General features: G+C 63.8%; 62 protein-coding genes (2 of these 62 only partly in view). 33 read left to right on the forward strand and 29 right to left on the reverse strand.

Translation table 11 applies throughout. The annotated features are described in order from the left end of the window. A protein-coding gene (locus AC1RRE_RS02830; protein WP_492979556.1) for a DUF2927 domain-containing protein crosses the window boundary here: on the reverse strand, positions 1-654 show its 5' portion. The gene continues 597 nt to the left of window position 1, outside the view; 654 of the gene's 1,251 nt are visible here — the first part of the coding sequence; it begins with the start codon at positions 652-654; its stop codon lies beyond the left edge, outside the window. Positions 655-793: 139 nt separating this feature from the next. Between AC1RRE_RS02830 and AC1RRE_RS02835 the strand changes: the two genes are divergently transcribed. Beyond that, the gene (locus AC1RRE_RS02835) at positions 794-1,924 is read left to right on the forward strand and encodes a glycosyltransferase family 4 protein (protein ID WP_492979558.1); all 1,131 of its coding nucleotides are present in this window, start codon (positions 794-796) and stop codon (positions 1,922-1,924) included. A gap of 50 nt (positions 1,925-1,974) precedes the next feature. On the opposite strand, the gene AC1RRE_RS02840 is transcribed toward AC1RRE_RS02835, so the two are convergent. Beyond that, positions 1,975-3,003 carry an amino acid ABC transporter substrate-binding protein gene (locus AC1RRE_RS02840; protein ID WP_492979560.1) on the reverse strand — a complete coding sequence of 343 codons (1,029 nt, stop codon included), beginning with the start codon at positions 3,001-3,003 and terminating at the stop codon, positions 1,975-1,977. Between the two features lie 231 nt (positions 3,004-3,234). Here AC1RRE_RS02840 and thrS point away from each other — a divergent pair, with 231 nt between their 5' ends. From thrS to AC1RRE_RS02860, 4 genes are all read left to right on the forward strand, one after another. Continuing rightward, positions 3,235-5,223 carry a threonine--tRNA ligase gene (thrS, locus tag AC1RRE_RS02845; protein ID WP_492979561.1) on the forward strand — a complete coding sequence of 663 codons (1,989 nt, stop codon included), beginning with the start codon at positions 3,235-3,237 and terminating at the stop codon, positions 5,221-5,223. 69 nt (positions 5,224-5,292) lie between these two features. Beyond that, positions 5,293-5,835: a translation initiation factor IF-3 gene (gene infC / locus AC1RRE_RS02850; protein ID WP_492981328.1), complete on the forward strand. Its 543-nt coding sequence runs from the start codon at positions 5,293-5,295 to the stop codon at positions 5,833-5,835. Positions 5,836-5,919: 84 nt separating this feature from the next. Next, complete coding sequence (locus AC1RRE_RS02855; protein ID WP_492979563.1) at positions 5,920-6,915, forward strand: NADPH:quinone oxidoreductase family protein; 996 nt, start codon at positions 5,920-5,922, stop codon at positions 6,913-6,915. After that, positions 6,912-8,126 carry a class I SAM-dependent methyltransferase gene (locus tag AC1RRE_RS02860; RefSeq protein ID WP_492979565.1) on the forward strand — a complete coding sequence of 405 codons (1,215 nt, stop codon included), beginning with the start codon at positions 6,912-6,914 and terminating at the stop codon, positions 8,124-8,126. Before AC1RRE_RS02855 ends, AC1RRE_RS02860 begins: the two co-directional genes overlap by 4 nt. 18 nt (positions 8,127-8,144) lie before the next feature. Here AC1RRE_RS02860 and AC1RRE_RS02865 read toward each other — a convergent pair whose 3' ends face one another. From AC1RRE_RS02865 to AC1RRE_RS02900, 8 genes are all read right to left on the reverse strand, one after another. After that, the gene (locus AC1RRE_RS02865) at positions 8,145-8,363 is read right to left on the reverse strand and encodes a hypothetical protein (RefSeq protein ID WP_492979566.1); all 219 of its coding nucleotides are present in this window, start codon (positions 8,361-8,363) and stop codon (positions 8,145-8,147) included. Beyond that, positions 8,360-8,974 carry a nicotinate-nucleotide adenylyltransferase gene (locus AC1RRE_RS02870; protein WP_492979568.1) on the reverse strand — a complete coding sequence of 205 codons (615 nt, stop codon included), beginning with the start codon at positions 8,972-8,974 and terminating at the stop codon, positions 8,360-8,362. The genes AC1RRE_RS02865 and AC1RRE_RS02870 overlap by 4 nt, the downstream gene beginning before the upstream one ends. A 25-nt stretch (positions 8,975-8,999) precedes the next feature. Then, positions 9,000-10,280 (reverse strand): glutamate-5-semialdehyde dehydrogenase, encoded by a 1,281-nt coding sequence (locus AC1RRE_RS02875; RefSeq protein WP_492979570.1) that lies wholly within the window; start codon positions 10,278-10,280, stop codon positions 9,000-9,002. A 14-nt stretch (positions 10,281-10,294) separates the two neighbouring features. Then, a complete protein-coding gene (gene proB, locus AC1RRE_RS02880) occupies positions 10,295-11,410 on the reverse strand; it encodes a glutamate 5-kinase (protein WP_492979572.1) in 1,116 nt (371 codons plus the stop codon). Next, complete coding sequence (gene obgE, locus AC1RRE_RS02885; protein WP_492979573.1) at positions 11,403-12,437, reverse strand: GTPase ObgE; 1,035 nt, start codon at positions 12,435-12,437, stop codon at positions 11,403-11,405. Before obgE ends, proB begins: the two co-directional genes overlap by 8 nt. Positions 12,438-12,534: 97 nt before the next feature. Further along, the gene (rpmA, locus tag AC1RRE_RS02890) at positions 12,535-12,795 is read right to left on the reverse strand and encodes a 50S ribosomal protein L27 (protein WP_492979575.1); all 261 of its coding nucleotides are present in this window, start codon (positions 12,793-12,795) and stop codon (positions 12,535-12,537) included. A gap of 33 nt (positions 12,796-12,828) precedes the next feature. After that, positions 12,829-13,137, reverse strand: coding sequence for a 50S ribosomal protein L21 (gene rplU, locus AC1RRE_RS02895; protein ID WP_492979576.1), 309 nt, complete (start codon positions 13,135-13,137; stop codon positions 12,829-12,831). A gap of 87 nt (positions 13,138-13,224) precedes the next feature. Then, a complete protein-coding gene (locus AC1RRE_RS02900; RefSeq protein WP_492979578.1) occupies positions 13,225-13,743 on the reverse strand; it encodes a thermonuclease family protein in 519 nt (172 codons plus the stop codon). A 106-nt stretch (positions 13,744-13,849) separates the two neighbouring features. Between AC1RRE_RS02900 and AC1RRE_RS02905 the strand changes: the two genes are divergently transcribed. Beyond that, positions 13,850-14,758 carry a diacylglycerol/lipid kinase family protein gene (locus tag AC1RRE_RS02905; RefSeq protein ID WP_492979580.1) on the forward strand — a complete coding sequence of 303 codons (909 nt, stop codon included), beginning with the start codon at positions 13,850-13,852 and terminating at the stop codon, positions 14,756-14,758. 37 nt (positions 14,759-14,795) lie between these two features. Further along, positions 14,796-15,431, forward strand: coding sequence for a hypothetical protein (locus AC1RRE_RS02910; protein ID WP_492979581.1), 636 nt, complete (start codon positions 14,796-14,798; stop codon positions 15,429-15,431). A gap of 25 nt (positions 15,432-15,456) precedes the next feature. Here AC1RRE_RS02910 and AC1RRE_RS02915 read toward each other — a convergent pair whose 3' ends face one another. The 3 genes from AC1RRE_RS02915 to AC1RRE_RS02925 all read right to left on the reverse strand — a co-directional run bounded on the left by AC1RRE_RS02915 (position 15,457) and on the right by AC1RRE_RS02925 (position 19,354). Then, the gene (locus AC1RRE_RS02915; RefSeq protein WP_492979582.1) at positions 15,457-15,873 is read right to left on the reverse strand and encodes a tellurite resistance TerB family protein; all 417 of its coding nucleotides are present in this window, start codon (positions 15,871-15,873) and stop codon (positions 15,457-15,459) included. A gap of 68 nt (positions 15,874-15,941) precedes the next feature. Further along, on the reverse strand, positions 15,942-18,716 hold the full coding sequence (locus AC1RRE_RS02920) for an ATP-dependent DNA helicase (RefSeq protein WP_492979583.1): 2,775 nt from the start codon (positions 18,714-18,716) through the stop codon (positions 15,942-15,944). A 2-nt stretch (positions 18,717-18,718) separates the two neighbouring features. Further along, positions 18,719-19,354: a S24 family peptidase gene (locus AC1RRE_RS02925; protein ID WP_492979584.1), complete on the reverse strand. Its 636-nt coding sequence runs from the start codon at positions 19,352-19,354 to the stop codon at positions 18,719-18,721. 140 nt (positions 19,355-19,494) lie between these two features. On the opposite strand from AC1RRE_RS02925, the gene AC1RRE_RS02930 reads away from it, so the two are divergent. The 10 genes from AC1RRE_RS02930 to AC1RRE_RS02975 all read left to right on the forward strand — a co-directional run bounded on the left by AC1RRE_RS02930 (position 19,495) and on the right by AC1RRE_RS02975 (position 26,099). Further along, positions 19,495-19,983 carry a hypothetical protein gene (locus AC1RRE_RS02930; RefSeq protein WP_492979585.1) on the forward strand — a complete coding sequence of 163 codons (489 nt, stop codon included), beginning with the start codon at positions 19,495-19,497 and terminating at the stop codon, positions 19,981-19,983. Between the two features lie 37 nt (positions 19,984-20,020). Then, on the forward strand, positions 20,021-20,239 hold the full coding sequence (locus tag AC1RRE_RS02935) for a hypothetical protein (protein WP_492979586.1): 219 nt from the start codon (positions 20,021-20,023) through the stop codon (positions 20,237-20,239). Between the two features lie 5 nt (positions 20,240-20,244). Continuing rightward, the gene (locus AC1RRE_RS02940) at positions 20,245-21,843 is read left to right on the forward strand and encodes a portal protein (protein ID WP_492979587.1); all 1,599 of its coding nucleotides are present in this window, start codon (positions 20,245-20,247) and stop codon (positions 21,841-21,843) included. Next, positions 21,840-22,067: a Bbp19 family protein gene (locus AC1RRE_RS02945; RefSeq protein WP_492979588.1), complete on the forward strand. Its 228-nt coding sequence runs from the start codon at positions 21,840-21,842 to the stop codon at positions 22,065-22,067. Before AC1RRE_RS02940 ends, AC1RRE_RS02945 begins: the two co-directional genes overlap by 4 nt. Positions 22,068-22,113: 46 nt before the next feature. Next, positions 22,114-22,839 (forward strand): capsid assembly protein, encoded by a 726-nt coding sequence (locus AC1RRE_RS02950; protein ID WP_492979589.1) that lies wholly within the window; start codon positions 22,114-22,116, stop codon positions 22,837-22,839. A 396-nt stretch (positions 22,840-23,235) separates the two neighbouring features. Beyond that, positions 23,236-23,685 (forward strand): cell wall hydrolase, encoded by a 450-nt coding sequence (locus AC1RRE_RS02955; protein ID WP_492979590.1) that lies wholly within the window; start codon positions 23,236-23,238, stop codon positions 23,683-23,685. 9 nt (positions 23,686-23,694) lie between these two features. Continuing rightward, positions 23,695-24,090, forward strand: coding sequence for a 3TM-type holin (locus AC1RRE_RS02960; protein WP_492979591.1), 396 nt, complete (start codon positions 23,695-23,697; stop codon positions 24,088-24,090). Between the two features lies 1 nt (position 24,091). Then, a complete protein-coding gene (locus AC1RRE_RS02965) occupies positions 24,092-24,436 on the forward strand; it encodes a DUF952 domain-containing protein (protein WP_492979592.1) in 345 nt (114 codons plus the stop codon). Then, positions 24,433-25,059, forward strand: a complete 627-nt coding sequence (locus tag AC1RRE_RS02970) for a hypothetical protein (protein WP_492979593.1) — start codon at positions 24,433-24,435, stop codon at positions 25,057-25,059. The genes AC1RRE_RS02965 and AC1RRE_RS02970 overlap by 4 nt, the downstream gene beginning before the upstream one ends. Next, entirely contained in the window at positions 25,056-26,099 is a 1,044-nt protein-coding gene (locus AC1RRE_RS02975; RefSeq protein ID WP_492979594.1) for a quinone-dependent dihydroorotate dehydrogenase, read from the forward strand. The genes AC1RRE_RS02970 and AC1RRE_RS02975 overlap by 4 nt, the downstream gene beginning before the upstream one ends. 64 nt (positions 26,100-26,163) lie before the next feature. On the opposite strand, the gene AC1RRE_RS02980 is transcribed toward AC1RRE_RS02975, so the two are convergent. Then, positions 26,164-27,027, reverse strand: coding sequence for a fumarylacetoacetate hydrolase family protein (locus AC1RRE_RS02980; protein ID WP_492979595.1), 864 nt, complete (start codon positions 27,025-27,027; stop codon positions 26,164-26,166). Between the two features lie 152 nt (positions 27,028-27,179). Between AC1RRE_RS02980 and AC1RRE_RS02985 the strand changes: the two genes are divergently transcribed. Beyond that, positions 27,180-29,009: an ABCB family ABC transporter ATP-binding protein/permease gene (locus AC1RRE_RS02985; protein ID WP_492979596.1), complete on the forward strand. Its 1,830-nt coding sequence runs from the start codon at positions 27,180-27,182 to the stop codon at positions 29,007-29,009. Positions 29,010-29,021: 12 nt separating this feature from the next. Here AC1RRE_RS02985 and AC1RRE_RS02990 read toward each other — a convergent pair whose 3' ends face one another. After that, positions 29,022-30,188 carry a hypothetical protein gene (locus tag AC1RRE_RS02990; RefSeq protein WP_492979597.1) on the reverse strand — a complete coding sequence of 389 codons (1,167 nt, stop codon included), beginning with the start codon at positions 30,186-30,188 and terminating at the stop codon, positions 29,022-29,024. Between the two features lie 160 nt (positions 30,189-30,348). Then, positions 30,349-31,326, reverse strand: coding sequence for a Bug family tripartite tricarboxylate transporter substrate binding protein (locus AC1RRE_RS02995; RefSeq protein ID WP_492979598.1), 978 nt, complete (start codon positions 31,324-31,326; stop codon positions 30,349-30,351). A gap of 195 nt (positions 31,327-31,521) precedes the next feature. On the opposite strand from AC1RRE_RS02995, the gene AC1RRE_RS03000 reads away from it, so the two are divergent. Together AC1RRE_RS03000 and pssA are read left to right on the forward strand one after the other, a co-directional pair. Beyond that, entirely contained in the window at positions 31,522-32,214 is a 693-nt protein-coding gene (locus AC1RRE_RS03000; RefSeq protein ID WP_492979599.1) for a phosphatidylserine decarboxylase, read from the forward strand. 62 nt (positions 32,215-32,276) lie between these two features. Continuing rightward, a complete protein-coding gene (pssA, locus tag AC1RRE_RS03005) occupies positions 32,277-33,125 on the forward strand; it encodes a CDP-diacylglycerol--serine O-phosphatidyltransferase (protein ID WP_492979600.1) in 849 nt (282 codons plus the stop codon). A 32-nt stretch (positions 33,126-33,157) separates the two neighbouring features. On the opposite strand, the gene AC1RRE_RS03010 is transcribed toward pssA, so the two are convergent. Next, on the reverse strand, positions 33,158-33,313 hold the full coding sequence (locus AC1RRE_RS03010; RefSeq protein WP_492979601.1) for a hypothetical protein: 156 nt from the start codon (positions 33,311-33,313) through the stop codon (positions 33,158-33,160). A gap of 308 nt (positions 33,314-33,621) precedes the next feature. Here AC1RRE_RS03010 and AC1RRE_RS03015 point away from each other — a divergent pair, with 308 nt between their 5' ends. The 4 genes from AC1RRE_RS03015 to AC1RRE_RS03030 all read left to right on the forward strand — a co-directional run bounded on the left by AC1RRE_RS03015 (position 33,622) and on the right by AC1RRE_RS03030 (position 35,391). Beyond that, positions 33,622-33,912, forward strand: coding sequence for a hypothetical protein (locus tag AC1RRE_RS03015; RefSeq protein ID WP_492979602.1), 291 nt, complete (start codon positions 33,622-33,624; stop codon positions 33,910-33,912). 111 nt (positions 33,913-34,023) lie between these two features. Further along, complete coding sequence (locus tag AC1RRE_RS03020; protein WP_492979603.1) at positions 34,024-34,353, forward strand: hypothetical protein; 330 nt, start codon at positions 34,024-34,026, stop codon at positions 34,351-34,353. Between the two features lie 158 nt (positions 34,354-34,511). Then, a complete protein-coding gene (locus AC1RRE_RS03025; protein WP_492979604.1) occupies positions 34,512-35,129 on the forward strand; it encodes a hypothetical protein in 618 nt (205 codons plus the stop codon). A 109-nt stretch (positions 35,130-35,238) separates the two neighbouring features. Then, entirely contained in the window at positions 35,239-35,391 is a 153-nt protein-coding gene (locus AC1RRE_RS03030; protein ID WP_492979605.1) for a hypothetical protein, read from the forward strand. On the opposite strand, the gene AC1RRE_RS03035 is transcribed toward AC1RRE_RS03030, so the two are convergent. Continuing rightward, positions 35,388-36,272 (reverse strand): EamA family transporter, encoded by an 885-nt coding sequence (locus AC1RRE_RS03035; protein ID WP_492979607.1) that lies wholly within the window; start codon positions 36,270-36,272, stop codon positions 35,388-35,390. The two genes, AC1RRE_RS03030 and AC1RRE_RS03035, sit on opposite strands and share 4 nt — an antisense overlap. A 215-nt stretch (positions 36,273-36,487) precedes the next feature. Here AC1RRE_RS03035 and AC1RRE_RS03040 point away from each other — a divergent pair, with 215 nt between their 5' ends. Further along, positions 36,488-37,636: an aminotransferase class V-fold PLP-dependent enzyme gene (locus AC1RRE_RS03040; RefSeq protein WP_492979608.1), complete on the forward strand. Its 1,149-nt coding sequence runs from the start codon at positions 36,488-36,490 to the stop codon at positions 37,634-37,636. 42 nt (positions 37,637-37,678) lie between these two features. Here the strand turns inward: AC1RRE_RS03040 and AC1RRE_RS03045 are convergent, their stop codons facing one another. The 5 genes from AC1RRE_RS03045 to fabA all read right to left on the reverse strand — a co-directional run bounded on the left by AC1RRE_RS03045 (position 37,679) and on the right by fabA (position 42,119). Continuing rightward, positions 37,679-38,194, reverse strand: a complete 516-nt coding sequence (locus AC1RRE_RS03045; protein ID WP_492979609.1) for a PAS domain-containing protein — start codon at positions 38,192-38,194, stop codon at positions 37,679-37,681. A 99-nt stretch (positions 38,195-38,293) separates the two neighbouring features. Then, the gene (locus AC1RRE_RS03050; RefSeq protein WP_492979610.1) at positions 38,294-39,184 is read right to left on the reverse strand and encodes an MBL fold metallo-hydrolase; all 891 of its coding nucleotides are present in this window, start codon (positions 39,182-39,184) and stop codon (positions 38,294-38,296) included. Positions 39,185-39,368: 184 nt separating this feature from the next. Further along, the gene (locus AC1RRE_RS03055; RefSeq protein ID WP_492979611.1) at positions 39,369-40,187 is read right to left on the reverse strand and encodes an enoyl-ACP reductase FabI; all 819 of its coding nucleotides are present in this window, start codon (positions 40,185-40,187) and stop codon (positions 39,369-39,371) included. 47 nt (positions 40,188-40,234) lie between these two features. After that, positions 40,235-41,473, reverse strand: coding sequence for a beta-ketoacyl-ACP synthase I (gene fabB, locus AC1RRE_RS03060; protein ID WP_492979612.1), 1,239 nt, complete (start codon positions 41,471-41,473; stop codon positions 40,235-40,237). A 121-nt stretch (positions 41,474-41,594) separates the two neighbouring features. After that, positions 41,595-42,119 (reverse strand): bifunctional 3-hydroxydecanoyl-ACP dehydratase/trans-2-decenoyl-ACP isomerase, encoded by a 525-nt coding sequence (fabA, locus tag AC1RRE_RS03065; RefSeq protein WP_492979613.1) that lies wholly within the window; start codon positions 42,117-42,119, stop codon positions 41,595-41,597. 315 nt (positions 42,120-42,434) lie between these two features. On the opposite strand from fabA, the gene irrA reads away from it, so the two are divergent. The 7 genes from irrA to AC1RRE_RS03100 all read left to right on the forward strand — a co-directional run bounded on the left by irrA (position 42,435) and on the right by AC1RRE_RS03100 (position 47,446). Beyond that, positions 42,435-42,851 (forward strand): iron response transcriptional regulator IrrA, encoded by a 417-nt coding sequence (irrA, locus tag AC1RRE_RS03070; protein WP_492979614.1) that lies wholly within the window; start codon positions 42,435-42,437, stop codon positions 42,849-42,851. Between the two features lie 214 nt (positions 42,852-43,065). Continuing rightward, positions 43,066-43,485, forward strand: coding sequence for a rubrerythrin family protein (locus tag AC1RRE_RS03075; protein ID WP_492973622.1), 420 nt, complete (start codon positions 43,066-43,068; stop codon positions 43,483-43,485). Positions 43,486-43,584: 99 nt separating this feature from the next. Next, a complete protein-coding gene (locus AC1RRE_RS03080; protein WP_492979615.1) occupies positions 43,585-44,961 on the forward strand; it encodes a (Fe-S)-binding protein in 1,377 nt (458 codons plus the stop codon). 12 nt (positions 44,962-44,973) lie between these two features. Next, positions 44,974-45,564 (forward strand): DUF3501 family protein, encoded by a 591-nt coding sequence (locus AC1RRE_RS03085; protein WP_492979616.1) that lies wholly within the window; start codon positions 44,974-44,976, stop codon positions 45,562-45,564. A gap of 91 nt (positions 45,565-45,655) precedes the next feature. Beyond that, a complete protein-coding gene (locus AC1RRE_RS03090; RefSeq protein WP_492979617.1) occupies positions 45,656-46,093 on the forward strand; it encodes a VOC family protein in 438 nt (145 codons plus the stop codon). Between the two features lie 76 nt (positions 46,094-46,169). Next, positions 46,170-46,778, forward strand: coding sequence for a pyridoxamine 5'-phosphate oxidase family protein (locus AC1RRE_RS03095; RefSeq protein ID WP_492979618.1), 609 nt, complete (start codon positions 46,170-46,172; stop codon positions 46,776-46,778). Then, complete coding sequence (locus AC1RRE_RS03100; RefSeq protein ID WP_492979619.1) at positions 46,778-47,446, forward strand: glutathione S-transferase family protein; 669 nt, start codon at positions 46,778-46,780, stop codon at positions 47,444-47,446. Before AC1RRE_RS03095 ends, AC1RRE_RS03100 begins: the two co-directional genes overlap by 1 nt. 9 nt (positions 47,447-47,455) lie before the next feature. Here AC1RRE_RS03100 and AC1RRE_RS03105 read toward each other — a convergent pair whose 3' ends face one another. From AC1RRE_RS03105 to cobA, 4 genes are all read right to left on the reverse strand, one after another. Beyond that, a complete protein-coding gene (locus tag AC1RRE_RS03105; protein ID WP_492979620.1) occupies positions 47,456-47,965 on the reverse strand; it encodes a group III truncated hemoglobin in 510 nt (169 codons plus the stop codon). Between the two features lie 69 nt (positions 47,966-48,034). Beyond that, positions 48,035-48,523, reverse strand: a complete 489-nt coding sequence (locus AC1RRE_RS03110; protein WP_492979621.1) for an SH3 domain-containing protein — start codon at positions 48,521-48,523, stop codon at positions 48,035-48,037. Between the two features lie 178 nt (positions 48,524-48,701). Continuing rightward, positions 48,702-50,012, reverse strand: coding sequence for a cobyrinic acid a,c-diamide synthase CobB (locus AC1RRE_RS03115; RefSeq protein ID WP_492979622.1), 1,311 nt, complete (start codon positions 50,010-50,012; stop codon positions 48,702-48,704). Next, positions 49,994-50,815, reverse strand: a complete 822-nt coding sequence (cobA, locus tag AC1RRE_RS03120) for a uroporphyrinogen-III C-methyltransferase (protein ID WP_492979624.1) — start codon at positions 50,813-50,815, stop codon at positions 49,994-49,996. The genes AC1RRE_RS03115 and cobA overlap by 19 nt, the downstream gene beginning before the upstream one ends. Before the next feature lie 63 nt (positions 50,816-50,878). Between cobA and AC1RRE_RS03125 the strand changes: the two genes are divergently transcribed. Then, the gene (locus tag AC1RRE_RS03125; protein WP_492979625.1) at positions 50,879-51,658 is read left to right on the forward strand and encodes a cobalt-precorrin-6A reductase; all 780 of its coding nucleotides are present in this window, start codon (positions 50,879-50,881) and stop codon (positions 51,656-51,658) included. On the opposite strand, the gene cobM is transcribed toward AC1RRE_RS03125, so the two are convergent. Both cobM and cobJ read right to left on the reverse strand, forming a co-directional pair. Beyond that, the gene (gene cobM, locus AC1RRE_RS03130) at positions 51,655-52,434 is read right to left on the reverse strand and encodes a precorrin-4 C(11)-methyltransferase (protein WP_492979627.1); all 780 of its coding nucleotides are present in this window, start codon (positions 52,432-52,434) and stop codon (positions 51,655-51,657) included. The two genes, AC1RRE_RS03125 and cobM, sit on opposite strands and share 4 nt — an antisense overlap. Beyond that, positions 52,431-53,660: the 3' portion of a precorrin-3B C(17)-methyltransferase gene (cobJ, locus tag AC1RRE_RS03135; RefSeq protein ID WP_492979628.1), read on the reverse strand. The gene runs 573 nt beyond the window's last position; only the last 1,230 of its 1,803 coding nucleotides appear in the window; the start codon falls outside the window, past its right edge; its stop codon occupies positions 52,431-52,433. Before cobJ ends, cobM begins: the two co-directional genes overlap by 4 nt.

Genomic DNA, 53,660 nt, shown 5'->3' on the forward strand with positions numbered 1-53,660 from the left:
CTTCATGCGCGGATCGTACAGCGTCTGCAGCATCACGACATCGGCTTCGGTCATGTCGTAGACGAAGCTGCTGGTGTAGTAGCTCAGCAGCGAATGCAGTTTGTGTGGATGATTGAGCAGGCCGAAGCCATGCAGGGTCTCATGCCGGATGCAGCGCTCCAGGCCCGGAGCCGAGAGATTCATCTGCAGGGTGGCCCTGTTGATGCGACCGCCCAAGCGGTCGTAATTGATGCTCATGTAGCAGGATGCCTTGCGGTTGCCCTGCAGTGAGAAATTCGCCACGTCGCGGAACATCAGGGTGAAGTTGGGCTCTTCCCCCTCTTTCACTTCGCGGACGGGGACGCCGGCAATGGCGGCCTGCTGTCGCAGCGCGGTGATGGCGAGCTCGATCATCTCGGGCTTGAAGCGCAGGCCGTCGACCTTGTAGAGGATGTCGCTCTGCCAGCGCATCACGAAGCCGGTCGGATTATAGGTGCCGCCGTAATCGACATCCTCGCGGCTGGCCCAGAAGATCGTGGCGTCGAAGCCGCGCAGGATATCCGCATGCGAGGGATTTTTGCCGGTGGTCTGGGCCGAAACCGGGGCGACAAGACCAAGCAGAATGAGGCCGGCCAGCAACAGGCGGCGGCCATCCCTCTGGATTAACGCACCCATCTGACGCATTCTCCCCCCGCTGTTGTTGGCGGACGCACCGCCGGCCGCGCTTTTCTGGTTTCTACCTGCCGCAATGACAGACATCCCGATTTCTACCCTGACTACCCAGAGTCCCGGAAGACCCCCTTCGGTATTACAGGTGCTGCCGGCCCTGGTGACCGGCGGGGTCGAGCGCGGCACCGTGGACACCGCCAAGGCCCTGGTGAAGGCCGGCTGGGTCTCCTACGTGGTATCGGCCGGCGGCCCGATGGTGCGCGAGCTGGAACGCGCCGGCGCCAAGCACATCACGCTGCCGGTCAACAGCAAGAACCCTTTTACCATCCGGCGTAATGCCGCGCGTCTGGAAGACTTGATCAAAACCCTGCCGGTCGATGTGGTGCATGTGCGTTCGCGCGCGCCTGCCTGGTCGGCGCGCATGGCGGCGCAGCGCTGCGGCGTGCCGCTGGTGACCACCTTCCACAATGCCTACAAGTCGCATAACTGGTTCCGCAAATTCTGGGCGGCGCCGATGTCGAAGGGCGACATGGTGGTGGCGATTTCCGATTTCGTCGCCGATTACGCCAACAAGGCCTTCGGCGTGCCGCGCGCGCGTCTGGTGACCATTCCGCGCGGCATCGATCTGGCCAAGTTCGATCCCAGCCGCATCTATCCCGAACGCCTGTCCAATCTGCAGCAGCAATGGCGCCTTGTTGATGGCCTGCCGGTGATCCTGCTGCCCGGCCGCCTGACGCGCTGGAAGGGCCATACCGTGCTGCTGCGCGCGCTGGCCAAGCTGACCGAGCGTCATGGCAAGCAGGATTTCATCGCCGTGCTGCTGGGCGACACGCAGGGCCGCGAAGGTTATCGCGCCGATCTTGAAGGCCTGATCGTGCAGCTCGGCCTGGATCGCTGCGTGCGCATGCCGGGCGACGGCAAGGACATGCCGGCAGCCTACATGCTGGCCGATGTGGTGGTCTCGGCCTCCACCTTCCCCGAAGGCTTCGGCCGCGTCGCCGTGGAAGCGCAGGCGATGGGCAAGCCGGTGGTCGCCACCGACCATGGCGGCTCGCGCGAAACCGTGCTGCCGGGCGAGACCGGCTGGCTGGTGCCGCCCTCCGATCCCGATGCGCTCGCCGATGCACTGGACGAAGCGCTCAAACTGACGCCGGCGCGCCGCATGCAGATCACCGAGCGTGCGCGTCGCCATGTCTCGGAACGCTTCACCATCGATGCGATGTGCGACGCCTATATCCGCGTCTATACGCGGCTGCTGTTCCCCGATCACCAGTAACGAAAAAGCCCGGCCTGTTGCCAGGCCGGGCTTGATGCAGAGATGTCTGCTCAGCGCAGCGGAATGGCGTACATCAGGCCGCCCTTGGTCCAGACATCATTCAGGCCGCGCTCCAGCTTGACCGGGCTGTCCTTGCCCAGATTGCGCTCGAAGCTCTCGCCGTAATGGCCGATCTGCTTGATGACGTAATAGGCCCATTTCTCATCGACGCCGAGCGCCTTGCCATAGCCCGGCGTGGCACCGACGAAGCGCTTGATCACCGGATCCTCGCTCTTCGCCATCTCGTCGATATTGGCCTGGGTGATGCCCAGTTCCTCGGCTTCCTTCATCGCCAGCAGCACCCACTTCACCAGCTGGTACCACTGGTCATCACCTTGGCGCACCAGGGGGCCCAGCGGCTCCTTGGAGATGCGCTCAGGCAGGATGATGTAATCGTCGGGCGGGCTGAGCGCGGTTACACGGATCGCGGCGAGCTGCGAAGCGTCGGTGGTGTAGACATCGCAGCGGCCCGAGGCGAAGGCGGCGATATTCTCGTCCACCTTCTCGATCACCACCGGCTTGAAGGTCATGCCGGTCTTGCGGAAGTAATCCGAGAGATTCAGTTCGGTGGTGGTGCCAGGCTGCACGCAGACGGTGGCGCCGTTGATCTCCTTGGCGCTCTTCACGCCCATCTTCTTGTGCACGATGAAGCCCTGGCCGTCATAGAAGTTGACGCCGGCCTCGCGCAGGCCCAGCGAGGCATCGCGCAGCAGCGTCTGTGTCACGTTGCGGGTCAGCACATCGATCTCACCTGACTGCAGCGCCACGAAACGCTGCTGGGCGGTCAGCGCGGTATACTTGATCTTGCTGGCATCGCCGAACATGGCGGCGGCAACCGCGCGGCATAGGTCGACGTCGATGCCCTTCCAGACACCCTGGCCGTCCGGCGCCGAGAAGCCGGCGACACTGCCGTTGACGCCGCATTGCACGAAGCCCTTGGCCTTGACGGCATCGAAGGTGGCGCCGGCCTGGGCTGGTCCGGCGACAGCAGCCAGACCGGCGAAAGCCAGCGTGGCGGCGAAGATGGAACGGATACGCATGATTGATAGCCCCCTGTTAGGACGGTTTGCCCGTCGTTGTTATGCGAAGCCCATGCCATCACGTTCCGGGCCTGCCTCCCAGCAGAAAAGCGCCCACCGGGCGGCAGCTGCCCCGGAAAGCGGCAGGGAGCGGCCCGGGCTGCCCGGAATCCGGCTTTTGCCGACTGCCCGGCCGGCTTGACTTGGGGGCTTGGGCGGCTAGGCTGCGCCCCCTTGGAGGTCCCTGAAACCATGTCCCAATCCGCTGTTTCTGCTGCCGAAGTCCGCGTCACCCTGCCCGATGGCAGCGTGCGAACTTACCCGGCTGGCAGCACCGGTGCGGATGTGGCGGCCTCGATCGGCGCCGGCCTGGCCAAGGCGGCGCTGGCCATCCGTCTGGACGGCACGCTGAAGGACCTCAAGACCCCGATCACGCGCGACGTGAAGCTCGAGATCGTGACCTTGAAGGACAAGAACGAGGCCGAGCTGCTCGAGCTGATCCGCCATGACGGCGCCCATGTGATGGCGCAGGCGGTGCAAGAGCTGTTTCCCGGCACCCAGATCACCTTCGGTCCCTCGACCGACGACGGCTTCTATTACGACTTCGTGCGCGACGAGCCCTTCACGCCGGAAGACTTCGGCAAGATCGAGCAGCGCATGGCCGAGATCGTCAAGCGCGACCTGCCGATCGACCGCGAAGAGTGGGCACCGGAAAAGGCCGTCGAGTATTTCAAGTCGATCGGCGAGACCTACAAGGCCGAATGGGTCGCCGAAATCGCCAAGCGCGGCGAGGCGATCTCGATCTATCGCCAGGGCGATAGCTGGCTCGACCTCTGCATGGGTCCGCATCTGCCCTCGACCGGCAAGCTGCCGCCAGTGTTCAAGATCATGAAGGTGTCGGGCGCCTACTGGCGCGGCGACGCCAAGAACCGCCAGTTGCAGCGCGTCTATGCCACCGCCTGGCGCGACCAGAAGGAACTGGACGCCTATCTCAAGCGCCTCGAAGAGGCCGAGAAGCGCGACCATCGCCGTCTGGGCAAGGAGATGGGTCTCTTCCATCAGCAGGAAGAAGCCGCCGGCATGGTGTTCTGGCATCCCAAGGGCTGGACGCTGTACCGCACGCTCGAGCGCTACATGCGCCAGCGTCTGGAAAAGGCCCGGTATCTGGAAGTGAAGACGCCGCAGCTGGTCGACCGCAAGCTGTGGGAGGCCTCGGGCCACTGGGAGAAGTTCCGCGAAAGCATGTATATCGCGGAGAATGAAGAGGGCATCCGCGACTTTGCCGCCAACGCGGACGAGCGCATCTTCGCGCTGAAGCCGATGAACTGCCCCTGCCATGTGCAGATCTTCAACCAGGGCCTCAAGAGCTATCGCGACCTGCCGCTGCGCATGGCCGAGTTCGGCTCCTGCCATCGTTTCGAGCCGGGCGGTGCGCTGCACGGCATCATGCGCGTGCGCAACTTCACGCAGGACGACGCGCATATCTTCTGCACCGAGGACCAGATCATCTCGGAGAGCAAGATTTTCTGCGACCTGCTGCAGAGCATCTACAAGGACATGGGCTTCACCGAGATCAAGGTGAAGTTCTCCGACCGTCCGGCCAAGCGCGCCGGTTCGGACGAGACCTGGGACAAGGCCGAGAATGCGCTGAAGAATGCCTGCGTCGCATCCGGCCTCGACTACACGCTGAATCCCGGCGAAGGCGCCTTCTATGGCCCGAAGCTGGAATTCGTGCTGCGCGACACGATTGGTCGCGACTGGCAGTGCGGCACCCTGCAGGTCGACTTCGTGCTGCCCGAACGCCTGGATGCGGATTACGTCGGTGCCGATGGCGCGCGCCATCGTCCGGTGATGCTGCATCGCGCGATCCTGGGCAGCTTCGAACGCTTCATCGGCATCCTGCTCGAACATTATGCCGGCCGCCTGCCGCTGTGGATGGCGCCGCTGCAGGTCGCCGTCGCGCCGATCGTGTCGGATTGCGATGCTTACGCGCAGCAGGTCGCCGACCAGCTCGACGCTGCCGGCATGCGCGTCGAGACCGACCTGCGCAACGAGAAGATCAACTACAAGATCCGCGAGCTCAGCCTGGCCAAGGTGCCGGTCATTCTGGTGGTCGGCAAAAAGGAAGCGGAACAGGGCACCGTGACCCTGCGTCGCCTGGGTTCGGAACAGCAGGAAACCATTGCGTTGGCCGACGCGATTGCTAGATTGTCGGCCGAAGCCCGGATGCCCCAGGGATGACCTTGGGTTGACCCTGGCCGCATCTGCCCTAACTCACTGATTCTGTTGTAACTACTTTAGGAGCGCGTCATAGCCCGTCCCCCGTTCAATGCCCCGCCGACACCCAAAACCGATGGTCCGCGGGTCAATTTCGAGATCGACGTCCCGAACGTCCGTCTGATCGATGCCGCCGGCGAGAACCGCGGCGTTGTCCCGATCCGCGAAGCCCTGCGTCTGGCTGAAGAAGCCGGCCTCGATCTCTGCGAAATTTCCCCCACCGCCGAACCTCCCGTCGCCAAGATTCTCGATTTTGGCAAGTACAAGTACGAGGAGCAGAAGAAGGCGGCCGAAGCCCGCAAGAAGCAGAAGGTCATCGAGATCAAGGAGATCAAGCTCCGCCCGATGATCGACACGCATGACTATGACGTGAAGATGCGGGCGATGGTGCGATTCCTCGAGGAAGGCGATAAGGTCAAGGTGACCCTGCGTTTCCGCGGCCGTGAAATGGCCCACCAGGAACTCGGCATGAAGCTGCTCGACCGGGTGCGCGAAGATCTTGGCGAAAAGGCCAAGATGGAGCAGACGCCCAAGATGGAAGGCCGGCAGATGACCATGGTCATGTCGCCGAAATAATTTCGGCCTGAATAGATGGCGCCGGCATCAGTCGGCGCCATTTCTGTATCTGCAGCATAAAAACCAAAAACAGGGAGTTGAGCGATGTCGGCAGCGGTGAACGTGAAGGCCATGGTGTGCAAGGCCTGGGGTGGTCCGGAAAGCCTGGTGCTGGACGATCTGCCGCTGGCGGCACTCGGCCCGAAGGACGTCCGCATCAAGGTGCATGTGGCCGGGCTGAACTTTCCCGACACGCTGATGATCACCGGCAAGTACCAGATGAAGCCGGCGTTTCCCTTTGCGCCCGGCATGGAATGCGCCGGCGAGATCGTCGCCGTCGGCGAGAGGGTCACCGATGTGAAGGTTGGCGACCGCGTGATGGCCACCACCGGCCATGGCAGCTTCGCCGAGCAGGTGCAGTGCCCGGTCAACAACGTGTTCAAGATTCCGGCCTCCATGCCCTATGAGGCGGCAGCCGGTTTTCCCATTACCTACGGCACCACCTATCACGCGCTGGTCGACCGCGGCCGCATCAAGAAGGGCGAAGTGCTGCTGGTGCATGGTGCCGCTGGCGGCGTCGGGCTGAATGCGGTCGAGCTCGGCCGCGAACTCGGCGCCACCGTGATCGGCACGGTCGGCTCCGACGAGAAGGCCGCCATCGTGAAAGAGTATGGCGCCGCCCATGTGATCAATTATTCGAAAGAGAGCATCAAGGATCGCGTCAAGGAACTGACCGGCGGCAATGGCGCCGACGTGATCTATGACGCCGTCGGCGGCGATGCCTTCGACCAGTCGCTGCGCTGCATCAACTGGGATGGTCGCCTGCTGGTGATCGGTTTCGCCTCGGGCCGCATCCCGGAAGCACCGGCCAACCTGGCGCTGATCAAGGGCTGCAGCATCGTCGGCGTCTTCTGGGGCGCCTTTGCCGCGCGCGATCCGGAAAAGAACCGCGCCAATTTCGCGGCCCTGCTGGCCTTGTACGAGCATGGAAAACTGAAGCCGCATGTGTCCGGCACCTTCACGCTCGACCAGGTGCCGCAGGCGATGCAGGCGCTGCTGTCGCGCAAGACCACCGGCAAGGTGGTGATCAAGGTCGCGTGACAGAGAGCGTCAAACAGCAATACGAAGCCTATCCCTATCCGGCGCGTGATCCGGCCGACGAGGCGCGCCGCCTGATCAGCGGTAGCCCGAGCCTCCTCCCGGAGCTCAACCACTATGTCTTTGGTGGCCGGCGCGACTTCAGGCAGCCGCTGCGTGCGCTGGTGGCCGGTGGCGGCACCGGCGACGGCCTGATCCATCTGGCGCAGTATCTGGCCGCCAGTGGCGGGCAGCATGAGATCATCTATCTCGATCTCTCGACCGCTTCGCGGCAGATCGCCGAAGCGCGTGCGAAAGTGCGCAACCTCACCAATATCCGCTTCCTCACCGGCTCGCTGTTCGACCTGCCGCAGTTGGCACCCGGTGCTTTCGATTACATCGACTGCTGCGGCGTGCTGCACCACCTGCCTGATCCGGCCGCCGGGCTTGCCGTCCTGAAGGCGCAACTGGCGCCCGATGGCGGCATGGGCCTGATGGTCTATGGCGAATACGGCCGCGCTGGCGTCTATCCGATGCAGGCTGCCCTGTGGCAGCTCACTGCCGGCATGACACCGCAGGACCAGGTGGCTACCGCGAAGCGCCTGCTGGCCGAGCTGCCCGAGAGCAACGCGTTCAAGCGCAATCCCTTTGTTGGCGATCACCGCCAGAACGATGCCGGGCTCTATGATCTGCTGCTGCACAGCCAGGATCGCGCCTATACGGTGCCGGAGTTTGCGGCCCTGCTCGAGGGCGCGGAACTCGCGCCCGCCGCCTGGATCGAACCCTGCCGCTACGATCCGCTGACCTATCTGAAGGACGAGGCGTTGCGCGTCCATGCGGCCGCACTGTCGGCGCTGGAACAGGCAGCTTTGGCCGAGCGGCTTTGCGGATCGCTCAAGACTCATGTGGTCTATACGGTGGATACCGCGCGCGCGGCCTATGCGGTGGCGCAGCCGGCACCCGATCTGGCGCCCTGGCTGCATGGCCTGCCGTCGAAGGCGCTGGCCGAGACGCTGCAGAAGCGCGGGGAACTCGCGATCACCTTTGAGACCGAGCGTTTCGTCTTTGCCGCGCCGCCGCGTTCCCCCGAGATCGCCGCCCTGATCGATGGCAAGCGCACGCTGGGCGCGATCGCGGAAACGCTGGGTCTGGACTGGGATGCGTTCGCAGCCCTCTACGCGCCGCTGCACCGGCTGCTCACCGGTGTGAACAAGCTGTTCCTGCGGCTGCCGTAGCCGTCAGCGCAGCCAGAGTCAGCGCAGGTCGGCCAGCCACTTCGGCAGCGGCCCGGCGAGGTCATAGGTCTCCTGCGCCTGCAGCCGCGCATAATCGGCAATGGTCATGGCGTCCGGCTTTTCGTCCAGCACGGCCAGCTGCGGGAAGGTTGCCAGGATGGCGTCCTTGTCAGGCGCGTTAATGACTGCCCAGAGGCCGGCGCCATCGAGATCGTAAGACACGAGATAGCTGTTCACTTGGCCGTCCTCCGGTTTGACGTCTTGTTCTGTCGTATCGCGGTGGCACTCAACGGATTGAGCTTGGATTTCAGCAACAGGAAGGCCGGTGCTTCCTGATCCGCCAATGCGCCGGCCTGATGTTGCGCGATCCGATACCGGGACAGCCATTGTCCCGCCGGTGTCCGGGCCGCCATCAGATTAAAGCCCGGCCGGTCGAGAACCGCAATCGGCATTGTGGCGGCGATATCCTGCCAGGCATGCCAGCGGTGGAACTGCGCCAGATTGTCGGCCCCCATCAGCCAGACGAACTGCATATTGGGGTAATGCAACCGCAGGCGGCCCAGCGTGTCGACCGTGTAGCGCGTGCCCAGCTGCTGCTCGATGGCGGTGACATGAATGCCGGGATGGTCGGCGACGGCCTGGGCCTGGGCCAGCCGCTTGTCCAGGGGCGCCATGCCGTTGCGGCTTTTCAGGGGATTCTGCGGACTGACCAGCCACCAGACCTGATCCAGTCCCAGACGATGCAGCGCGGTGAGGCTGATCTCGCGATGGGCGGCATGGGCGGGATTGAAAGACCCACCGAGCAGACCAATACGCAGATGCTGGCGCGAGCCGAGGGAAGGGATCATGCGCCGCGCTGCATCCTGTTCCTGGTCAGACCGGCCGGATCTGGCCGGTGCCATGCACCAGATACTTGAAGGTGGTGAGCTGCTCGACGCCGACCGGGCCGCGCGCATGCATCTTGCCCGTTGCGATGCCGATCTCGGCGCCCATGCCGAACTCGCCGCCATCGGCGAACTGCGTCGAGGCATTGTGCAGCAGGATGGCGCTGTCGAGCCGGTTCATGAACTGCGCAGCATTCTGGGCATCCTGGGTCAGGATGGCATCGGTGTGATGCGAGCCATAGGCGCTGATATGCGCGATGGCATCGTCCAGGCCATCGACCACCTTCACGGCGATGATGGCGTCCAGATATTCGGTCGCCCAGTCTTCTTCGGTGGCGGGCTTGACGCGGGCATCGACGGCCTGCGTCTCGGCATCGCCGCGCACCTCGCATTTGGCGTCCAGCAGCATCGTCACCAGCGGCGCCAGATGGGTCTTCACGGCGGCCTTCTCGACCAGCAGCGTTTCGGCCGCGCCGCAGACGCCGGTGCGGCGCAGCTTGGCGTTCAGCACAATGGACTCCGCCATGGCCAGGTCAATGCTGGATTCAACATAGACATGCACGTTGCCGTCGAGATGGGCAAAGACCGGCACGCGGCTTTCCGCCTGCACGCGGGCCACCAGCGACTTACCGCCGCGCGGCACGATCACGTCGAAATACTCCGCCGCCGTCAGCATCGCGCCGACAAAGGCGCGGTCGGTGGTGGGCGCCAGCTGGATCGCCGCTTCGGGCAGGCCGGCCTGACGCAGGCCGTCGACCAGGCAGGCATGGATCGCCTTGCTGGACCTGTAGCTCTCGCTGCCGCCGCGCAGCACGCAGGCATTGCCGGCCTTGAGGCAGAGGCCGCCGGCATCGGCGGTGACATTGGGGCGGCTTTCGTAAATCACGCCGATCACGCCCAGCGGCGTGCGCACGCGTTCGATCTTCAAACCATTCGGCCGGGTCCAGCAGGCCATCACATCGCCGACGGGATCGGCGAGCGCCGCGATCTCTTCCAGCCCCTGCGCCATCGCCGCAATGCGCTTGGAATCCAGCAGCAGGCGGTCCAGCAGGGCGGGCGTCAGATCTTTCGCCTTGGCCGCGGCGATATCCTCGGCATTGGCTTTCAGGATCGCGGCCTCGTTGGCGCGGATCGCCTTGGCGGCCTGCAGCAGGGCGCTGTTCTTCTGCATGGTGTTGGCAGTGGCCAGCACGGCAGCCGCATCCTTCGCGGCGCGGCCGATGCCGGCCATCAGGACGGTCACGTCGGTGATGGAACTGGAGACAGCCATTTTCGCATGCAAGGTCATCGCAGCACCAACTCGTCACGATGGATCATTTCGTCGCGGCCACGGTAGCCGAGAATATCTTCTATGTCGCCGGATTTATGGCCCTTGATGCGACGGGCATCCTCGTCGGCATAGGCCGAAAGTCCAACGGCGATTTCAGCGCCATCCGACGCGCAGACGCGCACCAGATCGCCGCGCTGGAACCGGCCTTCGACATTCGTCACACCGGCAGGCAGCAGCGAGCGGCCCGACCGCAGCGCCTTCACCGCGCCGTCGTCCAGCGTCAGCGTGCCCTGCGGATTGAGATGGCCGGCGATCCACTGCTTGCGCGCGGCCGCCGGAGTGGAATGGGCATGAAACCAGGTGCAGCGGCCACCATCGCGCACGCCCTGCACCGGATGCATCTGCTTGCCGTTGGCGATCACCATGGCGCAGCCGGCGCCCACGGCGATCTTGGCCGCCACGATCTTGGTGATCATGCCGCCGCGACCAAGGCCTGAGCGCGATACGCCGGCCATGGCCTCGATCTCGGGCGTGACCGCCTCGATCTCGGAGAGGAATGTCGCATTGGTGTCGAGGCCGGGATCGGCGGTGTAGAGCCCGTCGATATCCGACAGCAGCACCAGGCAATCGGCCGAGATCATCTGCGCCACGCGGGCGGCGAGGCGATCATTGTCGCCGAAGCGGATTTCCGCCGTCGCGACAGTGTCGTTTTCATTGACCACCGGTACGACGCCGAGCTTCAGCAGCGTGTTCACCGTCTCGCGCGCATTCAGGTAATGCCGGCGCGATTCCGTATCGCCTAGCGTCAGCAGCAGCTGCGCGGTCTTGAGGTCATGCTTGGCCAGTGCATCCTGCCAGGCCGAAGACAGCCGAATCTGGCCGGCAGCGGCAGCCGCCTGGCTCTCTTCCAGCCGCATGGCTTTCGCATCCAGGCCCAGGATGCGGCGGCCGAGCGCGATGGCGCCTGAAGACACGACCAGCACTTCCTTGCCATCAGCGCGCAGCTTCGCGATATCCTCGACCAGTGCGGTCAGCCAGGCCTCGCGCAGCGTGTTCTTCTCGGCATCGACCAGCAGCGACGAGCCGACCTTGATGACGATCCGCTTGGCCCGGTCGAGACCGTTACTCATCGTCCGTCTCGAGTTCGATCTTCGCCTTCTCGGCGGCGCGCGCCTCGGCGATGATGGCATAGAGCGCATCGCTCACCACCTGCACGCCTTCACCGGTGACGCCCGAGAGCGCCAGCACCGGGCGCTTGGCTGAGCGCTTCAGCCTCGCGATCTTGTCCTTCAGCTCGTCGGCCGGGATCGCATCGATCTTGTTCAGGCCGATGATCTCGAGCTTCTTGTCCAGCCCGGCGCCATAGACCTTCAGCTCCTTGCGGATCAGCTTCCAGTCGGCCACCGGGTCTTCAGCGGTGCCGTCGACCAGATGCAGGATGACGGCGCAGCGCTCGACATGGCCAAGGAAGCGATGGCCCAGACCGGCGCCATCGGCGGCGCCTTCGATCAGGCCGGGCAGATCGGCCAGTACGAATTCGCGGTCATTCGATTTCACCACGCCCAGCTGGGGCTTCAGCGTCGTGAAGGGATAATCGGCGATCTTGGGCTTGGCGCGGCTGACACGGCTCAGGAATGTCGACTTGCCTGCATTGGGCAGGCCGACGAGACCCGCATCGGCGATCAGCTTCAGCCGCAGCCAGATCCATTTCTCTTCACCGGGCCAGCCGGGATCGGAGCGGCGCGGCGCGCGATTAGTGGCCGACTTGTAATGCTCGTTGCCGAAACCGCCATCGCCGCCCTTGCACAGCAGCACGCGCTGGCCGATCTGGGTCAGGTCGGCGATCAGGGTCTCGTTATCCTCGGCCAGAACCTGCGTGCCCTTCGGCACCTTCAGGATCACATCGTCGGAATTCGCGCCGGAGCGCTGGCGGCCGGAGCCATGACCGCCGCGCGCGGCGCGGAAATGCTGCTGGTAGCGATAGTCGATCAGCGTGTTGAGGCCATCGACGCATTCGACCCAGACGTCGCCGCCCTTGCCGCCGTTGCCGCCGTCAGGTCCACCGTATTCGATGAACTTCTCACGACGAAAGCTGGTGGAGCCAGGGCCGCCCTGTCCGCTTTCGATAAAGACCTTGGCCTGGTCGAGGAACTTCATGTGTGTATCGGTGTGTCAGTCTGGACAAAGAAAAAGGGGAATGGCCTGCGCCATTCCCCTTGATCGATTGTGATGCTTGCGGGAAAGGCGCGTGTGATCACGCCTCCGGCGGCAGCACCGAAACGTAAGACCGGCTGCCCTTGCCGTTATGGAACTTCACCTTGCCGTCGGCGGTGGCGAACAGGGTGTGATCCTTGCCCATGCCGACATTCTGGCCCGCATGCACCTTGGTGCCGCGCTGGCGCACGATGATGTTGCCGGCGACGACGGACTCGCTGCCGTACTTCTTGACGCCGAGGCGCTTGGACTCTGAATCGCGACCGTTACGGGAAGAGCCGCCAGCTTTCTTATGTGCCATGGAACTGTCTCCTTAAACTTTTCAGCGCGCGCTTTAGGCGGCGATCTCGAGGATCTTCACCGCGGTGTAGCGCTGGCGATGACCGTTCTTGCGACGCGAATTCTGACGGCGGCGCTTCTTGAAGATGACCAGCTTCGGGCCACGGGTCAGGCCGATCACTTCGGCCTTCACCTTCGCCTTGGAAACGGCGCTGCCGACCTTGACGTCGCTGCCGTTGCCGATCGCGATCACCTGGTCGAATTCGACCTTGGCGCCGGCTTCACCAGCCACCAGTTCGACCTCGAGCACGTCACCCGCTGCCACCTTGTACTGCTTACCGCCGGTCTTGATCACTGCGAACATATTGATATTCCATAAGAAAGCGGCAGTGCCGGCCGTCCGGCACCGCCTGAATTCGAGGGGCGCACTATAGCCGGGGCAAAGGGGCTGTCAACCCCGGATTCCGGTGGGGTTTCTGGCGGGTTTGGCCCGTCTTTCCTTACGCCAGTCCCAGGCCGGCTGGGCTCGGGCGGACGCCGCCCAGATGCCATTGCCCATGATCTGGGCCTCCAGCTCGGCATCCTCGTAATCCCGGGCATAGGAGCGGTAGGCCCAGGCCAGTCCGGCCCGCACCATGGCCCGGTTCAGATCGTCGCTTCCGGCATAGCAGATGGCCACCACCCGGCCATAGCGGTCGCGGTCTTTCTCGGCGCAGGTGACGGCCCGGCCGCGGATCAGGCCGCGCAGGTAGGAGGCCGCCTCCTGGCCGCACAGCCAGTCATGACCATCTCTTTGGCAAACCTGGGCTTTTTCCGGGGCATCGATGCCATGCAGGCGATAATTCACTCCCGCCATCTTGATCGTGTCGCCGTCGAGCACACTGGGAAGCAGGGCCGGTTCGGCGGCGGGGGCCGGGGTCGCGCCTACAAGAAGGAGCAGGGGCAGGAGCCGAATCGCATACCATGTCATGCAATCGACTTAGCATACTTTGGTATGCCTGGCGGGTGGCCGGATGGGCCGACTGTCACAAAACCATGGCTGACGCCGCCCCCCGAAATCTGTTATCCGGGCCGGGATGTCCGCCGTTTCCACGCCTGTTTCCTATCGCCGCCGTCTGCTGGTGATCTACAACCCGACGGCCGGGCGGCGGAAACGCCATCGCCTGGAGGCCTATCTCGACCTTCTGGAAGATTCAGGCTGTGCGGTGGAGTTCCGCCCCACCACCAAACGCGGTGATGCGGAAAGCTTTGCCCATGACGGCCATGCCGAGAAATATGATGCGGTGGTCGCGGCCGGCGGTGATGGCACCATCGGTGAAGTGGCCAACGGTCTTCCTGAAAACAGCGCGCCGCTCGGCATCTTCCCATTGGGCACCGCCAATGTGCTGGCGATGGAAATCGGTCTGCCGCTTGATCCGCCGAGTGTGATGCAGGCGGTGCTGCACGGACCGTCGACGACGATCTGGCCCGGCTTCGTGAATGATCGTCTTTTCACCATCATGGCCGGCGTCGGCTTCGATGCGCATGTGGTGGCCAAGCTGCCGCCGAAGCTGAAGCGCTGGCTCGGCAAGGGCGCCTATGTGATCGAGTCCTTGCGCCAGCTCGTGCAATACAGCGTGCCGGGCTATCGCCTGATCATCGACGGCAAACCCTATGACTGTGCTTCTGCCGTCATCGCCAAGGGACATTTCTACGGCGGCAAGTTCGTCTGCTCGCCCAACGCGCGACTGGATGATCCAGCCTTTGAAGTCTGCCTGTTCCGCATGGGCGGCCGCATCGGCGCGCTGCGCGCCACGGCGGCGCTGACCATGGGTCTGCTGCAGAAGCTGCCCGAGATCGAACTGGTGCGCGGTCGCGAGATCATTATTGAGGGCGCGAACGGCGAACCGGTGCAGGCCGATGGCGACATTGCGGCTGTGCTGCCGGCGGTCACGCGCATCGGCGTGAAGGCGATTCCGCTGATCGTGCCGAAGTCTTTCCGGTAGTTTCGGCGTCATGACGTGGATGTTTCTGAGACGGAAAATGCTCTGGTATATCGCCAATGCGCTGTTTTACGGCGCCTTCCTTGTTTATGCCGGCACACTGCTATCCGACGGCATCCAGCATAACTTATGGCGTTACGGCCTCATGGCGACGGGAAATCCCGATCTTGCCGACGCGATAAAGTTTGGCGGCGGTCTTCTGGCATTCGAAGTCATGTGCGGCATCGCATGCCTGCTCTATATAAGCTGCTTCAATATCGGGCCATTCACTGTCTTCCCCATTTCAACGCGCAGTCTGCGCGTTCACATTGCTCCGCGTCTGAACGGGAAGCTTCTGAAATCAGGGGCGCTCGCCAATAAAAGCCAGTTGGTGGAAATGCACCGGTTGCTGGTCGATGACCGGGCCGCCCTGATCCGGGCCTGTGGGATGAAGCCGACGACTGCGATAAAGCTTACCTCGCCGGCGGCCTGGAAGATCAGGCGACGGCTGAGACAGGCCGGTTACAGGAAGGCCCGCACCAATGTGATGCTGGCGCAGCTATACCGGCTGAGCTTCTGGTTCTGGAAAAAGAGGAAGGGCCTGTTCAGCAAAACGGCGCAGGTCGAGCTCGACCGGCGGTTCAGGTTCATCCGCCCGGCAGTCTGGTTCCGCACCTGGATACATGCAGGCGATTAGGACCGGTGTATCTGACGGACTGGCGTCAGTGCGGCAGGCGCTTGTAGCGCACGCCGGCACCGCGCTCGATGGCGGCGGCATGCAGGCGCTCGACCCGCAGTTCATGGCGCAGCATTTCCAGCCAGCGCAATTCTTCCTGGCGGCCATGGCCATCGACAGCGACGATGTCGCAGGCCAGCGCATAGGCGGTTTCAGCCCAGTCGCCCGGCAGCGCCTCGGTCACCAGACCCAGCACCGCATCGACGCCGTCTTCCTGATCCAGCAGCGCGACGCAGTCGCCGATCGCCACCTGCATGGCGTCGATGCCGAAGCCGCGGAAGATCGGCAGATGCCGCACCGCCACGTCGATGGCGGCAATTTCGGTCTCTTTCAGTTTCCCGTCGGCCACGGCGGCGATCACCATGGCGTAGATCAGGGCGTTCTGGGGCGTGATGGTCGACATGCGGGAGCAACCTTCAGGAGGGAGCCGTCGAACTAGCGGCGGAATGCGGCAAAAGCATGACCTGAAGCTTACGCCAGATTCTGCGCTTCGCCAGTGCTGGCCTGCAGCGATTTCAGGAAGCTGTGCGTTTCCGCCACCGCATCCCTGATCCCGACACGGCGCACATCGACGCTGGCCGGGAAGGCCGAGAGCAGACGCGATGGAAGCTGTGCATCGAGTACGACGAAGACGCCGTAATCATCGGCGCGGCGCAGCAGGCGGCCATAGGCCTGCTTCAGTTTCAGCCGCGTCAGCAGATCGTCGTAGGACTGGCCACCGAAGGCTGCCTTGCGCGCCTTGTGCAGCAGATCGGGCCGCGGCCAGGGCACGCGGTCGAACACGACCAGACGTAAAGAGGCGCCCGGCACATCGACGCCATCGCGCATCGCGTCCGTTCCCAGCAGGCAGGCATGTTCCTCGGCGCGGAAGATGTCGACCAGGGTCGCATTGTCAAGCGGATCGACATGCTGTGCATAGAGCGGCAGGCCGGCTTCGGCCAGCGGCCGCAGGATGCGCTTCTGCACGGCGCGCAGGCGGAAAATCGCGGTGAATAGGCCGAGCCCGCCGCCGCCGGCCGCGAGGAAGAGTTCGCGATAGGCGGCCGCCACCTGATCCATCGCGTCGCGGCGCACGTCCGTCACCACCAGTACGCGGGTGCGGTTTGCATAGTCGAATGGCGAGGGGAAAGCTGCGCGGCGCGCCGGCTGCGGCAGATGACGCGCGCCGCTGCGGATTTCGGCGCTTTCCCAGGCGAGTTCCGGCGCGGCATCGGCTTTTGCCGGCGCGTTGTCGCGCAAGGTGGCCGAGGTGATCGCCACGCCATGGGCGGGTTTGAGCACGGCCGCGGAGAAAGGCAGCATCGGATCGAGGTAATGGCGATAGAGGCCGAGATCGAGATCACGGCTGTCGATGCGCTCCAGCCCGAACCAGTCGACAAAGGCCGCCGGCGTTTCGGTCTGCAAATCCAGCAGCATGCTGTGCCAGGCATCCAGCGTCAGTTTCCGCCGCAGCAGGCCGCGCACCGCACCCTCCATGCGGCTGCGCGTCGCGGTGTCGAGTTCGGCCGTTTCGTCGGCCAGCATGTCGCTCAGGGCCTTGGTCAGACCGCTTAGCGGTTCCAGCAGGCGCTCGATGCCGCGCGCGAACTCCATAGCCGCATCGATCAGGCCATCAACCGGCTCGCGTGTCGGGCATTCCAGACCATAGGGGCTGTCCGGTTCGCGGCTGCGCGCCAGCACCTGTTGCCGCGCCCGGCTGAGGAATTTCTCGCCCGATCCTTGCGGATTGTTTTCGGCGATGCGCGCCAGCCAGCCTTCGCCTGGCAGGCAGCGTGCCGCTTCCACGATGGCTTCCAGCGTCGCCTTGCCGCGCTCGTCCTGCGCCACCAGATCGCCGATACGATTGGCCAGTCCGCGCGCCCGGCTGCGACGTCCGCCTTCAGGTCCGCGCAGCCAGCGTCGCAGATCGACGCCTTCCATGCCGGTGAGATGCGCCGCGAACGCGCCATCGGCGGCTTCGAACAGATGATGGCCTTCGTCGAAGACATAGCGCAGCGGCTTCTGGCTCTCGTCTTCACCCATCGCGGCCTGGATCATCACCAGCGCATGATTGGCGATCACCATCTCGGCCTTGCGCGATTTGCGCACGCTGCGTTCGATGAAGCATTTGCGGTAATGCGGGCAGCCGGCATGGATGCATTCGCCGCGCTGGTCGGTCAGACCCAGTGTGCGGTTGCGGCCATGAAGGTCGACGGCCCAGGCGGGGAAATCGCCACCGGCCAGATCGCCGTCCCGCGTCGCGCCGGCCCAACGCGCGATCAGGCTGAGCGGCACGATATCCTGCGGCCGCGCCACGCCGCCCTGGCTGGCGTCTTCCAGATTCAGCAGACAGAGATAATTCTCGCGGCCCTTGCGCACCACCACCTTGGCGGCCTTCTCGGCCGGGTCGGCGAACAGGCGATCCAGTTCGCCATCGATCTGGCGCTGCAGATTCTTGGTATAGGTCGACAGCCACACGGTGCCGCCATTCTTCTCGGCCCAGACGCTGGCCGGCGCGATATAGCCCAGCGTCTTGCCGATGCCGGTGCCGGCCTCGGCCAGCACGATCTCGGGCATGCCGATCATCTCGCGCGGCGCAAAGGCCTGTGCGGTGGTGGCGGCGTAATCAGCCTGCGTCTCGCGCAGCTCCGACACCGTGCCGAGCAGGCGCGCCAGCCGCTCGCGCGCTTCCATCGGCGAAACGCTCTGTGTGTCGGGCGGCGGCGGCGGCGCGTAATCCACCCATTCGGGCAATTCCTGCCAAATATCGAGTCCACCGAAACCGCCGGCGGGAACGCTGGCGGCTTCGGGTCCCAGCGCAGTGAGCAGATAGATCGCCCAGGGCCAGCCGGCTTTTTGCAGTGTCTGCGCCAGCCTTGCACTGCGTTTCAGCGCGCGCGGCTGCTGGCGTGGCAGGTCTTCCAGCAGGGCCTGCGCCGCATGATGCAGATACTGTACGGCCTCTTCGTCATCGGCAGCATCGAGATTGACGCGCGCCAGCAGGCCATGCGGCGTCGGCAGGCAGAATTTCGCCGGCCGCACGAAGGCGAACAGGTCGAGCAGGTCGTAAGACGGAAACGGTTCAACGCCGAGGCGCGTCGCCGTCGCCTTGCCATGCACCAGCAGCGGCGGCGTGGCGCGGGCGCGGCGTGCGGCGGTATCAGCGGAAATTTTTTCGAGCTGGCCGTTCTCGAACCACCAGGCATAACCACCGCCGGCGACCAGCGCCGGCAGTCGCCCCAGCGCCGATGCCAGGGATTCACTCATGCCTACTGCGCCGCCCAGACGACACGGGCGATCCAGGCGATGTCCTGCACGTCGAAGGCGCGTTCAGGATAGGCGGGATTGAAGGAGGCAAGCTCGACGCGGGTCAGCGTGCGGCGCGCCAGCACCTTGCACATCACCTCGCCCTGCGTGGTCTTGGCGATCACGCGATCGCCGCGCCGCACATTGGCGGCCGGCGACACGATCACCACATCGCCGTCGCGATAGACCGGCAGCATGCTGTCGCCGGTGATCTCCAGCGCATAGGCATTGGGATCGCCGATCTCGGGGAAGGGCACCTTCTCCCAGCCTTCGCCAGTGGGAAAACCGCCATCGTCGAAGAAGCCGTCCTTGCCGGCCTGTGCCAGGCCGATCAGCGGCACGCGATGGGTGCTGCGCGGCACGCCGCCGATATCGGAGAGCAGGTCCATGAATTCCGGCACGCTGGCGCCGGTCGCCTCAATCACCTTGGAGATCGATTCCGTCGACGGCCAGCGCTGCTTGCCGTCGCGCGAAATGCGCTTGGAGCGATTGAAGGTGGTCGGATCCAGCCCCGCCTTGCGGGCCAGTCCGGAGGCGGTGAGTCCATAGCGTTCGGCCAGCCCGTCGATGGCGGCCCAGATAGCCCGGTGTGTCAGCATGGGACGATAGTCTTGTAAATTCAGGATTTTGGCTACAGGAATATTATCACTGTATGCATTTGACTTGAGAACATTATAGGAATATAAGGGTCAACAAGGGCGTGTATTTCCCATATGTTCCGCCCGCTCTGGGGCTGGATATGAAACAAACCACTGAAAAACCGGCTAAACCGGGATTTCTGTCACCCGCCTACCCTGTATCCGATACGGGCTGCCAGCGCCGGGCCGTGGTGGTCTTCGCAGAGGAAACCCGGCTGCCCAAACTGCGCCGGCTCAAGCCCGGCTTCCGTCATTGCCTGGCCTACCTGGCCCTGGAAGAAGGCTGGGTGGGGGTCGATTCTTTGTCCCATCGCCTTGAAATCCATGGGTTTCCCCAGTGGTCGCCAGAGGCTGATCTCGCTGCCCATCTGCGCGGCCTGGGCCAGTGCGCGCTCACCGTTCCGGTGCTCGATCCGCCACGCCGGCTGGCTCCGCCGCTGCCGTTTTCCTGCGTCGAAACGGTCAAGCGGCTGATCGGCCTGCATTGCTGGAGTGTAAGAACACCTTGGGAACTATTTCTTGAATTGCGGAAAATATCCCTTGATTATGGATTTGTTTCGTTCTATTTTGATCGCGAAAAGAACATTTAAGCAACTCAACATTCCCCTCTGCAGGAAAGGCCGCATTATGGGTGGAATCTTCGGGTCTTCGCCGCCTCCGCCGCCCCCACCGCCGCCGGCTCCCCCGCCGCCGGTGGAAAATGAGGCCGAGCTGGCCGAGAAGGCCGCCCGCGAGCGCCGTCGCCGTGCCCAGGGCGAAACCATCGCCACCTCCTGGCGGGGCATCGATGACGGTGCCGGCAGCGGTGCGGCTGGTGCTGCGCCCAAGCGGCTGCTGGGCGAGTGATGGTCATGCAGATCACGTCTTCTTCTGTCTCTGTCGACGATCCGCTGCAGCCGGATGCGTTGCGCCGCCGCTATGGTCGCGTGCGCAGCCAGCGCAGCAGCTGGGATGCGCTCTGGCAGGATTGCTACGACTATGCGCTGCCGGCGCGCCGTCCTGGTCAGGCCGGTGTGGGCAGTCGCGTGAACGAACGCCTGTTCGATGTGACGGCCGCCGATGCCGCCGAGCAGCTTGCCGCGTCGCTGCTCTCGCAACTCACGCCGCCCTGGTCGCGTTGGTCCGCCTTCCAGCCCGGTCGCGATGTGCCGCAGGACCAGCATGGCGCGATGGCAGCCGAACTCGACAAGGCGGCTGAGCTTCTGCAGGCGCAGTTTGATCGCAGTAATCTGAGCGTCGAGCTGCACCAGGCTTTCCTTGATCTGGTGGTTGCCGGCACGGCCTGTCTGGCCTGCGAGGAATCGCCGCTGGGTGAACCGAGCGCCTTCTGCTTCTCTGCCGTGCCGCTCAACGATCTTGTACTGGAAGAAGGTCATGGCGGCCGGCTCGATACCGTGTTCCGCCGGCAGGACTACAGCCTGGAGCAACTGGCGCGCCGCTATCCCGCGCTGGAACAGCAGGGCTGGTTCGTCACGCGCCGCCAGCGCGAACCGGATGCGCGCCTGTCGGTGCTCGACTGCCTGCTGCCGGCGCCGCAGGCCATGCAGGGCTATGTCTTCGCCACGCTGCTGGAAGATGTCGCCGTGGATGAGGATGTCGCGCTGCTGGCCAAAGGCCGCTTCGATCATGCGCCCTTCATCGCTTTCCGTTGGCTGAAGGCGCCGGGCGAAACCTATGGCCGCTCGCCGGTGATGAAGGCGCTGCCCGATATCAAGACCGCCAACAAGGTGGTCGAGCTTGTGCTCAAGAATGCCTCGATCGCCGTCACCGGCATCTGGCAGGCCGATGACGATGGCGTGCTGAATCCGGCCAATGTGAAGCTGGTACCCGGCGCCATCATTCCGAAAGCGGTGGGGTCCTCAGGGCTCACGCCGTTGGCGGCGCCCGGCCGCTTCGACATCTCACAGATCGTACTCGACGACCTGCGCAGCCGCATCCGCCATGCCCTGATGGCTGACAGCCTGGGTCAGATCGATGGGCCGCGCATGACGGCGACGGAAGTGATGGAACGCTCGGCCGCGATGGCGCGCCAACTCGGCGCCACCTTCGGCCGGCTGCAGTCGGAACTGCTGGTGCCGCTGATCCAGCGCAGCTTGGCGATCCTGCAACGGCGCGGCGAAATCCCGGCCTTTGCGCTGGATGGCCGCGAAGTGTCGTTGGTGCAGAAGTCGCCGCTGGCGCGCCTGCAGGCCCAGGGCGATGTGCAGGGCGTGCTGACCTGGCTGCAGCAATTGCAGGCGCTGGGACCGATGGCCCTGCAGGTGGTCGATGCGGTCAGCGTTGCCCGCTGGCTCGGCCGCACGCTCGGCGTGCCCGGTGAATTCCTGATCGAGGCGGGCGAGATCTCGCCGTCGATGGAGCAGGGCGGCGCGCAACTGGCGCAACTGCTGCCGCAGCTCGGCCAGCAGCTGGGGCAACCGCCAGCACAACAACCGGGAGCCGCCGCATGAGCGAGACGATGACCGAACCGCTCAATGGCGATCTCGCCGCTGCCTTTGCGCGCTGCTTCCGCGGGCTGGATGGGGAGCGTGTGTTGAATCACCTGCGGCGCATCACCATCGACCGGCGCCTGGCGCCGGATACGAGCGAAGCCGAACTGCGTCATCTCGAAGGCCAGCGTCATCTCGCCGCCTATATCGCGCAACTCGTGGCGCGCGGGCAGCTAGGCGGTTGAGGCAAGTGGCTCTGGAACATTTAGGGATCAATGGAAAGGACATTGCATGACATCGAATCTGCTTGAGGGCGACGCTTCTGAAACCGGTGATGGCATCGATGCCATCCCGGAGAAATTCCGCGACCCGCGCACCGGCGAACTGCGCGCCGATCTGCTGCTGAAATCCTATCGCGCGCTGGAACAGAAGCTCGCCGGCACGGTCGGTATTCCCGGCGATGACGCGGATGACGAGGCGCATCAGCGTTTCCGCCGTGCGCTCGGCGTGCCGGAAACGCCGGACGATTACCAGATTTCGCTGAAGGATCCCGCCGTCTGGGCTGATCCGGAAGTGAATCGTCGTCTGCATGAAGGAGGCTTCACCCCGGCGCAGGCGCAGCTTGTCTACGACCTGGCCTGTGATCATGTCGCGCCGCACCTGCACCAGCTTGCCGGTGAATTCCGCGGTCGCGCCGAACGCGACAAGCTGATCCAGCGTTATGGCAGCGAGGCACGCTTCACCGAAACCGCCCGTGTGCTGGATTCCTGGGGCCGCCGCAACCTGCCGCCCGCTGTCTTCACGGCACTGGCATCCTCCTACGAAGGCATCCTGGCGCTGGAAGCCATGATGCAGAACGGCGATCCGAAGCTGCATACCGGCCTGCGCGGCGAGGATGCCGCGATGACCGAGGACCAGCTCGTCAGCCTGATGCGCGATCCGCGCTACTGGAAAAAACGCGACCCCGAAATCCTCAGCAAGGTCACTGATGGCTTCAGGAGGCTGTATCCGGGCTGATCGCGTGGGCTGGCACTCGCGACAGCATGATGCCTCATGCACCGCAGATGCCGGCTTTCCCTTTCCCGGTCTTCGACAACTGCCGCCTCTCGTATTTCAAAGGCGCAGCCGGAGACCGCGGCGGCGACGGCGCCCGGTCCATATGACCGGACAACGCCGCGGGCCGCATAAACCGCCATCTGCTTTTTTGCCGATGGCATTTGAAAACCTGTGACGAAAGGAGCGTCAGATGACGCCCAATATCGAACAGTCCTTCGTCCGCCAGTTCGAGCACGGATGTCGCCCAGCGCTATGCCTCCATCGACTACCTGAAGAATGTCGAAACCCGCCTGACCGAACACCTGCTGCGCATCGAGGCCAAGCTCGGCCAGTCGCGCCTTGCTTCGTGAGGACATCATGACCGCTTACGATCCGAACTATCCCGACCGGGCCGCAGCCTATGGCGATCAGGCCTTCACGCTGGATGTGCTGGCCCGCACGCTCTGGGGCGAGGCGCGCGGCGAGGGCGAGGACGGCATGCGTGGCGTCGCCTGCGTCATTCTCAACCGCGCCGGCCGGCCCGGCTGGTGGGGGCGCAGCATTGCTGAAGTGTGCCTCAAGCCGCACCAGTTCTCCTGCTGGCTGGCGAGCGATCCAAACCGCACCAAACTGCTGCGGGTCACCGAGGATGATGTCAGCTTCGTGCTGGCGCTGCGGATCGCCCGCGCCGCACTGGCTGGCCGGCTTTCCGACTACAGCTTCGGCGCCACGCATTATCACGCCACCGATATCGCGCCGGCCTGGGTCAGGGGCCACACGCCCTGCGTGGTGATCGGCAATCATGCCTTCTACAACGACATCCGCTAGGAACGAGTCATGCTGCAGCTTCTGATTCCGGCGCTGGCGCCGATCATCAAATCCCTGGTCGACCGGATTCCCGATCCCGCCGCCCGGGCCCAGGCTGAGGATGAGGCGAACCGCCGCGTCTTCGATGCCTTCATGCAGAGCAATCTGGCCCAGATCGAGGTCAACAAGGCCGAAGCCGCCTCGGGTGCAGGCGGCTGGCGCTGGGGTGCGGGCTGGCTCTGCGTCTTCTCGCTGGGCTATGCCTGGCTTGGCCGGCCGTTGATGGCCTGGGTCCTGATGCTTTTCTCACGCGACGTTCCCGCACTGCCTGACATCCCGGTCGAGTTGCAGTACACCATGCTGACCGGCATGCTGGGGCTGGCTGGCATTCGCGCCTATGACCTGAAGACAGGTACAAGAAAGTAAGATGACCACGATTTACCGCATCATTTCGGCAGCCGACTGGGCCGCGGCGCAGACCGCCGGCGCCTTCACCGGCACCGCGCATGACGTCCGCGACGGCTTCATTCATTTCTCGACCGCGAAACAGGCGGCCGAGACCGCGGCGAAGCATTACGCCGGCCTGGCCGACCTGATGCTGCTGTATGTGCGCGGGTCTGCCCTCACTGCGCCTTTGAAATGGGAAAAATCGCGCAACGACGATCTCTTCCCGCATCTCTACGGCAGCCTGCCGGTGTCTGCCGTGCATCGCGTCGAGGCCCTGCCGCTTGGCCCCGATGGCCGCCATGTTTTCCCGGAGCTGGAGCCGTGAGCAGATTTGTCGGCGATCCGCTGTGGCAGCGGCCCGCTTGCTCCTACAATATCGCCGCCATGGCCGATGTGGCCGTGCAGGCGGAAACGGCATTTCTGCTCGATGCGGTGGCTGGCTTGGCCGGCGGGCGCACCACCCTGCATGTGGCGCCTCTGTCGGCCATGCATCTTTCACTCTACAGCGTTGCGCCGGTGCGCAGCACGTTTGACAAGGACGCTTACTGGGCCAACGTACAGTCGATTGCCATGTCGACCCTGCGGGACTGGTGCAGGCGGGAGGCAGCGCCGATTCTGCGTTTCCGTCACCTCAAGGCCACGCCGGCTGCCGTCATTGCCGTGGCAGAGTCCGGCGACGCGATCTGGAGCCTGCGCCGCGCTATGGCCGCCGCCCTGCCGCCGCCACCCGGCGGTGCGCCGCGCTACGATCTGATCCACATGACGCTGGCCCGTTACGCGCAGCCGCTGGCTCTGCCGGCCGATTTCGCTGCACGCGTGGCAGCCGTGCCGCTCGCCCTGGATTTTCCTGTACGGGAGGTGATCCTGATGCGCGAGACGCAGTATCCTTCCCTGGCGTATGAAACGCTTTCAACCCAGGCGCTGTCCGCGCCGGAGACCGTGGCATGACTCTTTATCGCAACATCGTCTGGCCGCTGGTGCGCAATCTCGACGCCGAGACCGCCCATCGCTTGACGCTGACCATCCTGAAAACCGGACTGGTGCCGTCGATCAGCGGCAGGGATGATCCGGTGCTGTCCACCACGCTGTTCGGTCAGCGCCTCGCCAGTCCGGTCGGCCTGGCGGCCGGCTTCGACAAGAATGCCGAAGTGCCCGATGCGATGCTGAAGCTTGGCTTTGGCTTCGTCGAGGTCGGCGGCATCACGCCGAAACCGCAGGGCGGCAATCCACGCCCGCGCGTCTTCCGCCTGGAACAGGACCGTGCGGTGATCAACCGCATGGGCTTCAACAACGACGGCCTCGATGTTGCCGCCGTGCGGCTGGAAGCGCGCCGCAGCCGCAAAGGCCTGGTCGGCGTCAATCTCGGCGCCAACAAGGACTCGGCCGACCGTCCCGGCGATTATGCGATTTCCTACGCGCGACTGGCGCCGCTCTGCGGCTTTTCCGTGGTCAACGTGTCTTCGCCCAACACGCCTGGCCTGCGCAATCTGCAAGGGCGTGAAGAACTGGCTGCATTGCTGACGCGCCTGCAGCCGTTGCATGCGCAGTATAAAACGCCGCTGCTGGTGAAGATCGCGCCGGACCTCGCGGATGAAGACATCGACGCCGTGGCTGAACTGGCCCTGCAATACAAACTCGATGGCATCGTCGCCAGCAACACCACGATCGCGCGGCCCGAGACGCTGCAAAGCGGCAACAAGACCGAGACCGGCGGCCTGTCTGGCCAGCCGCTGTTCGAAAAATCCACTGCCGTGCTGAAGCGGCTGCATGACCAGGTCGGCAGCCGCGCCACGCTGATCGGTGTCGGCGGTATCAGTTCGGGCGAACAGGCCTATGCCAAGATCCGCGCCGGCGCCTCGGCCGTGCAGCTTTACTCGGCCCTGGTCTATGAAGGTCCGGGCCTGGTGACGCGCATCAAGGCCGAGCTGGCGGCGTTGCTGAAGCGCGACGGCTTCAAAAGCGTGGCCGAGGCTGTAGGCCGGAGCTGATCTGGGCCTGAAACGAAAACGGGGCGCCTGGAGCGCCCCGTTTGAAGTCTGAATAGCGTACCGCTTACGCGTTCTTCACCGGATTGCGCAGCAGGCCGACCTTTTCGATCTCGATCTCGATCATGTCGCCGTCCTTCATGTAGACCGGTGGGTTGCGCTTGGTGCCGACGCCGCCCGGGGTACCGGTGGCAATCACGTCGCCAGGTTCCAGCGGCGTGAAGGTCGTCACATACTTGATGATCTTGCGGATGTTGAATGTCATCAGCTCGGTGTTGGACTTCTGCATCACCTGGCCGTTCAGGCGGCTCTGGATTTCCAGCGCCTGGGCATCGGGGATTTCGTCCGCCGTCACCATCCACGGGCCGAAGCCGCCGGTGGCGACGAAGTTCTTGCCCGGGGTGAACTGGCCGGTATGGGTCTGCCAGTCGCGCACCGAGCCGTCGTTGTAGCAGGAATAGCCGGCGACGATGCTGAAGGCGTCGGCTTCCGAAACCTTGTAGCCGCGCTTGCCGATGATCACGGCCAGTTCGGCTTCGTAATCCAGCTTGTCGGACTCGGCAGGCTTCAGCAGGGGCTGGTTATGGGCGACCTGGCTTTCAGGGAAGCGCACGAAGATGGTGGGATGGCCCGGCGGCTCGCGGCCCATCTCGCGGCGGTGTTCGTCATAGTTGACGCCGACGCAGACGATCTTGCCCGGATTGGGCACGACCGGCAGCAGCGTGGTGCCATCCAGCTTGAGGTCGGCCGCGCCACCCCCCTTGATCACAGATTGGGCAGCAGCCTCGACTTCGGCCAGCGCGCCGGCCTTCAGCACGGCGACCAGGTCAGGGTATTTGGAGCCCAGCTTGGCGCCCACATCGACGATGCCGTCACCACTGACGACGCCATACGAGCTCTTGCCATTTCGGACGAAGCTCACCACTTTCATCGCACTGCTCCCTCAAAGCCTAACAGGAAAATAACATGGATTATGCGGGGGCAAACGATAGGCTTCGCCCGCCTGACGGATCAAGTCCCCCAACGCAAAATCGGCGAACCTGACACCGCCCACCCTAATCAATTGCACCAGCCCTGCCCATCATGACCGACTTGAAAAAATCGCTACCCGGCTTGCTGATTCCGCGACTCTGGCCGGACCATCGCCCTGACCTGCGCCGCCGCGTGGTGATTGCCTTCGTCTTCCTGGTGCTGGCCAAGCTGATCAATGTTGCGGTGCCATATCTGTTCAAGCAGGTGATCGACCGGATGGACCATATGGTCTCGTCCGGTGAGCTGGTCCTGACTGTCATATTCGGTTTCGTGCTGGCCTATGGCCTGGCCCGCATGTGCGCCCAGGGCTTTGGCGAATTGCGCGACGCCGTATTCGCCAAGGTGGCCCAGGCCGCCATCCGCGACCTGGCGCTGGAAACCTTCAACCACCTGCATGCGCTCTCCCTGCGCTTCCACCTGGAGCGCCAGACCGGCGGCCTGAGCCGCGTGATCGAGCGCGGCACCAAGGGCATCCAGTTCGTGCTGCAGTTCATGACCTTCAACATCGTGCCGACCATTGTCGAGATCGGCCTGGTCGGCGGCGTGCTGTGGTGGCTGTATGGCTGGATCTTTGCCCTGATCACGGTCGCCACCATCGGCGGCTATATCTGGTACACGCTGGCGATCACCGAATGGCGCACCCAGTACCGCCGGGTGATGAACGACGAGGACCAGCGCGCCAATACCCGCGCCATCGACAGCCTGCTGAATTACGAAACGGTGAAATACTTCACCGCCGAGGCCCATGAGGCCAGCCGCTACGACGATGCGATGATGCGCTACGAGGCGGCGGCGGTGAAAAGCCAGACCACGCTGGCCTATCTCAACCTGGGCCAGGGCGCGATCATCTCGGTCGGCCTGGTCGCGCTGATGAGCCTCGCCGTGATGGGCGTGCGCGACGGCAGCATGACGCTGGGCGACCTGGTGATGGTGAATGCCTACCTGATCCAGCTTTACATGCCGCTCAACTTCCTTGGCTTCGCCTATCGCGAGATCAAGCAGGGCCTGATCGACATGGAGGCGATGTTCAAGCTGCTGGTGGTGCCCGAGGAAGTGCAGGACGCGCCCGGCGCACCGGCGCTGCAGGCCAGTCGCGGCCTGGTCGAATTCGACGGCGTGCATTTTTCTTACGATCCGCGTCGCGAGATCCTGTCCGGCGTCAGCTTCCGCATCGAGCCCGGCCGCAAGGTTGCCGTGGTCGGCTCGTCGGGTGCCGGCAAGTCGACGCTGTCGCGGCTGCTCTATCGCTTCTACGACATCCAGTCCGGCAGCATCCGCATCGACGGCCAGGATATCCGCAGCGTCACGCAGCTGTCCCTGCGCCAGGCGATCGGCATCGTGCCGCAGGATACCGTGCTGTTCAACGACACCATTCTCTACAACATCCGCTATGGCCGCGTCGGCGCCTCTGATGAGGATGTGATGCAGGCCGCGACAATGGCGCAGCTCGATCACCTGATCGCGCGGCTGCCCGATGGCATGCAGACCATGGTGGGCGAGCGCGGCCTGAAGCTCTCGGGCGGCGAAAAGCAGCGCGTGGCGATTGCGCGCGCGCTGCTGAAGAACCCGAAGATCATGGTGTTCGACGAGGCGACCTCGGCGCTCGATACCCATACCGAGCGTGAAATCCAGGCCGCCTTAAGCCGTGCGGCCGAAGGCTGCACCACGCTGGTGATCGCGCATCGGCTGTCCACGGTGGTGGATGCCGACGAGATCATCGTGCTGGATGAAGGCCGCATCGCCGAACGCGGCCGTCATAACGCGCTGCTTGATCATAACGGGCTGTATGCCGCGCTGTGGCACAAGCAGCAGCAGGCGCGCGAAGCCGAAGCCAAGGCCGGCGGCGAAACCGTCGCCGTGCTCTCGGCGGCGGGGGATTGATAGCTGTAGAAACTATCTGTCCATATAGTATTTATCTTTGATTTCGACTCTGTGCCGGCGTTCATACTTATCTGCAGGCACAATACGCACTAGTTCGTGCAAGGTCTGTGTGGAAATTCGCTCGAACATAATGTGTCGGTAGTCGGTTGGACATACAGAATCGACACCCGTTTCATGAAAAACATACCGGCTCGTGGTCGCAAGAATTAGGCAGCCGTGCCGCGGATAACTCGTGCCTTCAATGGGTATAAAAGAGACCGGTATGCCTCCACCCATTCGCAAAACCTGCAGGCCATATGCAGTAAAGGAAGGGAATCCAGGATACCATATCAGCAGAATCATGAGGCCGAGAGTGAACAGCACGCCGATGACGCGCGCTGTATCAGCCATCTTGTTGATGATGAAATGCAGGACAACCAAGGTAAGCAAGCCGCTAGCGAAAACGAGATAGGAGATGGTCGTCTCGCTGGTGCTAGTAATATTTTCTTTTTGATGATCAATGATCCACTGTGTCACCTCTTTTAAAAGAGGGATTTCAAGAATAAAAATAACGAAAACCCAAGCCAAGCTGAGGGTGTTGGCGACAAGGAAAGAAATGGAAAGTTGAAAGAATCTCTCTGATCCGGGGGGAATATAATTTTTCTTCCGAGCCAAGATTGCAGAGAGGCAAGCACCTCCCAGCATCCAAATTATAATCAGAAAACTCCAGGCCGGTTTGAGGTCAAATGCCACTGCTAAACAGTAATGGCCGACCACTAAAATCATGGCGAGAAATTCATATAGATAGATAAGTTTTGATTCTGGCGGATCGTATGATGGCGTTGAATTGATCGTGAACTTTGAATATGCGGGCAATCCAATGGCAGCTATGATCAGGATGGCCAAGGACAAAGACATTAAAAGGACGCCAATCAGAACTTGGGGAGATGACATCGGTTCTATTGAGGCTTCCAATGCATTTTCTGCATTCAGGTAGAGGCATAAAGATATGAATCCGAGAATGGGGCCAAGAATAACGCTGATCTTGAAAATATGTTCGACTGCTTTCGAATAGTGACTCAGCCAACCCAAGGCAGTTGTCAGTCTTGCACTCTTTTGTTTGAAGAGTGGGTATTCTTCTGTAGTGATTTCGATTTTCTTATTCGCTAGGGAAACTGAGTAGTCAGCCGGGACTTTCAAAATCTTCGCTCCAATATATCTTATAGTTTTCGGTATAACGTATCGGGTTCTGCCCAATAGCACTTTCGGATTTGAATATAGCTAAAACTAAAAAGGCCGGCATTTCTGCCGGCCTTTGCATTCGATGGTATGTTGTGGATCGCCCGCGAGGGCGAGAAGATCAGTCGGCCTTGGCGCCACTCGCCTTCACGACCTTTTCCCACTTCGCCAGCTCGACCTTGATATAGGCGGCGAATTCGTCGGGCGTGTTGCCGACGGCGACCGCGCCCTGCTGGGCCATCTTCTCGGTCAGGTCGGTGGTCTTCATCGCCTTGACGACATCGGCCTGAATCTTGGCGACGATCTCCTTCGGCGTGCCGGCAGGCGCCAGCAGGCCGAACCACGAGGCCGCCTCGAAGCCGGGCACACCCGATTCAGCAATCGTCGGCAGGTCGATGGCGGGCGAGCGCGTCGCCGTGGTGACGGCCAGCGCCTTCAGCTTGCCGGCCTTCACATGCGGCAGGGCGGACGGCATGTTGTCGAACATCACCTGCACCGAACCGCCCATCATGTCGGTCAGCGCCGGGGCCGAGCCCTTGTAGGGGATGTGTTCCATCGCCACGCCGGTCATCACTTTGAACAGCTCGCCCGAGAGATGGATCGAGGTGCCGTTGCCGCTGGACGCCATGTTCAGCTTGCCGGGATTCTTCTTGCCGTATTCGATCAGCTCCTTCACCGAGTTCACGGGGAGGGCGGGATTGATCACCAGCATGTTCGGCACGGCGGCGACATTGGTGATCGGCGCGAAGTCCTTCACCACGTCATAGGGCATCTTTTCATAGAGGCTGGCATTGATCGCATGGGTGCCGACCGTGCCCATCAGGATGGTGTAGCCATCCGGGGCGGCCTTGGCGACCATGGCCGAGCCGATGTTGCCGCCGGCGCCGGCGCGGTTGTCGATGATCACCGGCTGGCCCCAGGCTTCCGACAGCTTCTGGGCGGTCAGGCGGGCGACAATGTCGGTGGTGCCGCCGGCCGGGAAGGGCACGATCATGGTGACGGGCTTGGACGGATAGGCCTGCGCGAAGGCGGAGCCGGCCACGAGAAGGGCGGCGGCTGCGGTGAGGGTGATGCTGCGAAGACGCTGCATGGGCGTCATGGTGATTTCCTCCTTAGGTCAGAAAGTCAGTGGGCAGAGTCCTAGCATGGCGGCGCGGACCGGAAAATCGTCCGACGCCTGCCATATTTTTGCGCAAAGCTCTGGCCCGGTAGGTCTTTAAGCGGAAGGCCGCAATCGCTACATTGCAGGCCGCATATTGTACACATCACTTTTCCGTAGAGGATGACCGCGTCCATGGACACGATCCGTTCCGTTCTGGTGCCGATCCATCGTGAAGGCTGGAAGTTCATTGCCATCTTCGCGATCGTCACCCTGATCCTGTTCTGGATCGCCACCCCGCTCGGCTGGATCGGCGTCGTCCTGACCTGCTGGTGCGCCTATTTCTTCCGCGACCCGGCCCGCGTCACCCCCAACCGCGAGGGCCTGCTCATTTCGCCGGCCGACGGCGTGGTGCAGATGATCGAGCGCGCCGTGCCGCCCGAGGAACTGGGCATGGGCTCCGATCCCCGCATGCGCATCTCGGTCTTCATGAACGTCTTCGACGTGCATGTGAACCGCGCGCCGGCCGAAGGCGTCGTCACCGCGCTCGCCTATCGCCCGGGCAAGTTCCTCAATGCGGCGCTGGACAAGGCCAGCATCGACAACGAGCGCCAGTCGATGCGGCTGAAGCTGACCTCGGGCAAGGAGATCGCGGTTGTCCAGATCGCCGGCCTGGTTGCCCGCCGCATCCTGTGCGAGGCCCGCGAGGGTGAAACCTACAAGGCCGGCGAGCGTTTCGGTCTGATCCGCTTCGGCAGCCGCGTCGACGTCTATCTCGATGACGGCATGGTGCCGCTGGCCATCACCGGCCAGCGCTGCATCGCCGGCGAGACGGTGATTGCCGAGGACGGCGCCACCGAGCAGCCCCGGACGGGTACGGTACGTTAATATCACTGTAAGACCGCTTCTCTAGTCTTGGCGGACTAGTCTGGCGGTCACAGGAGACCACGATGCCGATGAAGCCGATCAAGCTGCGCAACCTGCCGCTCAACACGCTGGCGCCGAATATCCTCACCATCATCGCGCTGTGCTCCGGCCTGACGGCGATCCGCTTCGCGATCATGGGCCAGTTCAAGTTCGCGGTCTTCGCCATCGCCACGGCGGCGCTGTTCGACATGCTGGATGGCCGCGTGGCGCGCCTGCTGAAGGGCGCATCGAAATTCGGCGCCGAACTCGATTCACTCTCGGATTTCCTGAGTTTCGGCGTCGCCCCGGCGATCGTGCTGTATTTCTGGACGCTGAACACGCTGGGCGGCGGCAATACCGGCTGGGTCGTGGTGCTGGCCTTCGCGGTCTGCGCAGCCCTGCGTCTGGCGCGTTTCAACACCGCGCTCGACGATGCCGAGAAGCCGGTCTGGACCGGCAGCTTCTTCACTGGCATTCCGGCCCCCGCCGGCGCGGGCCTGAGCCTGCTGTTCCTGATCATCAGCCTCGAACTGGAAAGCGACGTCTTCCGCTCGGCCGGCCTGAACGCGATCTGGATGCTGGTGATCGGCGGCATGATGGTCAGCCGCGTGCCGACCTATTCCTTCAAGCGCGTACGCGTGCCGCGTGAATATATCGGACTGGTGCTGCTGGCCGTCGGCCTGATCGTGGCCGGTCTGCTGAACCAGCCGTGGTACACGCTGGCCGCCATCGAGCTTGCCTATATCGCCTCGATCCCGTTTTCGCTCAAAGCCCATGAGCGGCTGAAGCGCGGCGATGCGGGCATGAAGACCACGGTGGTTGCCGAGACCGTGACGACCGCGCCGCCTGCTGATGAGAAACCCGGCGAGCCGCCGCGCAGCATCCTGCACTGACATCAAAAGAGTCGCATCAGCGGCTCTTTTTCTTAGTGGCTCTTGCGTCGGCGCTCTTCGATCTTTTCCCGCAGCCGGCCGGCGAATGTCCCGCCGTCTTTCTTCTGGGCGAGGAACAGCTCGATCGCCATGGTGGCGCGTTCCTGGTCGGTCACCGGCGGACCCTTCCTGGCAATCTTCTCGGCCAATTTCAGCAGCTGCGGATTCAGCTTCGCCCGCAGGTCGCGGATCTGCTCGGCCAGCTTGGCGCGCAGCCGCGTACTCTCGGCCTCGGCCTCGTCCTTGGCCGGGCCGGTGTATTTCTGTGACGGCTTGGGGGCGGCGGGTGCCGTGCCGAACAGCCGGCTCAGCAGGCCGGGTTTGGCGGCGGATTTACTCGCCTTGGGCTTGGACAGGGGTAACCTCTTCCCGTTGTGGTTATTAATGATTGTACCGGCAGCCGGCCGTGAAACTTTAAGTTCTTGTAAAGGCTACGAGTCCATCATACATCTGTCTTATGAGCATGATCATCCCACCTGGCGCGCCCATGCCGCAAGCCCAGACGGCCCAGGCTCCGGCGACTTCCCAGCAGGTCGCGACGGCGACCCAGCAGGCTGCGGCCGTGTCCGGCCTGCCGGTGAGCAACCAGACCCGCCAGGCGGCGGTGGCGTCGGGCAACACCGGCAACACGGCCAACGGGAAGCGGGAAAAAGGCTCGAAATCCGACAACAACGCTGCCGCCACCGAAGCCAAGACCAACAGCCCGCGTCCGCGCGGCATGGGTCGCCGGGCCGATCTCAGCGTCTGACCGCTTCACCTCTTCCTGTGTCATCTGAAGATTCGTAACGCGCGCAGGAAACCCTGCGACGGTTGCGGCGTTTGCCTGACATCCACGCCCGTCAGACAGAGGAGCGCCGCCGTGAATCCGATGCAGTATCCGCGTTTCGCGCGGCCCGCCTTCACCACGAGCGGCCTCAGCACCATCGAACGCGGCGCCAGGCTCTACTTCGCCGAGGATGTGCAGCCGCTGGTGCTGCAGGCCTGCCGCGCCCATGGCATCAGCTTTGATCTCTTCGCCACGCGCTTCTCCATGCCGCGCGGCCAGCTCGTGCTGATGCTGAAGGGGCATGACGCCGTGCCGCGCCAGACCAAGCGCGTGATCGAGGATTTCGTGCTCAAGGGCCTCAGCCTCAGCACCGGGCTGACGGCCTGGCAATCCGTCTCCGCCACGGCCGGAGATCGCCTGTAAACCGGGTTTTTCGCCATTCGGGGCCTGCGTCACGCATTTGTCCCGCGCTGATCACCGAACCGTCCGCGGCCGGGGGAAACTTCCCCGGCCGTTTTGCTGTTGTCTTCGGGATACGGCCAGCCCGCGCCCAACCTCGCTTTTGCGACCGGAGACGCCCGATGACCATGCTCTATGACGTCCAGCCCGATGATGACCTTCTGGTCGAAGGCGGCCTGCCCTGCCTGCGGCGGGATGGTCGCCTCTATTACCTGCGCGACGTGCAGCCCACGGTGCTGGATGCCTGTCGCCGCTTCGGCATCAGCTTCGACCTGCTGACGGAAAAACTCGGGCTGATGCGGCCGTCGCTGGTGCTGATTCTGAAAGGCTACGATCCGGTGCCGCCGAATCTGAAAAGCATGCTCGACCGCATGGTCGTGCAGGCAGCGCAGATGCAGATGGAGGCGATGAGCGAAGAGCCGGCGACCGAATCGGAAGCGATTCGCCCGGCCGATTCGATTATGGAACCGGGGATCGAATCGGTGTCGGCGCCGTCGGCGGCGCCATCAGGAACACCGAGCGTCACCATCATGTCGGTGCCGGTGCCAGAGGCGCCGCGCCATGACGAAGACGCCATTACGACCGTTACGGCGGAAGAAGTCGTCATACCCGATGTTGTGTCGCTGGATCGGCGCGCGTCGTCTGGCGTACCGGCCGTGGGATTCGCGCCGGGGCTGCCCGCCTTCACGCCGGGCCTGCGTCGCACCGTGCGTCGACGCCCCGCAGCGCGCCCGGTCTGATCATGGGCGCGACATCGCCCTGATGGGCGTCAGTTTTTGTTAACCTAACCCATCCACTCTCCCTCGCGTGACACGTGATTCGATACATGATCCTGAGGGGGATAAAGACATGCCGGCCCGCATTCGGCACCTGCGCACCATACTTGCGTCCATCAACGAGCAGCTGCAGCAGGATGATCTTCGTCCCGACGCCCGTGCTTATCTCGAACGTACCGCCGATGCCTGCCGCACGGCGATCCGCGATCTCGCTATAAAACTCTAGGCCGCCGCTTTCGCTGCCGGCAGCAGCTTCTTCAGCAGGCCGGCATTCACCATCAGACCGAGCAGGATCAACGCCGCGCCGCCGAGCTTCACGGCGGACGGCGTCTCGTCCAGCACGAGTCCGGCACTGAGCAGGCCGAAGACCGGCACCAGCAAGGTGAACGGCGCGACGATGCTGGCCTTGTACTGCCGCAGCAGGAAGCTCCAGGCGGCGAAGCAGGCCGTGGTGGATAGCAGCCCGATGTAAAGCACGGCCATGATGCCGCGCATATCGAGCGACTGCAGCGCTGTCGCGATGGCGGCCTCACCCTCAAAGATCCAGGACAGGCCGAACATCGGCAGTGGCGGCACCGCGCTGACCCAGACCATGAAGGCCAGCGGATGCGGCGCGGCCGTCTTGCGCGTGAGGATATTGGCAAAGCCCCAGCAGGCCGCGGCCAGGATCACCAGGCCGAAGGCGATCAGCGATGCGCCCACACCCATGTCGAGGCCGATCACGGCCAGGCCGCCGGCGGCGATACCCATGCCGCTCCATTGCATCCCGCCGGGCCGTTCGCCCAGCAGCAGGGCAGCGAAGACCACGCTGAACAGCGCTTGCGCCTGCATCACGACGGAAGCCATGCCGGCCGGCATACCATGGGCCATGGCGACGAACAGCAGGCTGAATTTCATCACGCCCAGCACCAGGCCGGTGCCCAGCACCCAGCGCCAGGACACGCCCGGGCTGCGGAAGAACAGCAGGAAGGGCAGGCTGGCCACGGCAAAGCGCAGGCCGTTGAACAGCAGCGGCGGAAAGGCGTCGAGGCCGAGCCGGATGACGACGAAGTTGAAACCCCAGATCGCGGCGATCAGGACGGCAAGCGCAACATGCGGGACAGACATCGCATTCTCTTTGGGGGCAGGGCCTTTATTGTCGGGCGCAGAGTGCCGCCGCGCCGGTGTGCAGGCTAGCAGAAAATTGTCGGGATGCATTTCCCTGCGGATAGGATTACCAACACCTTAGTGTGAGCGGATATTGTCGGGTTGCAATTCTGGCCTCGACAGCGGGGCGCAGGCGCCGCTAGGCAATGCGCGATTTCACAACGGGACGATGATCCATGACCGACCAGCTTCTGCCCAGCCAGCGCCACCTGTTCGATATCCCCGAGGATATCGCCTATCTGAACAGCGCCTATATGGGCCCGATGTCGAAGCTGACCGTCGCGGCCGGGGAAGAGGGCATGCGCGCCAAGCGCCAGCCCTGGACCATCCGTCCGGTGGATTTCTTCACCGAGTCCGAAGCCGTGCGCGGGCTGTTTGCGAAATTGGTGAATGCCACGGCCGACGACATCGCCATTGTGCCGTCCGTGTCCTATGGCATGGCGGTGGCGGCCAATATCCTGCCGCTGAAAAAAGGCCAGACCATCGTCACCCTGGCCGAGCAGTTCCCGTCCAACATCTATCCCTGGATCGAGCTGGCCAAGCAGGCGGCGGCCGAGTTCATCAACATCCCGCGCCCCGCCGATGATGACTGGACGTCGCTGGTGCTGGCGCAGATCGACAGCCGCACCGGGATCGTCGCCCTGCCGCATTGCCACTGGACCGATGGCGGCCTGCTCGATCTCGTGGCGATCGGCGCGGCCTGCCGCAAGGTCGGCGCGGCGCTGTGCATCGATGCGACGCAGTCGATGGGCGTGATGCCCTTCGACGTGAAGGCGATCCAGCCCGATTTCCTGGTGGCGGGCGGCTACAAGTGGATGCTGGGGCCGTATTCCTTCGGCTACATGTATGTGGCACCGCGCTGGCAATCAGGTGCGCCGGTCGAGCATAACTGGATCGCACGCAAGGATTCCGAGGATTTCAGCCGCCTGGTCGATTACAAGTCGGACTTCCAGCCGGGCGCGCGCCGCTTCGATGTGGGCGAACGCAGCAACTTCGCGCTGACACCGGCAGCGAAAGCCTCGCTGGAACAGCTGCTCGACTGGGGCACGGCGCGCATCTACGCGACACTGAAAAGCCGCAACGACCGCACGGCCGAGCGTGCCCGCGCCGAACTGGGTCTGGACAGCGTGGCGGCCAACCGCCGCGCCGGGCATTATCTGGGCCTGCGCTTCCCCAAGGGCGTGCCGGCCGATCTGCCGGCGAAGCTGGCGGCCGAGAATGTGTTCGTCAGCGTGCGCGGCAAGTCGATGCGGGTGACGCCGCATCTGTACAACACCGAAGCCGATATCGACCGGCTGTTCCGCGTGCTGAAAGCCGCACTCTAGGGCCGCTTCTGCTGCAAGCGCGCATGCGGTTGCGGCGACCGTTCAGGCGATCGGATACCAGTGGTTGATCTCCGGCGCCAGATGGCTGTCGGGATCGCGATTGAAGATCGAATTGCCCAGAATATGGCGGACGCGCCCGCCGCTCTTGTCGCGTAGCGGGAAGGTCAGGCGCTCGAAGGAGCGCGGCATATGCCGGTCTGGTACATTGGTGTGGACGCGCTGGAAACCGACGCAGGGCCGTTCCAGTATCCGCTTCGACTGCGTGACCAGCAGCGGCACGGCAGAAGGCGGGAACAGGTCTTCGTAATAGAGGCCCTTGGTGCTGCGGCCATACCAGGCCACCAGCGTTTCGCCCATCAGGCGGAAGCAGAAGCGGCCGTCATCGGTGGCATCGACGATCCAGGCATCGGACAGCGCGCGGGGAAAGTTCAGCGGATCGATCTCGGCCAGCGTGGGGATCGTGCCGTTGCGCTGGTACAGCGTCATCCAGTGTTCCGCCACGGCGCGATGTCCAGGCAGGTCGAGATCGTCGAGAAGGGTATCGAGCAGGCGGTCCATGCTGGCGATATAGATAAAAAAGCCCGGGCAGCATAGCCGCCCGGGTCCTTGGTTCAATCATTTCCCCCTGCGCAAATCAGCGCAGGCCGGACGATCTTGTTACGTCCCGCGGCCCCAGTAGCCGCAATAGCGACGCGCCACGAACTGCAGGTTGTTGGCATAGCCCGGCCAGCTTTCATATTTCGGCAACTTGAATTCCTTCTCGGCGGTGTCCCAGCATTTGCCGTCCTGGGCCAGCTTCTTCATCTCGGCCGAGGCATCCTGCAGGAATTCCAGCTGGGCGCGCACATCGTCCTTGGTGCCCAGACGATCGTTCGGGCCGGGATGACCGGGGATCATACGGGTCCAGTCCATGGTCAGCATCTTCTTCATGAAGGCTTCGGTTTCCACCGGATGGAAATCGATCATGCCGCGACCGGGCACCGCGCCGACTGGAATGGTGTCGACCACGAAGATGATCTTCTCCTTGGGCAGGCGCATCACCAGCGTGGAGTCGGAATGATTGAGGCCGTGATAGCTGAGCTCGATCTTGGTGCCGCCCAGCGTGATGGTGCGGCCCTTGTCGTCCACCACTTCATCCGGGATCACGGTATGCGGGTCTTTCAGCGGCACCAGGCGCTGCTTGGCGCGGCGATGGGCGATGAAGACCGCGCCGGCATCCTTGAAGGCCTTGCCGCCGGCGATGTGGTCGAAATGATGATGGCTGTAGATCACGTATTTGACCGGCTTGTCGGTCACCTTGCGGATCTCGTTCAGATAGTCCTGTCCGCCGGTCGGCTTGCCATAGGCAACCGGATCGGTGGCGATGACGCCTGCGGACGTCACCACGAACATGGCCTGATGGTTGCCATTGCGGAAGATGTAGACGTTGTCGGTGCCTTCCACCTTGGTGGTGGCGATCGGCGGACGCGCGGCCTGCTGCGCGCCGGCGGGCATGGTTGCCGTTGCCGCGAGCACCAGGCCGGCGGCGATGGTCAGAATCCGTTTCATGGCTGTTCCATTTCTTTTTTGCGTCGCATGCCCGTAGGCCTGCTTACGCTACTGCAAACGGACCGGTCAGACCGACCAACTTTCGGTGATCGGCGTGCATTCTTCCACATTGCTCTGCGGCATCACCGGAAAAGCAAACGGCCCGGGATGACCGGGCCGTTCAAAGTCGTCAGCGGGCTGAGGATCAGCCTTCATTATTCCCGTTGAGATCGGCGGGGTTCGGCATGCCGAGCGCATGGAAGCCGCTGTCGACATGGATGATCTCGCCGGTGACGCCGGTGCCGAGATCGCTGAGCAGGAACAGCGCGGTGCCGCCCACTTCCTCCAGCGAGGCGTTGCGGCGCAGCGGGCTATGCTGGGCGGTGAACTTGAAGGTGGCGCGGGCCGATCCGATGGCCGAGCCTGCCAGCGTGCGCATCGGGCCGGGCGACACGGCGTTGACGCGGATATTCTGCGGGCCGAGATCGACCGCGAGATACCGCACGCTGGCTTCCAGCGCCGCCTTGGCCACACCCATCACGTTGTAGTTCGGCATCACCCGCGTGCTGCCTTCATAGGTCAGCGTGATCAGCGCGCCGCCCTTGGCCATGTAGGGCTGGGCCAGACGCGCCACCTCGGTGAAGGAATAGCAGGAGATCAGCATCGAGCGGCTGAAGTTGCCGCGCGTGGTGTTGAAGTAGCGGCCCTTCAGCTCTTCCTTGTCGGAATAGGCGATGGCATGCACCACGAAATCAATTTGGCCGCCAAAGGCCTTGCCCACCGTTTCAAAGGTGGCGCGCATCGAGGCTTCGTCTTCCACGTCGCAGGGCACAACGGTTTTCGCGCCGATGCTTTCGGCCAGCGGGCGCACGCGGCGCTCGAAGGCATCGCCCTGGTAGGTGAAGGCCAGTTCCGCGCCATGCTTGTGCAGCATGTCGGCGATGCCCCAGGCGATGGAATGGTCGTTAGCTACCCCCATGATGAGGCCGCGCTTGCCGCTCATCAGTGCACGCATGTCAGTCATGTCTGGTCCGAGTCTTTTTTATATTGGATTAAACGGGGCGGGTGGGGTCAGGCGTCGTAGCGCTGGAAGATCAGCGAGGCATTGGTGCCGCCGAAGCCGAAGGAATTCGACATCACACGGTTCAGCGTCACGTTGTCCTTGCGCTCGCGTACGATGGGGAAGCCTTCCGCACCGGGGTCGAGGTTTTCGATATTGGCCGAGGCCGCGATGAAGTTGTCGCGCATCATCAGGATCGAGTAGATCGACTCCTGCACGCCGGCGGCGCCCAGCGAATGACCGGTCAGCGACTTGGTCGAGCTGATCGGCGGCACGGCATCGCCGAACACTTCCTTGATGGCCTTCAGTTCGGTGATGTCGCCGGCCGGCGTGGATGTGCCGTGGGTGTTGATGTAATCGATCGGCGCGTTGTGACCGGTGCCGCGGACGGCGTCGTTCAGCGCCAGCTTCATGCAGCGCATGGCGCCTTCGCCCGACGGCGCCACCATGTCGGCGCCATCCGAGGTCGCGCCATAGCCGACCAGTTCGGCATAGATCTTGGCGCCGCGTGCCTTGGCATGCTCCAGCTCTTCCATCACCAGGATGCCGCCGCCGCCGGCGATCACGAAGCCGTCGCGATCCTTGTCATAGGCGCGCGAAGCCTTGCCCGGCGTGGCGTTGAACGAGCTGCTCATCGCCGGCATGGCGTCGAACAGGCAGCTGAGCGTCCAGTCCAGTTCCTCGCCGCCGCCGGCGAAGATGATGTCCTGCTTGCCCAGCTGGATCAGTTCGGCGGCGTTGCCGATGCAATGCGCCGAGGTCGAGCAGGCGGAGCTGATCGAATAGTTCACGCCCTTGATCTTGAAGGCGGTGGACAGCACGGCCGAGCAGGTGCTCGACATCGTGCGGGGCACCATGAAGGGACCGATCTTCTTCGGGCCGCCCTTTTCACGGGTGATGTCGGCCGAGGCCACCAGGTTGCGCGTGGACGCGCCTCCCGAACCGACGATCAGGCCGGTGCGCTCGTTGATGATCTGGCCGGCTTCCAGCCCGCTGTCGGCAATCGCCTGTTCCATGGCGAGATAGGCATAGGCCGCGCCATCGCCCATGAAGCGCTTCTGGCGGCGGTCGATGGCCGCTTCCAGATCGATCTTCACGGTGCCATGGACCTGGCTGCGGAAATTCAGCTTGGCGTATTCCTCGGCAAACACGATGCCGGAACGGCCGGCCTTCAGGCTGTCGGCCACCTCATCAGCATTGTTGCCGATGGAGGAAGTGATGCCGAGACCGGTAACGACGACGCGACGCATGGCGTAAGGCTCCTGTTATGCGGCCGTTCCGCGCAGGGCGGACCGCAAGGACAATGCTTTTATATAAGTCTGGCCGCCCGAGTCAGCATCAGGGCAGGGCAAGCGGTTATGGGCGGCCGGATCAGGCAGCGGCAGGGGCCAGGCCGTCGGGGAACACGCCGACGCGCATGTCCTTGCATTCATAGGCTGCCTTGCCGTCGATGAACATCGTGCCATCGGCGATCGCGATGCCGAACTTGCGCAGCAGCAGCTTCTTGATGTCGATCTTGTAGGTGATCTTCTTGGCCGTCGGCGTCACCATGTCGGAGAACTTCACTTCACCGACGCTGATCGCGCGGCCGCGGCCCGGCGCCTTGGTCCAGCCGAGGAAGAAACCGATGAGCTGCCACATGCCGTCGAGACCGAGGCAGCCCGGCATGATCGGGTCGTTTTCGAAATGGCAGGGGAAGAACCAGAGCTCGGGCTTGATGTCGAGTTCGGCTTCGATCTCGCCCTTGCCGTACTTGCCGCCGTCGCTGACGATTTTCACGATGCGGTCGATCATCAGCATGGGAGGCAGCGGCAGGCGGGCATTGCCCTCGCCAAACAGCTTGCCATGTGCGCAAGCCAGCAGATCCTCGTAGCTGTAACTGTTCTTCTGTTCCACGATCGTGCAGTCCTCAACCCGTCTGGCGCCGTTCCGAAGGTCCGCGACCGGACCCGCTCCCTGGCGCATTCTATGGGGCGGATTCCGCTTAAGTCGCGGGCCCGCCATCGCCTTCCGGGCACAATGTAGTGATCCCCCGGCCAGCCGCAACAGTTTCGTTGCATCTTGTTACAATGACGCGAGGACCCCGGCCCGGGGAACCGGAAAAGTTCGAGGGCGGATCATTTATGTATTGAAATCAATTGTTTGAGAGAAAATGCACCAATACCGACAAATCGATGGCCAGTGACCAACTCCTGTTATATATGCAGGCATATGAACAAGGTGATCGATCCCCGCTTCAAGCCGGCCGCCGCGCGGCTGCAGGCCGCCGGCCTGCGCACCACGCGGCAGCGGCTGGTGCTGGCCGAAATCCTGTTCGAGCGCGGCCATTGCCACGTGACGGCGGAAAGCCTGTTCACCGAAGCGGCCGGCCGCGGCGCGCGCCTGTCGCTGGCCACGGTCTACAACTGCCTGCACCAGTTCACCGCCGCGGGCCTGCTGCGCATGGTGACGGTCGATAGCGGCCGGGCCTATTTCGACACCAACCTGGCGCCGCATCATCACTTCTATTACGAGCGCACCGGTGAGCTGCGCGATATCCCGGAAGCGGAAATCGCCGTTGCCCGTCTGCCCGATGCGCCCGAAGGCGCCACGATCGCCCGCGTCGACGTCATCGTCCGCCTCGGCTGATTCGCCGGGCTAAGCGCTTCGCACTGCGAGCGATTCTCAACTTTTAGAACTATTCCAAAGTAGCTTGACGGCTTCCGGTTGCAGTTCATAATCGCGACGTCCCGAATCCGTCCGCTGTCCCCCATGACAGCCGCGATGTGCAGGCGGGACGCCTGCCGGCGGAACCTCATGTTCCGAGACCGGCAGCGCAGGGAAGGATAATAAGGAGCCAGCCATGCCCGCACTCAAAGGCAGCAAGACCCACGGCAATCTGAAGGATGCGTTCGCCGGCGAAAGCCAGGCCAACCGCCGCTATCTCTATTTCGCCCAGAAAGCTGACGTTGAAGGCTACAACGACGTCGCCGCCGTGTTCCGCTCGACCGCGGAAGGCGAGACCGGCCATGCCCACGGCCATCTGGAATTCATGGCCGAAGTCGGCGACCCGGCCACCGATCTGCCGATCGGCGAGACCTCGAACAACCTGAAGGCCGCCGTCGCCGGCGAGACCCACGAATACACCGACATGTATCCCGGCATGGCGAAGACCGCCCGCGAGGAAGGCTTCGACGAGATCGCCGAATGGTTCGAGACGCTGGCGAAGGCTGAAAAGAGCCATGCCGGTCGTTTCCAGAAGGCGCTCGACACGCTGGGCTGATTCCCACCGCACTGGTGACGTGACGATCCGCAGGACGCGACATGCGTCCTGCGGATGATCAGCACGTCAGACGCACCTGTTTGCCCTGGGAGCATGATCATGCGTGAAGGCAGCCTCGAGGCGCCGACCCGGCACTCGATCGACTGGAACAATCCCGACTTCTACGACATGGAGAAGCTCGACGCCGAACTGCGGCGGGTCTTCGACATCTGTCACGGCTGTCGCCGCTGCTTCAATCTCTGCGACAGTTTCCCGCGTCTCTTCGATCTGGTCGATGCCTCGCCGACCGGCGAGCTGGACGAGGTTGAGTCTAAAGATTTCAAGCCGGTCGTGGATGCCTGCACGCTCTGCGACCTGTGCTACATGACCAAGTGCCCCTATGTGCCGCCGCACGAGTTCAATCTCGATTTCCCGCATCTGATGCTGCGTTACCGCGCCGCCGAACGCGCGAAGGGCCACAAGGATGCCATCGGCGACCAGCTGTCGCAGACCGATCGCAACGGCAAGCTCGCCGGGCTCGCCGCGCCGATCGCCAACTGGGCGTCGGCGCGCGGCAACGGCCTCACGCGCGGCGTGATGGAAGCCGTCGCCGATATCCACAAGGACGCCGAGCTGCCGAAATTCCACGCCAAGACGCTGGTGGCGCGCGCGAAGGACGAACCGGCCGCGATCAATCAGGCCGCGCCCGCGTTCGGCAAACGCAAGGCAGCGATCTACGCTACCTGCTTCGGCAACTACAACAATCCCGATATCGGCGTCGCCGCGCAGAAGATTCTGGCGCATAACGGCGTCGAGTTGCGGGTGGAATATCCCGGCTGCTGCGGCATGCCGCGCCTGGAGCAGGGCGATATCGCCGATGTGGCGAAGAAAGCGCGCGTGGTGGCGGAAGCCTTTTCGCCGCTGATCGACCAGGGCTATGACATCGTGGCGCTGGTTCCATCCTGCGCGCTGATGCTGAAATTCGAATGGCCGTTGATCCTGCCCGACGATCCGCTGGTGAAGAAGCTGGCCCAGGCGACGTTCGATATTTCGGAATACATCGTCGACATCGCCAAGAAGGACGGCCTCGCGCCGGGCCTGAAGCCCATCGAGGGCGGCATCACATTGCATCTGGCCTGCCATGCCCGCGCCCAGAACATGGGCAACAAGGCGACCGAGATGTTGAAGCTGATCCCCGAGATGAAGCCGGGCCGCGATCTGGCCGTCATCGAGCGTTGCGCCGGCCATGGCGGATCATGGGGCGTGCGCAAGGAATTCTTCGAGGTCGGCATGAAAGTCGGGAAACCGGTCATGCGCACGGCCGTCAAGGAGAACAAGGCGCATATCGCGTCCGAATGCCCGCTGGCCGGCATCCATATCCGTCAGGGCATGGAGCGCGAACTGAACCAGAAGGGCGACAGCGAGCAGGCACTCACCCTGCCGCCCAAGGCTGAGCATCCGGTGGAGCTGTTCGCCAAAGCCTACGGATTGATGTGATAGGTTGATGTGATGAGTCTGAAAACCACGATCACGCCCGCCGACATTCTTTCCATGCCGGACTTCGAAAAGGTCCGCAAGGACAAGCGTGCCGAGATCGTCGCCATCAAGAAGCAGCGCCGCGTCAGCGTGGGCCCGTTCGCCACCTTCTATTTCGAGAATTACGCCACCATGTGGTGGCAGATTCAGGAAATGCTGTTCATCGAAAAGGGCGGCGACGAGCAGTTGAAGGATGAGCTCTCGGCCTATGAGCCGCTGATCCCCAAGGGCAGCGAACTGGTCTGCACCTTCATGATCGAGGTGGACGATCCGGTGCGCCGCCCGGTGGTGCTGAACCAGCTCACCAATGTCGACCAGCAGGTGCTGCTGGAATTCGGCCCGCACAAGGTGCGCGGCGTGCCCGAAGACGATGCCGAACGCAATCGCGAGGACGGCAAGACCTCGTCGGTGCATTTCCTGCGCTTTCCCTTCACGGCCGAGCAGGTTGCGGCCTTCAGGGCGCCCGGCGCCCGCGTGCTGCTGGCCGTCGAGCATGCCAATTACGGCCATATCGCCGTGATCCCGGAGCCAGTGCGCGAATCCCTCGCCAGGGACTTCGCTTAACGGGGATTTCGCCTGAAAACCCCACTCTCTCCGGATCAAATCCTCGCGCCGCGAGTTAACGGCGCAAGGTGCATTCCGGAAGGAGAGACAAATGAAATTCCATCGCGGCCGGCTGATCGACCATGTCCAGCTCGTGGTGAAGGACCTCGCGGCCTCGCGGCGCTTTTATGAAGCCGCTTTCGGCGCGCTCGGCCTGAAGGTCGAGGGCGAGGGGCCGGGCTTCTTTTTTATCGATGAGCTGTTCGTCAGCACGATGGAGGCCCATAAGGACTTCCATCTCACCGGGCGCGCGCATATCGCTTTCCAGGCCGCCGATGAAGCGATGGTGCGGCGCTTTCACACGGCGGTGCTGGCGGCCGGCGGTCGCGACAACGGCGCGCCGGGCCCGCGCGAGAAATACCATCCGGGTTATTACGCCGCCTTCGCGCTCGATCCCGACGACAACAATATCGAGGCGGTGTTCCATGGCCCGGCGACCCGGTCGGCGGACAGCGTGGTGATCACGGCGAAGCAGTCGCCCGTCGGGTAAATAGGGGGCGGAGGAATATGGGGGTTGGCCTGCGGGCCGCGAGCAGTCATGGTTGGGCCCTGCATCGGAGCCTGCCATGACCACCCTGTCGACTGAAGCCGATCTGCGCGATAGCTATGCCGCACCCAACGAGATGGTGCAGAAGAAAATCCTGTCGCGTCTGGACCAGCACGCCAAAGCCTTCATCGCGCTCTCGCCTTTTCTGGCGCTGTCGACCAGCGGACCGGATGGCGCCGACTGCTCGCCGCGCGGCGATGCGCCGGGATTCGTGCATGTGGAAAATGACACCACGCTGCTGCTGCCCGACCGGCGCGGCAACAACCTGATCGACTCCTTGCGCAACATCGTGCAGCACCCGCAGGTCGGCCTGCTGTTCCTGGTGCCGGGCATCAACGAGACCCTGCGCGTCAATGGCACGGCGAAGGTGATCACCGATGCGGCACGGCTGGAGCCGATGGCAGCGCAAGGCAAGACACCGGGTTCGGCACTGGAAATCACGGTGCGCGAGGTGTTTTTCCATTGCGGCAAGGCGATGATGCGGTCGGACCTGTGGAATGCCGACAAGCATGTGCCGCGCAGCAGTTTCCCCTCGCTGGGGCGCATGATCGCCGACCAGATCGCCGGCGTCGATGTGGCGACGGCCGAGGCGAATATCGAAGAGAGCTACAAGAGCCGGTTGTACTGATGCCTCACTATCGCCTGCATTACTTCCCGGAATCGGGAAACAGCTACAAACTGGCGCTGATGCTCACGCTCTGCGGCCAGAGCTTCGAGCCGGTCTGGACCGATTTTGGCGGCGGCGTGACGCGCACGCCGGAATGGCGTGCGACCATCAATGCGATGGGTGAGATTCCGGTGTTGGAGGAAGACGGCGTCAAACTCACCCAGACTGCACCGATCCTGCTGACGCTGGCCGAGCAGTTCGGTCGCTTCGGTGGCGAGACGGCGGTCGAGAAATACGAAATCCTGCGCTGGCTGTTCTGGGACAATCACAAACTCAGCAGCTTCATGGCCAGCTATCGTTTCAGCCGCAGCTTCACGCCGAAGCCGAATCCACAGGTGCTGACCTATATGCGTCGCCGCCTGGATGACTTCCTCGGCATTCTGGAGCAGCAGGTGACGTCATCGGTCTTTGTCGCCGGTGGTTCCTTCACCATCGCCGACATCTCGATCATGGCTTATCTGCATTTTCCGGCCGATGAGACCGGCTATGACTTTGCCGTCAGCCATCCGGGAATCCGGGCCTGGCTGGATCGCATCGCCGCGCTACCGGGCTGGAGGCCCGCCTATGATCTGCTGCCGGGACAGCGGCTGACGCATTACGCAAAAGACGGCGCACCGCCGCATGCCTGAAATGCAGGCCTAGCTTTTCACCGGTTCGCTGCGCGCCGGCCCGAGCCAGTCGGGCTCCTGGCCGCGATGGAAGCGGATGCCCATCACGAAGGACTGCGCGATCTTTTCGGCGCGCGCCACGAACAGCGCGGCGGCCTCGGGCGGGCAGAGTGCGGTGACGGTTTCGCGGAACAGCGACAGCCAATGCTGGAAATGCGGCTCATCCAGCCGCGGCATGCCGGCTTCGCCGCGCTTGTAGTCCAGGTTGAGATGCGCCGCCATCGGCCGGCCTTCATAGCGGCCGGTCATCAGCAGCACCGATGACCAGAAGTCGACCATCTTGCCCAAGTGGTGATCCCAGCGATCCTGAATGGCGCCGTTGAAGATCGGGCCGAGCAGCTCGTCCTTGCGGATGCGGTCGTAAAAACCATGCACCACGGCATGCACCATCGCCTCGTCCACGCCGGCCTGGCCACCGGGCGAGATCGCCGCGCGGCGCGCCTGTCGTTGTTCAAGGGTGCTGTCGGGTTCGTCGGTCATGCGGGGTAAGATAGGGCAGCCGGCTGCTCGCCTGCCGCGACGCGGTGTCGCAGATCGGTCACCCGAAAATCAATCAAAGGTCTCGTTGGGATACAGGCCCCAGAGATGCTGGCGCGGAATCCAGCCGCGCGTGCCGGCGATTTCCACCTGGCACCAGTTCAGGTCAGGGCATTTGCGCACGCGCGCCTGCACGCCGGGTTCGGCGGTCAGCAGCACGTCGGTAGCGATGTCGGCTTTCTTGTAGAGCGAGCGCACGGTGCCATCGACGACGGCGAAGCGCTTGCCCGAGGTCAGGTTCTTATGCACCCAGGTCTCGGTGCCGTCGTGGTCGCGGATGCGGCGCCAGTATTCATATTCGGCCACCACCTCGACCGGCAGGCCGCGGCGCTGGTACTGCCAGGCGATGGGATAGCGTGAACCGGGGCCGGTGCGGGCATTCACCTTGTCGGATGACAGGCTGACGAAGCGGGGGATCGGCAGGCCGGAATCGAGGCCCTTGTCGGGCACGGGATTGGGCGCTGTCAGGGTCGCGGCCTCGGCGGCCCGAGCTTCAGACATTCGGCCAGCCGGGGCCGGGCCAACCAGAAGCAGACTTAAGACGAGGGCGAGTCGCAACAGCATGACAGGCGTGACTAACGCAAAACCGGCAAAGGAAGAGTTAAAACCGACCGAATCGGCACCATGACGCCGGATGGTAGCAGCGCGCGACTCCCGCGCAATACCGTTCTGAACGCGGTTATTCCCGGTCGATCAGATGCAGATAGCTGCCGAATACACTGCCCATGCGGCAGCCCGTGGGGCCGAGATCGGCGCCGGTGGCATCCTGCGCCTGGAACAGCGCGGTGGCCGGTTCGGTCGGACTCATCTGGACGGAGTAATGGAACTCGTGACCGCGGAAGCGGCTGCCCTTCGGTCCCAGTGCCGTATCGGCCAGCGTGACGATGCGGCGATAGCCGAGCTGGCGCTTGCGGGTCTTGAAGCTGGTGATCACCGGCAGCAGGCCGGCCATGGCATGCGTACTGCCGTCGGCATCGGTCAGGCCCTGTCCCAGCAGCATGAAGCCGCCGCATTCGCCATAGATGGCGGCCCGGCGTTCGGCGGCGGCACGCAGGCCCTGCATCAGGCCGTGGTTTGCGGCCAGTTTTGCGGCATGCAGTTCGGGATAGCCGCCCGGCAGGAAGATCGCATCTGCCCCTGCTGGCGGCACGCCGTCATGCAGGGGCGCAAAGAAGGTCAAGTCCACGCCCTGCTCGCGCCAGCCCTGCAGCAGATGCGGATAGGCAAAGGCGAAGGCCTGATCATGCGCGATGGCGATATGCTGGCCGAGCGGTGGCAACGGCCGTAGCGTGGCGCCGGGATCGACGGCCAGCGGCTGCAGCAGCGTTTCAAGCGCCGCGCGATCCAGATGGCGATGCAGCCAGTCGGCAGCGCGATCGAGAAAGAGGTCGAGATCCCTGTACTCGCCGGCCTGCACCAGACCGAGATGACGGCTGGGCAGGGTCAGGTCGTCCTGCGGCGGCAGCACGGCCAGCACCGGCATGTTGATCTTTGACAGCGCGTTGCGCAGCAGGGTTTCGTGGCGCGGCGTGGCCACGCGGTTGAGGATGACGCCGGCAACCGTGACATCGCTGCGGAAGCTGCGGAAGCCATGCACCAGCGCGGCGGCCGACTGGCTTTGGCGCGCGGCATCCATCACCAGGATCACCGGCAGGTTCAGATGCGCGGCCAGATCGGCGGTCGAGCCCTCGCCATTGGCGGCACCGTCGAACAGCCCCATCACGCCTTCGATGATGGCAAGCTCAGTGGCCTCGGCGCCGGCGCGGATCACGCCGGCCATGCTGTCGCGGCGCATGGCATAGGGATCGAGATTGTAGCAGGGGCGGCCGGCGCCGGCGGCGCGATGGAAGGCGCCGTCGATATAGTCCGGCCCGGTCTTGAAAGCGGTCACGACGCGGCCTTCGCGGTTCAGCAGCCGCAGCAGCGCCAGCGTGACGGTCGTCTTGCCGCTGCCCGATGCGGGCGCGGCGATTACGACGCCGCTTGGCATGAGTCTGACGCGGGCAGCATGGCCTGCAGGTCGCTGCGGCCGAACAGCGCATGCAGGCTGACCACCTCGCCCACCACGAACAGGGCGGGCGGTTCGAACTGTGCATCCGCTGCATCCTGCACCACGCGGCCGAGCGTGGTGGTCAGCACGCGCATCTGTGGCAGTGTGGCGTGACTGACCAGCGCGGCCGGGCGATCCTCGGCCAGACCGGCATGACGCAGCTTGGCCACCAGGATATCCAGATGCTTCATCGCCATGTAGATCACCAGCACCGGTGAGGCGCGCACCATGGCGGCCCAGTCGACGCTTTCCGGCACCTCGCCGCTGGCGTTATGCCCGGTCAGGAAGGTGACGCAGGAGTTGGTGTCGCGATGGGTGAGCGGAATGCCGGCATAGGCCAGTCCGCCGATGCCGGCCGAAATGCCGGGGATGATGCGGAACGGAATACCGGCATCGCGCAAAGAGAGTGCCTCTTCTGCGCCACGGCCGAAAACAAAAGGATCGCCGCCTTTCAGCCGCAGCACGCGTTTGCCCTGACGCGCCAGTTCGACCAGCCGTTCGGAAATATCGCGCTGCTTCGGCGAGGGCTTGCCGCCGCGCTTGCCGGCGTATTCAAGGATGGCATTGGGGCGGGCGCAGCGCAGGATGGTGTCGCCGACCAGCGCGTCATAGACCACCACATCGGCCTGGTTCAGCGCATTCACCGCATGCAAGGTCAGAAGTCCCGGATCGCCGGGCCCGGCGCCGGCGAGCCAGACCTGGCCGGGCGGAAAAACGGGCATGTCGAGCGCAGGCAGTTGCATGGCCGGAAGGGTACACCGCGTGGCCGCCGGTGTATACTTCGCGCCCGATGACGATGTTTTCACATGACAACCGGTCAGGACGATCCCATGGCGCGCCAGCGTAACCTGCTGCTGCTCGGCGGCACCACGGAAGGGCGACGGCTGGCGCGCGAGCTGGAGGGGCATCCGAAAATCCGCTGCATCTCCTCACTGGCGGGCCGCACGGAAAATCCGGAAAAACCGCCGGGCGAATGCCGCATCGGCGGGTTCGGTGGCGTGCAGGGTCTGATCGACTATCTGGCGACGGAAAAGATCGACCTAGTTCTGGATGCCACGCATCCTTTCGCGGGCCAGATGGCGCGCCATGCTGCCGAAGCCTGCGCGGTGCTGCGTGTGCCGCGCGCCAAGCTGGTGCGGCCGCCCTGGGGCGCCTCGCCCGGCGACCGCTGGACCATGATACCCGATGTTGCGGCGGCGGCGGCCTATCTGCGCGTCCATCCGGCGCGTCGCATCTTCCTCACGCTGGGCCGGCAGGATCTCGCGCCATTCGTGCCACTCAACGAGACGCGCCACTGGTTCCTGATGCGCATGGTAGATCCGCCTGCTGCCGACACCGCCGTGCCAGCAGGTGAGGTGGTGCTGGAGCGCGGGCCATTCACGCCCGATGACGAAAAGGCGTTGATGCAGAAGCATGGCATCGATCTGCTGGTGACCAAGAATGCCGGCGGTGCGGCGGGCAAGATCGCTGCCGCTGCCGAACTGGGCATTCCCGTCCTGATGATCGAACGCCCGCCGCTGCCGCCGGGCGAGCAGCTGGACTCGGTCGGCGCCGCGCTGGGCTGGATCAACATCAACGCGGTTTAGATTTTCTTTTTCTTCGTCTTGCCCGGGCGCAGCACATGCACGTGGCGAGGATCATACAGCGCGCTGTCGCTGAAATCGGCATGCTCGTCCAGCACGCGCCCGACCAGGATCAGCGCCGTGCGGGTGATTTTCGCCGCGCGCACCTTCGCCGCGATATCCGAAAGCTGGCCGCGGATGATCTCCTGATCCGGCCAGGTGGCGCGCACCACCACGGCGACCGGGCAGTCCGCGCCGTAATGCGGCGTCAGCTCCTCGATCACATGCTTCATGTTGCGGATCGACAGGTGGATCGCCAGCGTTGCTTTCGTCTTGCCGAAATTGGCCAGCGTCTCGCCGGCGGGCATGTCCGACGACTTCATCGCCGTGCGGGTCAGGATCACACTCTGCGCCACATCGGGCAGGGTCAGTTCGGTTTGCAGGATCGCGGCGGCGGCGGCGAAGGCCGGCACGCCGGGCGTGATCGTGTAGGGAATATCCAGGCGTTTAAGGCGGCGGATCTGTTCGGCGATGGCGCCATAAAGCGACGGATCGCCCGAATGCACGCGCGCCACATCCAGGCCCTTGTCATGGGCAGCGGTGATCTCGGCCATGATCTCATCGAGGTTCAGCGGCGCGGTGTCGATCACGCGTGCCTTTTTCGGCGCCAGCGCCACGATCTCCTTGGGCACCAGCGAGCCGGCATAGAGACAGACCTTGCAGGCCTTGATCAGGGCCGCGCCGCGCAGCGTGATCAGGTCGGGTGCGCCGGGGCCGGCACCGATGAAATGCACGGTCATGCGTCGAACTTCTTCTCATAGCCGCGCGGCGTATAGGCGAAGCGGCGGCCGTCCGGCAGCGCTATCGCCCGGCTGGCGCTACTGCCGACCAGCACCACGGTCAGCATGTCGACCGCCTCGATGTCGAGCGCGGCTAGTGTCGTCAGGGTGATGCGTTCGCCTTCGCGGCCGAGGTTGCGTGCCAGCACCACTGGTGTGTCCTGCGGGCGATGCAGCAGCAGGATGTCCTTTGCCATGGCCAGCTGCGTGCGGCGGCGCTGCGACACCGGATTGTAGAAGGCGATGACGAAATCGGCTTCGGCCGCGGCCCTGATGCGCTGAAGGATGGCCTCCAGCGGTGTCAGCAGGTCGGACAGCGAGATGGTGCAGAAGTCATGACCGAGCAGCGCGCCGGATTTTGCCGCCGCGGCTTGTAAAGCAGAGATACCGGGAGAGACCTGCACAGACAGCCGCTGCCAGTCTTTGCGGTCCGGCTCCTTTTCCAGCAGCGCGAAGACCAGCGTCGCCATGGCATAGATGCCGGGATCGCCAGAGCAGACCAGCGCCACGCGCTTGCCCTGGGCTGCAAGATCAAGGGCCGCGCGCACCCGCAGCTCTTCCTCACCCAGTTCATAGCGGTGCAGTGTCTTGCCGACGGCCAGGTCGGGATAGAGATCGAGATAGAGGCCATAGCCGACCCAGTCGGTCGCATCTGCGAGGGATATGCGTGCTTCCGGCGTCAGCCATTGCGCATCGCCCGGACCGGTGCCCACGACGTGCAATTCGCCGCGCATTGCACCACGCGAGGCACCATCGAAGGGCAACGGTGCCTGGGCAAAGGCGCAGGTGGCACGGTCGGATTTCTGCTTCGGAACAATCAGCGTCGCATCCGGTCCGGCGGCGGCCAGCGCCGCGCCCTCCGATACGCCATGCACGCCGACCTCGGTGAAAACGGTCTCGGAGGGATTGGCCAGCCGTGAGGTTTCGGCCTCCAGGGTTGCGGCATCGAAGACGCGGAAGGGTACGCCAAACCATTTCGCCAGTTCATGCATGGCCGGTTCGTCGGCCTTCAGGTCCAGCGAATAGATGCCGGCGATGCTGTCGCGGGCGATACCGTTTGCGTCGAGCGTCGACTGCACCAGCCGGATCAGCTCGACCGGCCTGGCATTGCGCTCGCAGCCCACGCCGATCGCCACATTGCGCGGATGATAGATCAGGTGATTGGCATTGCCCTCGATGGCCTTGTG

The organism is Ferrovibrio sp. GW821-FHT12D07 (assembly GCF_058807275.1).

Bases quoted from the DNA above. Each gene is read 5' to 3' on its own strand.
- AC1RRE_RS02945 (WP_492979588.1), top strand. From the start codon at position 21,840: ATGAGCGAGACGATGACCGAACCGCTCAATGGCGATCTCGCCGCTGCC.
- AC1RRE_RS02980 (WP_492979595.1), bottom strand. From the start codon at position 27,027: ATGAAAGTGGTGAGCTTCGTCCGAAATGGCAAGAGCTCGTATGGCGTC.
- AC1RRE_RS02900 (WP_492979578.1), bottom strand. From the start codon at position 13,743: ATGACATGGTATGCGATTCGGCTCCTGCCCCTGCTCCTTCTTGTAGGC.
- AC1RRE_RS02875 (WP_492979570.1), bottom strand. From the start codon at position 10,280: ATGGCTGTCTCCAGTTCCATCACCGACGTGACCGTCCTGATGGCCGGC.
- fabB (WP_492979612.1), bottom strand. From the start codon at position 41,473: ATGCGTCGCGTCGTCGTTACCGGTCTCGGCATCACTTCCTCCATCGGC.
- AC1RRE_RS02935 (WP_492979586.1), top strand. From the start codon at position 20,021: ATGGGTGGAATCTTCGGGTCTTCGCCGCCTCCGCCGCCCCCACCGCCG.
- AC1RRE_RS03040 (WP_492979608.1), top strand. From the start codon at position 36,488: ATGACCGACCAGCTTCTGCCCAGCCAGCGCCACCTGTTCGATATCCCC.
- AC1RRE_RS02965 (WP_492979592.1), top strand. From the start codon at position 24,092: ATGACCACGATTTACCGCATCATTTCGGCAGCCGACTGGGCCGCGGCG.
- AC1RRE_RS02915 (WP_492979582.1), bottom strand. From the start codon at position 15,873: ATGTCGACCATCACGCCCCAGAACGCCCTGATCTACGCCATGGTGATC.
- AC1RRE_RS03110 (WP_492979621.1), bottom strand. From the start codon at position 48,523: ATGTCTGAAGCTCGGGCCGCCGAGGCCGCGACCCTGACAGCGCCCAAT.
- AC1RRE_RS03080 (WP_492979615.1), top strand. From the start codon at position 43,585: ATGCGTGAAGGCAGCCTCGAGGCGCCGACCCGGCACTCGATCGACTGG.
- rpmA (WP_492979575.1), bottom strand. From the start codon at position 12,795: ATGGCACATAAGAAAGCTGGCGGCTCTTCCCGTAACGGTCGCGATTCA.
- pssA (WP_492979600.1), top strand. From the start codon at position 32,277: ATGCCGATGAAGCCGATCAAGCTGCGCAACCTGCCGCTCAACACGCTG.
- rplU (WP_492979576.1), bottom strand. From the start codon at position 13,137: ATGTTCGCAGTGATCAAGACCGGCGGTAAGCAGTACAAGGTGGCAGCG.
- AC1RRE_RS02870 (WP_492979568.1), bottom strand. From the start codon at position 8,974: ATGATCCCTTCCCTCGGCTCGCGCCAGCATCTGCGTATTGGTCTGCTC.
- AC1RRE_RS02920 (WP_492979583.1), bottom strand. From the start codon at position 18,716: ATGAGTGAATCCCTGGCATCGGCGCTGGGGCGACTGCCGGCGCTGGTC.
- AC1RRE_RS03030 (WP_492979605.1), top strand. From the start codon at position 35,239: ATGCCGGCCCGCATTCGGCACCTGCGCACCATACTTGCGTCCATCAAC.
- cobM (WP_492979627.1), bottom strand. From the start codon at position 52,434: ATGACCGTGCATTTCATCGGTGCCGGCCCCGGCGCACCCGACCTGATC.
- AC1RRE_RS02930 (WP_492979585.1), top strand. From the start codon at position 19,495: ATGAAACAAACCACTGAAAAACCGGCTAAACCGGGATTTCTGTCACCC.
- proB (WP_492979572.1), bottom strand. From the start codon at position 11,410: ATGAGTAACGGTCTCGACCGGGCCAAGCGGATCGTCATCAAGGTCGGC.
- AC1RRE_RS03045 (WP_492979609.1), bottom strand. From the start codon at position 38,194: ATGGACCGCCTGCTCGATACCCTTCTCGACGATCTCGACCTGCCTGGA.
- AC1RRE_RS02960 (WP_492979591.1), top strand. From the start codon at position 23,695: ATGCTGCAGCTTCTGATTCCGGCGCTGGCGCCGATCATCAAATCCCTG.
- AC1RRE_RS03085 (WP_492979616.1), top strand. From the start codon at position 44,974: ATGAGTCTGAAAACCACGATCACGCCCGCCGACATTCTTTCCATGCCG.
- AC1RRE_RS03075 (WP_492973622.1), top strand. From the start codon at position 43,066: ATGCCCGCACTCAAAGGCAGCAAGACCCACGGCAATCTGAAGGATGCG.
- AC1RRE_RS02995 (WP_492979598.1), bottom strand. From the start codon at position 31,326: ATGACGCCCATGCAGCGTCTTCGCAGCATCACCCTCACCGCAGCCGCC.
- irrA (WP_492979614.1), top strand. From the start codon at position 42,435: ATGAACAAGGTGATCGATCCCCGCTTCAAGCCGGCCGCCGCGCGGCTG.
- AC1RRE_RS02855 (WP_492979563.1), top strand. From the start codon at position 5,920: ATGTCGGCAGCGGTGAACGTGAAGGCCATGGTGTGCAAGGCCTGGGGT.
- AC1RRE_RS02925 (WP_492979584.1), bottom strand. From the start codon at position 19,354: ATGCTGACACACCGGGCTATCTGGGCCGCCATCGACGGGCTGGCCGAA.
- AC1RRE_RS03125 (WP_492979625.1), top strand. From the start codon at position 50,879: ATGACAACCGGTCAGGACGATCCCATGGCGCGCCAGCGTAACCTGCTG.
- AC1RRE_RS03015 (WP_492979602.1), top strand. From the start codon at position 33,622: ATGAGCATGATCATCCCACCTGGCGCGCCCATGCCGCAAGCCCAGACG.
- AC1RRE_RS02910 (WP_492979581.1), top strand. From the start codon at position 14,796: ATGCTCTGGTATATCGCCAATGCGCTGTTTTACGGCGCCTTCCTTGTT.
- AC1RRE_RS03090 (WP_492979617.1), top strand. From the start codon at position 45,656: ATGAAATTCCATCGCGGCCGGCTGATCGACCATGTCCAGCTCGTGGTG.
- AC1RRE_RS03035 (WP_492979607.1), bottom strand. From the start codon at position 36,272: ATGTCTGTCCCGCATGTTGCGCTTGCCGTCCTGATCGCCGCGATCTGG.
- AC1RRE_RS03095 (WP_492979618.1), top strand. From the start codon at position 46,170: ATGACCACCCTGTCGACTGAAGCCGATCTGCGCGATAGCTATGCCGCA.
- obgE (WP_492979573.1), bottom strand. From the start codon at position 12,437: ATGAAGTTCCTCGACCAGGCCAAGGTCTTTATCGAAAGCGGACAGGGC.
- AC1RRE_RS03025 (WP_492979604.1), top strand. From the start codon at position 34,512: ATGACCATGCTCTATGACGTCCAGCCCGATGATGACCTTCTGGTCGAA.
- AC1RRE_RS03105 (WP_492979620.1), bottom strand. From the start codon at position 47,965: ATGACCGACGAACCCGACAGCACCCTTGAACAACGACAGGCGCGCCGC.
- AC1RRE_RS02955 (WP_492979590.1), top strand. From the start codon at position 23,236: ATGACCGCTTACGATCCGAACTATCCCGACCGGGCCGCAGCCTATGGC.
- AC1RRE_RS02905 (WP_492979580.1), top strand. From the start codon at position 13,850: ATGTCCGCCGTTTCCACGCCTGTTTCCTATCGCCGCCGTCTGCTGGTG.
- AC1RRE_RS02985 (WP_492979596.1), top strand. From the start codon at position 27,180: ATGACCGACTTGAAAAAATCGCTACCCGGCTTGCTGATTCCGCGACTC.
- AC1RRE_RS03100 (WP_492979619.1), top strand. From the start codon at position 46,778: ATGCCTCACTATCGCCTGCATTACTTCCCGGAATCGGGAAACAGCTAC.
- AC1RRE_RS02950 (WP_492979589.1), top strand. From the start codon at position 22,114: ATGACATCGAATCTGCTTGAGGGCGACGCTTCTGAAACCGGTGATGGC.
- AC1RRE_RS03115 (WP_492979622.1), bottom strand. From the start codon at position 50,012: ATGCCAAGCGGCGTCGTAATCGCCGCGCCCGCATCGGGCAGCGGCAAG.
- thrS (WP_492979561.1), top strand. From the start codon at position 3,235: ATGTCCCAATCCGCTGTTTCTGCTGCCGAAGTCCGCGTCACCCTGCCC.
- AC1RRE_RS02975 (WP_492979594.1), top strand. From the start codon at position 25,056: ATGACTCTTTATCGCAACATCGTCTGGCCGCTGGTGCGCAATCTCGAC.
- cobA (WP_492979624.1), bottom strand. From the start codon at position 50,815: ATGCAACTGCCTGCGCTCGACATGCCCGTTTTTCCGCCCGGCCAGGTC.
- AC1RRE_RS02840 (WP_492979560.1), bottom strand. From the start codon at position 3,003: ATGCGTATCCGTTCCATCTTCGCCGCCACGCTGGCTTTCGCCGGTCTG.
- AC1RRE_RS03055 (WP_492979611.1), bottom strand. From the start codon at position 40,187: ATGACTGACATGCGTGCACTGATGAGCGGCAAGCGCGGCCTCATCATG.
- AC1RRE_RS02940 (WP_492979587.1), top strand. From the start codon at position 20,245: ATGCAGATCACGTCTTCTTCTGTCTCTGTCGACGATCCGCTGCAGCCG.
- AC1RRE_RS03050 (WP_492979610.1), bottom strand. From the start codon at position 39,184: ATGAAACGGATTCTGACCATCGCCGCCGGCCTGGTGCTCGCGGCAACG.
- AC1RRE_RS03000 (WP_492979599.1), top strand. From the start codon at position 31,522: ATGGACACGATCCGTTCCGTTCTGGTGCCGATCCATCGTGAAGGCTGG.